Source organism: Armatimonadota bacterium (assembly GCA_017303935.1).
GTDB lineage: Bacteria > Armatimonadota > Fimbriimonadia > Fimbriimonadales > Fimbriimonadaceae > JAFLBD01.
Genome location: JAFLBD010000001.1, coordinates 519,045 through 574,595, shown reverse-complemented (window position 1 = coordinate 574,595; position 55,551 = coordinate 519,045). Strand labels below are relative to the sequence as shown.

Here is a 55,551-nt window from a genome sequence, read left to right as displayed (position 1 = left end):
ACCGAAGCAAAGATTCAAACGCCCGCAGATGCTCCTTACAAAGTTTCCCTCGGCTCACGTTCTGGCTTATGATACCGAAGGCTATAGCGGCAATTGCGTCGAATGTTTCGCTGTTCCTAACACAAAACAGCTTTGAATTCGGCCGATACCTGGTATCAGACTCAATTTTTCGCGGACAAACGCTTCGTATCCTGCCATGTCCTCGACCAAAATTTTCAAGAGAAAATCGAATTCTCCGCTGACGTGATAGCACTCCAGCACTTCGGGGATCTTCGCCACAGCGACCCGAAACTCTTCGATTGGCTTGCCTTGATGCAGAGAGAGGCTCACTTGCGCGAACACGATGATGTGGAAATCGAGCGCGCCGGGATCGAGAATCGCAACAAAGCGATCGATCACACCGAGCTGCTCCAGCTTTCGAACGCGTTGCAAAACGCTCGGTGGCGACAAATCCACCTTCCTCGCCAAATCGGCGTTCGTGATTCTCCCGTCATCCTGCAGGAGCTTCAGAAGTTCGAAATCAATGGAGTCCAACTTCTCTCTGATTTTGTTTTTGGTAGCCATATACAAAAGAATTTAAGAACTGAATATACACCAACGCCGCTATATCGCTAAGGAGCAAAAAGCCTTCCAGGCAGGAAGATTTTTTCTCAAAAATTAACAACATTTAGATTAGTGGCTCGCAGTCGGCACAATTCAATGCACCCGCGCCAGATAACTTCAGAATGTTTGACAAACTCAGTTTGTTCGATGAAATAAAAAACTGAATTTTGCGGCTTTGACGCCAAGGGAACTTATTCCACACCCAAAACTTGTACCATTACAGTAATGAACGAAGTTCTTTCAGCCCCGAAATGGGACATGTCTGTGGTTTACCCCGGTTTGGATTCCTCTGAGTTCCGCGCAGGATTCGAAGCTTGTCAAGTGAAATTGTCAAAGCTCGAAGAACTCTTCGACTCGCAGGACATTCGCTCTGGCGGCGAAAAGTCTGGCTCCACGAGCAGGTTGGATACTGCGATCGTCGCGATCAACGATTTCGAATCGGATTTTGAAACAATTGGGTCATACATCTATGCATTTGTGACCACCGACGCGACCGACTCCACTGCTCAAGCCAAGTTGTCCGAGCTGATGAAGCTGGATTCGACCCTGAGGAAGCTCAAGAATCGCTTGGCCGCCTACGTTGCTCAATGTGACGTCAAGCAATATGTTTCGGATTCGAATGTTGGGAAGGACCATGAGTACGCCTTGACCAAAATGAAGGTACTCGGCGATAACCAAATGTCTCCCGCCGAAGAAGACCTCGCTGCGGATTTGATGGAAACAGGTTCAAGCGCTTGGGGTCGACTCCACGGTGATGTGACTTCGCAGATCATGGTCACGTATGAGGCGAATGGCACGAGTAAGACCGAACCTATGGCGGTCGCCCGTGCGATGGCCTACGATCCAGATCGCTCAGTTCGCGAATCCGCGTACCACGCAGAGCTCGAAACTTGGAAGCAGTTTGAAGTTCCGCTCGCGGCCGCGATGAATTCCATCAAGGGTGAAACGGATGTCCTTTGCACCCGCCGCGGATGGGATTCAGCCCTCGCCCGAACCGTTTTCAACTGCAACATGGATATGGCAACGCTCGATGCCATGATGGGGGCCGCGCGAGATTCCTTCCCTGCATTCCGGCGCTATTTCAAGGCGAAGGCAAGGCTCGTGAACGAGAGCAATTCTCTGGACTGGTTTGACATTTTCGCGCCGATCGGTGAAGACACCAAAGTCTGGCAGTACAACGAAGGTGCCGAGTTTGTCGCCCAACAGTTCAGCACTTATTCCGACAAGATGGGTGATTTTGCCCGCCGGTCGTACGCTGAGAACTGGATCGACGCTGCTCCTGCCTCAGGCAAGCGGGATGGCGCATTCTGCATGGGATTGCGTGCCGACGAAAGCCGAATCTTGATGACTTGGAAACCTTCCTTTGGTTCGGTGAGCACTTTGGCTCATGAGCTGGGGCATGCGTACCACAATCTCTGCTTGCACGGCAAAACCGAGCTTCAAAAGCAGACTCCAATGACTCTTGCAGAGACGGCCAGCATCTTCTGCGAGACCATCATTACGAAGGCAGCACTTTCCACCGGCTCCCCAGAAGAAAATCTGCCGATTCTGGAGCAAAGTGTTCAACGCGCCGCTCAAACCGTGGTTGACATTTCAAGCCGGTTCCTCTTTGAGCAAGCTGTTTTCGAGAAAAGGGCTTCGAGGTCGCTTTCTCCATCAGAACTCTGCGACTTGATGCTCTGGGCGCAGGGAGAAACTTATGGCGAAGGGCTCAGCAACCATCGCCACCCATACATGTGGGCGGTGAAACCACACTACTATAGTTATAGTAGCTTCTACAATTTCCCGTACATGTTCGGCCACTTGTTCTCGCTGGGGCTGTATTCGGTGTACCGAAACGATCCTGAAGCGTTCAAGGCCCGGTACGACACGCTGCTCGCGAGCACAGGATTATCTGACGCCGCCACTCTCGCCAAGGGATTTGGGATTGACATCACGACAGCCGCGTTTTGGGAGGGCAGCCTTGCGACGATCTGCGAGGAAATCGATCAATTCGTTGAATTGACTCGCTAACCAATCGCATAAAGAAAAGGGGCGATCCGATTTCGGATCGCCCCTTTTCTTTTTTGGACTCCCTTAGTCGACTACGGCAATCTCGACTTCTGGCACCATTCCGATTTCAGCGCCTTTCTTTAGGAGCAAGCGGATCGCCCTCACGCCCTCGTCGCCCATATCGACGGTTCGCTCGTTCACATACATTCCGACGAACTCATCGCTCGTTGCTTCGTCCATGCCGCGTGCAAAGGTGAGCGCATATTCGAGAGCATCTTTGCGATTGTCCAACCCGGCTTGAATCGATTCGCGCATGCAGCGACTGACTTCATTGACTGCACCTTCGCCGAGGTCTTTGCGAACCACGTTCACGCCCAATGGCAATGGAAGTCCGGTCGAAGCCATCCACCACTTGCCAAGGTCCTCGATTAGGTGCATGCCGTCTCGCTTGTAAGTGAGCTGACCTTCGTGGATGATGAGGCCAGCGCGGTACTTGCCTTCTTGAATCGACGGGATGATCTCGTCGAACGGCACGACTTCGAACTTCAGCGAATCTCGCTCGCCATACTTCTCGACCCACCACAAATTGAGCTCAAGAAACGCGCTCGTGAGCTTTCCTGGAACAGCGATGACAGTGTCTTTGAGTTCATCGAGGCTAAGGGCTTCTTTGGCCACGATCATCGGGCCATAGTTATCGCCCCACGATCCACCGTGTCGCAGGAGTGCGTACTTATCGGCAACGTAGGCGAAGGCGTGCACGCTGACCGCGCTGGATTCGAGCTGACCTTCCATCGCCCATTCGTTCAGAGTCTGAATGTCGCGCAAAATGTGCTCGAATTGATAGTCCGACTTCACTGGCCCCTTTGCGAGTCCCCAAAACATGAAGGCATCATCTGAATCTGGCGAGTGTCCTAATCGAATTTTCATTTTTCATTGAAAGTTTACCGCCATTGCGCGCAGTAAGTGAGGTCTGTGCATAATCAAACGTGGCACGCAAGCCGACCCTCAGCCCCAGCAAGATCTCTACTTATCTCACGTGCCCGGTCCGCTATAAGTGGACCTATATTGATGAGCGCGGGCGCTGGTATATGCGCGCCAGGAGTCATTTCAGCTTCGGCACGAGCTTACATCGCGTCCTTCAGCGGTTCCACGATTCTGGAGATTCTGGCGTGGAATCGGTACATCAAGCGGTGGCCGCACTGGAAGATTCTTGGATCGAGGCGGGATATGGTAGCGCCCAAGAGATGCAAGAAGCGCTAAGCGAAGGCAAGTCGATTGTCGCCAACTACGTCGAACACGCTCAGGCAACACCTTCTGACGCTCGGGTTCTTTTCGTCGAAAAACAGCTTCGAGCTGACCTCGGAGAATTTGTGTTGATCGGTCGCCTAGACCGCGTCGATGAATACGACGATTTAACGCTCGAAGTGGTGGATTACAAGAGCGGCCGAATGGGGGTCACTGACGAAGAAGTTGAATTTGACCTCGCGATGAGTTGCTATCAACTTCTCCTCAAAGCACACTTTCCAGACCAACCGGTGAGGGCGAGAATCATTGCCTTACGATCCGGGAGTTCTGGCATGGCCACTCTGAGCCCGGAGAAACTCGAGGAATTCAAGAACGACCTCGTCCAGCTTGGGCTTGAGATTTTGCACCGAGACTTTGAGTCGATCGTGCCGGTGTATAAACCGATGTGCCCAAACTGTGACTTCTTCCAACTCTGCACGAAGCACCCTGAATTTGAAGTCCCAGCTTCAGAACCCTCGGGGGACGCGTAGCTCCTCGAAGGTTCGAATCGCGAACGTATCGGACATCCCGGAGACGTAATCGATTGCTCCCCACACACCGCTGAAGCCTTCTGGCAGATTTCCAGGTTGGACGTATTGGTCAAACAGTTCAATCACCACGTTTTTGGCCTTGTTGATCTCGGGGAGTTCAATGGGATACCGGTAGTAGACGTTTTGAAAAAGCCAGTCCTTGAGTTCATTGAGCGTGGCGAGCATCTCATCAGGCAACCGAATTTCCGGGAGTCCTTCACTTGCCGCAATCAATGACGTGACCATCGCGTTGATTCGGTGACCGTGTGTTCCACCCAAATGCGCGAATTGACTCGGCACTGAATCGATAAATCCGGACCGAATCGCGTCGTCGAGATCGTGGTTGAGATAAGCAATCCGGTCGCAAATTCGCACCACTGCGGATTCGAGGCTTGACTTTGCAATTCCGTCATCCGCAGTCAAGTCCTTCTCGCCCTTGCTATGCCCATGAATACCATTCAGGACCTCGGCGGAGAGGTTCAGTTTCTCAACTTCCACCAGAAGGCGATAGGATTGTTCATAGTGCCGAAAGGAACCCGGTCCTTCTCCAGTTTTCTCGAAATGAACTTGCAATGCTTGATCAAGGGCCGCTTCGCCGGCATGACCAAAAGGAGGATGCCCTACGTCGTGGCCTAATGCGATGGCCTCGGTGAGGTCTTCATTGAGGCGCAGCGCTCTGCTCACCGTCCTCGAAATCTGGGCGACTTCTAGTGTGTGCGTTAACCGGGTCCGAAAATGGTCCCCTTTCGGAGCGAGAAAAACTTGTGTCTTGTGCTTGAGCCGCCGAAAGCACTTTGAGTGCAGGATTCTATCCCGGTCGCGCTGGAAACAAGTTCGAATTGGATCTTCTGGGACGTTGACCGTGCGACCTGCAGATTGGTCGGCAAACGCCGCGTAGGGCGCCAGGAACTGATGCTCGTTCTGCTCGGAGCGAAGTCGAATAAAGTTGAGATCCACCTCTAGTGGAGACGGCGAAATTGGTTAAGCCGCGTCACGTTCGATCTGATTCCATAGATCGTCCGACGGATGCGGGATTGGCTCTATGCGCAGATAGGCGTCAACCACGATTGGATCGAAATGCGTGCCTGACTGCTGGATGATGTGCTCGCGAGTCTTTTGCTCGGACCAGCTTCGTCGATACGGGCGGTCACTTCGCAGGGCGTCCCACACATCAGCGACTGCAAAAATCCTGGCGAGAAGAGGGATTTGGTCCGCGCTCAGGCCCAGCGGATATCCTGTCCCGTCGAATTTTTCGTGGTGACAAAGCGGTATGCAAAGGCTCTCTTCGAGGAATTTGACCGGCTTGAGCATCTCGTACGCCAGAAGCGTGTGGCTCTTCATCACTTCCATTTCTTCGTCGGTGAGCTTGCCTGGCTTCAACAAGATGGAGTCTGGGATACCGATTTTTCCGATATCGTGGAGTAGCGCGCCGCGGTACAGGATTTGGATAGCGTCTTCGTCAAGCCCCATCGCCCGGCCGATTTTGACTGCCATCTCTGCAACTCGCTGTGTGTGGCCTTCGGTCTCTTTGTCTCGACTATCCATCGCGCGCGACCAACCCAAAATGATCGAGTCGTATGCTTCGGTGAGTTCCTTCGTTCGCTCGCCCACGCGGACTTCAAGGTCTTCGTTCAAATGGACCAATTCATGCCGTTGGTCGATGAAGTCGATCGCGACCCGGGCAAGTTGGCTCAATTCGTCGTTCCGTTTGACGACGTTGTCGAGATGATGCGGCTCGTCTTTAATGATCGCGGTTCCGATGGCGGTGATCGGACGAACGACAGCCCGCACCACGAACGTTCCGATCGCAACCATGACCAAAAGGCAAAAGATCAAGAACGCGGCTGAGACGTATGAAATCAGTTCAAAAAGACGCTCGACCCATGTTTCTTGTGCCATACACGTCAACGAGCTCGTTACCGAGCCGTCAAAGTTTCTGAGCGGAATGTAATAAATCGTCGTTCCATTCCGATCGATCACAAACCGATTGTCTGGCGGCGCAAAAGCGCGAGCAGAAATACGTATTCCTAGTCCTTCTTCTAGTTCACCGCGAAGTGAATTTTCGAGTGAACGTCCGGCCACCATCACTCGGCCGTCAACAGCCTTTGCCGCGACATAGATCGTCGTTTGGCCATTGGTTTTGTCGTGATATTGGAATTGACGGCGCTCGGTCGGCAACATGACGTTGGCCGCGAAGTCTTGGAATCCAGGTGGGAGTTGAAGTTCAACGGAAGGATTAATCTTGGCTTCTTGTGCAGTCGCGCCAGTTTCGTTTAAGAGCCAGACTTTTTCTGCAAAAGCGAGCTTTGCGGACCTTAAAAACTCAGTTTCCTTTTCGAGCCGACGAGTTCGACCGAGATCTGGACGATTTAGGCCATTTGCGACGACCGCTTCAAGTGAATTCGAAAAAATCTGGATCAGTCGTTGGGTCGCACCGAGACGACCTTGCTGCGATTCTGCAACGACATCTTCGATGTGCTGCTCTTCAAAATTCTGCCAAATGACCCCTGCAGAGAGAAAAATCAAGGTCACCAATGTGACCAAAACCATGAGCCTTTGGCGCAACGAAAACCCACTAATCCCTTGTTTGTTCGGTCCGTGAGTCGTGATCATAATTGCGTAGTCAAGCTATTTGGCGTCAACCAACTTAAATATCGGCGGTCTAACCTTCCTTCTCTAGCTCAAATCTTGCGGAAATTTGGACTGTTTTGCGACGGGCGAAACCGGTCCGAACGTCATAATGGAATGATGAACGCGGATAGCTTTCACGCTGAAGTGGTTTCGCAGTATGCCGAGGCCGTCAATCCGAGCCTAGCCAAGCTCATGAACTTTGCCGGTTTTGGGACCGAAATCCGAGGCGAAGGCTGCTATTTGTATGACCACGAGGGTCGGAAGTTCCTCGACTTTTTGGGCAGTTATGGCGTGTTCAATCTTGGGCACCGGCACCCTGCGGTTGTGGATGCTGTCAAGTCCCAGCTCGACAAGATGCCGCTCTCTAGCAAGGTGTTTTTCAATCCTGTTCAAGCCGAGCTCGCCTCGCTACTCGCTGATTTGTCTCCCAAAGGGCTCGAATACACCTTCTTCTCGAACTCTGGAACGGAAGCAGTTGAGGCTGCTCTCAAGTTCGCCAAAGGCGCAACTGGCCGTACCAAGATCATCGCCACTGAAGGCGGATATCACGGAAAGACCATTGGCGCACTCAGCGTCACTGGGCGAGAAAAGTACCGCAAGAAATTTGGGGCATTGATGCCTGGTGCAGCGTTTGTGCCGTTCGGCGACACCGACCAGATGCTCGGTGAAATCGACGAAACGACTGCGGCCGTGATCATCGAAATCGTGCAGGGCGAAGGCGGCATCCACGTTGCCCCTCCGGGATACATGACTGCGATCCGCAAGAAAACCCGAGAGGTCGGCGCACTGCTCATTGTTGATGAAGTGCAAACCGGGATGGGGCGAACCGGAAAGATGTTTGCCTGCGAGCACGAAGGTATCGAGCCGGACATCATCACGCTTGCAAAGGCACTGGGTGGAGGAGTCATGCCGATCGGTGCAACGATGGGAACCCAAGAAGTCTGGTCCGCGATTTTTGACGAAAATCCGTTAATGCACACCTCAACCTTCGGTGGCAATCCGCTAGCCTGCGCTGCCGGAATCGCGGCTATCAAGGTCACCCGAGAAGAAGGACTCTGCGAACGTGCGGCACAACTCGGCAACGAGTTGATGCGCCAGCTTGAATCTGTCAAGCTCGACCAACCGGATATGATCGCAGAAGTGCGCGGAATGGGACTGATGGTCGGAGTCGAATTCACTCAAGACGAAGTCGGCGAATTGGTGATCGGTCAAATGACCAAACGAGGTCTGATCGCCGCATACACGCTCAACAATCCGCGAGTGATTCGGTTTGAGCCGCCGCTGATTATCTCTTCTGCTGAGATTGAAACTGCAGTGCAGATTTTCCGAGAAGCTGTCGCTGAAACTTCCGAACTGCTCGCGATGCTAGCTTAGTTCGCGGAACGTTTTGACTGTGTGCTCCACACCGGCGTCGTCGATGTCGAGATGGAGCACACACCTTACTCTGTGCTCGCCAAACGGTAGGGCAAGCACTCCATGAGCTTCGAGTTTCTTACAAATCACCACTGCGGGTTCGGTGGACTCGACCATGACAAAATTTGTCGATTGCGCGGACAAATCCACCTTGAAATTCTTTAGTCCTTGAATTCCCTCTGCCAGAGCCCTCGCGCGGCGATGGTCTTCGTCCAGCCGATCGATGTTGTTTTGTAGCGCGTAGATTCCGCACGCGGCAAGATAGCCAGCTTGACGCCATCCTCCGCCGAGCCGCTTCCTCCATTTCTTGGCTCTATTGATAAACTCCGCCGTCCCACAGAGTACGGATCCGACCGGTGCACCAAGGCCTTTGCTCAAACAGAAACTTAGCGAGTCAAAACCTGTACATACCTCTTTCGGCGTAATTCCTTGCGCGACGGCGGCGTTAAATACCCTGGCCCCGTCTAGGTGCAACTTCATTCCGCTTGACTTACAGATATCGGCGTATTGATTGGTGATTTCAATTGGAATCACGCTTCCGCCAGCACGATTATTTGTGTTCTCGATGCACAAAACCGTCGTCGCGGGAGTGTGCAAGTTCCCCACCATAATCCTGCTCTTGATATCGGCAGGATCGAGCACTCCGAGGTGGCTAGGCACACCCTTACAGACCACTTGAGCGATGATTCCTGGTCCGCCCACTTCGTACTGGAGCATGTGCGCGTTCTCTTCGAACAACGCGCAATCGCCCCTTTCGGTATGGCAGGCTAAGGCGATCTGATTGCCCATCGTCCCACTACAAAGGAACAGGGCCGCTTCCATCCCGACCGTTTCTGCCGAAAGCCGTTCAAGCTCGATCACCGTCGGGTCATCCCCCAGAACATCATCGCCGACGACAGCATTTGCCATCGCGGACATCATTGCAGCGGTCGGTCTTGTGACCGTATCGCTTCTAAGATCAACTGGCTTCATTGCGCGCCAACAGTTGGAGTTTCGAAAGTGCGGATGAAGCTTAGGAACTGCTCACGAATTCGCATCCATCCTGCATAGGAGAAACTATGTGATTCGCCGGGCAAGAGGTCTAGAGTCACCGGCACACCGACCGCTTCTAGGGCACCCGCAAGCCGTTTGCTCTGCTCGCAAGGCACGATATCGTCTTCCGTTCCGTGCAAAAGCACAATCGGGGAATCTGTTTCGGATACGTTGTAAAGTGGCGATGCCGCGCGGAGCTGCTCTACCGGGGCGTCCAAAGAGCCCATAAACTGCTCCAAGAATGGCCAACTGATAGGAAAATGCTGACTTCTCGGTTCTGTGAGGTCGGTGATTGGGCACATCGCAAACGCGCCGTCGGCTTTGATCTGGGCGGACGGCTCAAGATCACCGTAGTAGGTGTCGCACAAGGCAGACATCAGGGCGAGATGACCACCGGCGGAGTTGCCAATGACCAAGATGTACGTGGGGTCGAACCTGTAATTCTTAAGGTTTTTGCGTGCCCACGAGATGAAATCTTGCACGTCACCGACACTCGCCGGAAAAGGGTTGAGAGGCGCCAACCGGTAATCGATGGTCGCGGAAGGAATGCCTTGGGTGTAAAGCCAAAATGCCTCATCTTCGTACATTCCCCTCATCCCGCTGATCCATCCGCCTCCGTGCAAAAACACAACGAATGGGCCGGATTTCGATTGGGGAGGAAAAAACAAGTCAGCCGAAAGCTCTTGGCTGCCCTTGGTCGCGTAGACGACATTCCGCTCAATATTCACGTGTAAGATTTACCCGAGATTACGGTCGCGCGGCAGATTCAGTGCCGAACATTGCTTGTTTTGTCAGGCCATCGACCGCAATCTGTGCGAGTACTTCTAAGTTGACCACGTCTTCCCTGTTGTATGCGACCAAAGTTTCTAGCGCGGTTTCAGAGCCTCGCAGGTGCTCGCGCCAGAGCCGGATCGCGTCACGACCGTCAAGTCCATCGGCTTCGCTTGACCGAGAAATTCCAAGTTGGCGTTCAATCTTCTTGAGCCCGCCGCGATAATCTAGCCGCTTCAAGGCAAAGCACAAATCGAGATGGATCTGATCGAAAACTAGCCCTCGGAATCGCTTTTGAAGCATCGGTAAGTCGAAACCAGTCCCGAAGAAGGTGACGATCATCGAATACTTCGAAATAACGTCTCGGAACTCTTCGATATTGTCGTCTTTGACGAGCACTTGAAACTGGTTGCCGTCATATAGCCCGATGATGGTGACTGCGCCGCCAGTCTGACCTCCGTCGGTCTCGATATCGAGATAGACGCAGGAGTTCTGAAATGAACTCCAGGCTCGCCAAGCTTCTTGAGTCCCCAAGGCCTTCTGGAAAAACTGATGATTGCCCGCCTCGAAAGCGTCAACACTCTTTTGGATTGTAGATACGGCGAAATCCTTTGGGGCTGCTCCGGTTGAGAATTCGCTTGGATTCGCGAGAAACGTGTTCCAGTTATCGCAACCTTGCGCCCACAAAGCGCGCTCGGTATCCTTGCCGATTCCCTTTACGTGGCAAAACGTACGATTAAGCACGGCTTAGGTTGTTGGTTTGCGCCGAGGAACGATCGGCTTGGCTTCTGGCCCGTTGGTTGTTGGCAAGTTCGTTGGGAGCCGCATTTCCATCAGACCTTGAGCTGGCCAGGCAATCTTGAACGAAGGATCGTCGTACCAAGTTTCGCCTGTCTTAAGGTCCTTATCGTACTCACCACCGACACGAGCGACACCTCTGCCGAACCAAACGGCGGAAAAGTCTCGGCCAAAAAATTGAACTGCGCGCCACTCGCCAGTGATGACCGCCTTTCCGGTTCCGTAATAGAGCAGACGACCACGATCATCGTACTCTTTGCTGAACTTCCCAGTCATCACATGCTTGCCTTTGAGTTGGCTGATCAAAAGTGATCCTGTGAAGTTGATTTCCAATCGGCCTTCGCTGTCGATGATCTTGCACGTGCCGACTCGGGTGGCCAAATGCATGGTTTTGTAGATCGGCTTGGCGACCACGCCCTCGCGCTGCGCAGGCGTTGCAGGCTGGCCAAATGCCAGAGCAGCGAGGATTCCCATCCCTCCGATGGCGATAGTGACGATGCGCTTAGAAATCATAGTGAATCTGACCGTCATTTTAGCCCATTCCGTTCCATTTTCTGGGAGGAACTTGGGGACATTTGAAGTAAAATAGAACTGTCGATGAAACTTTTGTTACCCTTAGTCATCGGTTCTCTTGCGCTTACGGGCATGGTTTACACCTTTGTCAACAACGCAAGCCCCTACGTCAATATCGAACAGGCACAGCACTCTACCGGTGATCGGTTGCATGTCGCTGGCGATATGATCAAAGAATCACTGAACGTTGAGCCGCGCCAGCGCCGCGTGACCTTCATGCTGAAGGACGAATCTGGCAAGACAATGCCTGTAGTTTATACTGGCAATCCACCAGCGAACATGGGCGAAGCAACGCGCGTAGTGGTAATTGGCAAGATGCAAAACGGCGTATTTGAAGCTGCGGACATGCTGATCAAGTGTCCGTCGAAGTACGAAGCCGAAGCAAAGAAAGCCACTACGTAAAGAATGGAAAGCCATCCGACAATTCAACTGCCGCCGCTTCCGGCGAATACACCTATTCTGGAAGCGGCGGGGAGAGGGCTCTTGTGGTTCGCCACGGGCCTTTTTCTTTTAGCTCTTGTAAGTTCATTTTTCGCTAAATCTCGAAGGCTCACCAACCCCGCTTTTGTTGGAGGATGCATCAGCATCATTTCGGCGCTGGGCTTGCTCATTTGGCTCACCGTCAACAAGCAGTACCAGTTCGAATACGTCTTTTCTCACAGCGACAATTGGCTCAGCTTCGATAAACGGCTTGCCGCCGCATGGGGTGGTCAGGAGGGCAGCTTCCTTCTTTGGGCATCCGCATCCGCGCTGTTTGGAATCCTATCTCTTCGCTCCGTAGGCGTTTATCAGCGAGCATACGTAGCGGCCTACTCATTGATTCTGGCTGGCCTGTCTTCGATCCTCGTTTTTGAGTCTCCATTCAGACTTTGGAAGCCACCCGCCGAAGTCGCCTCCTTCTTTGCCGGCAAAATGCCCGAGGACGGCGCCGGCCTCACCCCAGCATTGATCAACAAGTGGATGGTGATCCATCCACCCGTGATGTTCCTCGGGTTTGGTTCGCTCACAGTTCTGTACGCACTTGGCGTCGCAGGGTTCCTCAGGCGCGACTTCAGCACCTATGTTCAACTGATTCGACCCTGGGCACTTGTTTCCTTGGCTCTCACCGGCATTGGCCTGTGTATGGGTGGATTCTGGGCGTACGAAACGCTGGGATGGGGCGGATTTTGGATGTGGGATCCGGTTGAGAACGCGGCATTGGTTCCTTGGTGTCTCGTCGCGGCGCTCATGCACGGATTGTTCGTTCAGGCAACCAGCAAGAAGTGGACAGTTTTCAACGCCAGCCTCGGCGCGTTTGCCCTTATCTCCTTTATCTACGGCACCTTTTTGACTCGGTCCGGGTTCTTAGGGGATTCGAGCGTCCACTCCTTCGCGGAGATGGATCGTTCAGCACTTCAACTCCTCATTTCGATGGGTGCAGGTGCGATCCTATTGCTCGTCGGATCCGCGGTTTACTACAAACTTGGTACGCGCAACGAACAACCTTCAACTCTGCGCGAACCTGTCACACGGCTCAATCTTCATAACGCCTATTCCGCGGCGACGACATTATTGATTTCGACAGGTCTCGTCAGCGCGATCGGGATGAGCGTGCCGCTGTTTATGTCGATTGCGGGCCAAAAGCCGAAAGTGGTCGAAGAAGCGCTGTATCACAAGGTGGTCACCTGGGTGTTTATCCCAACCGTAATCCTGATGGGCATTGGCCCGTACCTGAGCTGGCGCGGCATTAAAGGGCGCGAATTGGCTCAGAGGCTGTTCGCGACCGTTTGCCTCACCTCCGGTTTCATCGGAGTTGGAATGCTGCTGACTCGTTTCATTCCGCTTGATCTGTCTCTGACTCCCGCCGACCAGACGAATTTTCCGTTCGGCATCAAGGTTCCTACTCTAATCTGGGTGTTTTTCCTGGCTGGCGTTTGCTTGTTCGGACTTTCGGCAAACTTGGTCCGCGCGGCAGAACTGATCAAGAAGTCGCCCTCCAGCATCGGCTCGTTCCTCACTCACTTTGGGGTGATCATGACCGTCCTTGGGCTCATCATCTCGCGTGGGATGGAAAAGAAGCAAGAAGCGACAGTTCAGCTCGGTCGACCGGCGACCGTCTTGGGTTACCGCGTCAGCTTGGACAAGATGTCTTCTACCTTGCTTGATCGAGAGAATCAAGTTGGATTTAAGCTCGAAGGTCGCGATCAAACTTTCAAACTGAATCCTGTGCTCTTCTACACCGAGAGCCGCAATGGAGAGGAGCCAAGTCCAACAGTTCGCCCAGCGATCCGGCACTTCCCTCTCCACGACCTCTATTTCACTGTGTTTCCGATGGTGTTTGAGGCGACTGGCGAAACGCCGTTCAAAGTTGGGGAAAAGCGGCAATTTGAGGGCACCGTGATCAAGTTCGTCAAGATGACTCGCGAAGGCGAGGTCGGGGTGATGGGCACGAAATTCGGAGCACACCTTGAGTTCCAAAATCCCGATGGCTCGGTTTCGCACATCACACCGAAGTTCGAGATCTCGGATAGCGGCCCGATTCGCATTCCTGCCGAATCCGGAGACTACTTTGTCTATCTGATGGGGATGGACGCCGCCGACAAATCAGTAAGAATCCAGCTCCACTACAAGAATCCAATCTTCCCGATCGAGATTTTCTACAAGCCGATGACCGGGATGGTCTGGTGGGGCGCAGGGATCATGACCTTTGGTGGCTTTCTCGCCGCTTGGTTCCGGCGCAGAGACGCGCGGGCTGCTCTCAAGAGCGCTACCCCAGCGATCGAGGAGCCGAAGGCACCGGAGTCCGCTGAAAGCGAAGTCCCAACGGCGGTTAGCTGAGCAAAGGCAAAGTGATGGATTTAGGGCAGGTTTTGTTGGATTCGGGTGCGATGTTGAAGGGGCATTTTTTGCTCACCAGTGGCAGGCATAGCGATACCTACATCGAGAAGTTTCGAGTTCTCGAACAGCCGAAAGTGCTCACCGCACTTTGCCAGGCGATCGCGGATCATTTCTCAGGAAAAGGGATCACACACGTCGCTGGCCCAACGACGGGTGGGATCATCATCGCTTTTGAGGTGGCACGCTTGATGGGACTGGACGCGATCTATGTCGAAACCGAAAACGGCAAGAAGGTGCTCCGGCGAGGCAAAACTCTCGAGCCCGGCACAAAAGTCCTAGTGGTCGATGATGTCCTCACTACCGGAACCAGTATTTTCGAAGTGATCGAAACCCTGCGCGGGCAAGGCGCTACGATTGAGGGTGTTGGAGTTCTCATTTCCAGGGCGCCAAAACCTATCGATTTCGGTGCTCCACTCTTTGCCTCGTTCCATGTGGAAGCGGTCAGCTACGCGCCGAATGAAGTCCCGGAGAGCTTGGCCCAGATTCCAATCACAAAGCCGGGCACGCGAGTTACTGCAACTCCGTGAGGTGATGCGCCAGTGCCTCGCGAGCCGGGAGGTTTTTGTGGGCGTGATGGTACCAAAACGCACTGAGCACGCCAAACGACGCTAATGCGGCTTTGAATGCCAATGGCGGGCGGTCTAGTTTGGAAAGCTTTGCCAGCCCGATCAATATCTCCGCGTCAACCAATTGTCTGTCAGAGAACTCGTTGGAGTGCGCCGAGTCGATATGCCCACCGGCCATCGCCGAAATCCATGCCGGATTCTCGACGAGTCGATGTCCATCCAAGACGCAGTGATCAAAACTCGGGAGAATCCCTTCGATGCTCATGAAAATGAGTTCAGACCACAGCAGCGCGACAAGCGGCTTCACATGGAGTTCTAGTGCCTTTAGTGCAATCCAGGCATGCTGGAAGAGCTCGGCGTTGACCTGATCGATCTGTGCGAAGGCATGGAGCAACTCGACAAAGCTCATCGCCATGGTTAACCGGGTGTAATCGGTCCTCAGTCCTGGAAAAGAAGTCAGCGGCTGCGCCTGTGTGATGAATGAGCGATGCTTGCCTGCCGCAATCGCGAACGAGCAAACCGACAGGGGCTCCGTGACCCCAGACAACCGCGAATTGCCCTTGCGGGCTCCTTTCGCAATCACCTCCATCCGGCCGTGCTCCTCGGTGAGCAGGCTCAACTTTCGGTCCGATTCACCCGCATCCCAGCGCCGTAGTACGATGCCAGTGATGTTGGATTCGCTCATGTTTCGGTGACCATACCAAAGACGAATCCCCGCGACCAAAACGGCGCGGGGATTCGGTTCTTTTCTGAGGCTAGATTAGCGACTGAAAAGGGTTGGGATTCCGTCTCTCAGGAATTCTACGAGAACAAACTGCAACCGGTCGATGAGTAGCGCGAACCGCGTCATGACCGTGCTGCCAAAGATGGCACCGAAGCCAACCATGATTAGCCAGCGCCCCAGCCGCGTGAAGCCGCTGATGAGTTTCCCTTCTTGCTTGAAGCTGAAGAGGAAGTAGCTGAGCACCGAAAGAAGCGTGACCAAGTAGATCACGTTGTTGATCGCCTGCGAGAAATAGATCTCACTGTTGATCTTGCCAAGCACTGCGGCAATGACTCCCTTAACTTGGTCCACCGTCAGCCCGTTGTTTTGTGCCAGTGCGATGATGTCCGACTGTTTCAGTTGTGCGTTCTGCGCAATCGTGCTCACAAACTGAGCAGGCACCCCTGTTCCAGTCGCAATTTCATTGATCGAATTCTGCGATAGCTGAATACCGTTTGGAACGAAGAACGAACTTGTAGTAGTCGGCAGAACTGGCCGCATCGAATCTTGGATTTGCGGGCCGTACTCGCCCCAGAACACCTGGAGTTGTTGTCCACCCGAGAAGCCAAGAATGATTCCAATCGGGATTCGGCTCATCCAGTTATGCTTCTTGCTGAACACCATGTAACCCATGATGCCAACAGGAATCAACAGAGCGTACAGGAAGAACCCTGGTACACCCGGCGCACCGTCTTTGGCAGGAGTCCCCATGAGCGGCTTCCAGAAGCTTGCTTCCAGAGTTTCCGTCCACAAGGCGACCATAGCAAATCCGACCGCGAGACCGATATAGATATGCTCCACCATCCGGTAGAACTTGTTTTCACGGTACAGAACACTGTACAAACCAAGGGTTAAGAGAACCCCAATGAGAAGTTTTCCGAATTCAAATGACATGGCTGTTAGTTAGCCCCTTTGTTTTGTCGCTTTTGCAGGTAGAGCCCGATGTTTCCGAGCACAACTGCAAGGATCAGCAGAAAGAGCGCAGCGTGGAGCGAAGCAAAGTACCTCATGCCACGACCGAACGGCTCAAGCTTTGGATCGATTGGTTCGATCTTGCCATTGAGCTGTTCCGCCTTAACGAAAGGCTCCTTGTCTCCATCTGAGTAGTTGACGCCCTTGGCCATCATCGTTTCGAGTTCCACCACACCGCGCAAACCGACTGAAAGTCCAGCAATCTGCTTAGCAGCGTAGTAGTTCATCGCTTCTGGCCCCATCACACCGGTCACCATCGAACCAATCTTCGTTTTCGATCCAATTCGTTGAACGATGTACTTCAGTGTTCCACTCGCCGAAATGTTGATCACCATCGCGATGTCTTCTACCTTTCGGATGTCCTTGAGCACAGGCGACTTGTAAACATCCTCCATTTGACGGGTCGCCGGGTTGTTTGCCGTCTTCCCGGTGAACGCGTTACGTGGGTTGCTCTTGATCGCATTGTAAAGCGCTTCGATGTCGGGATAGAATCCAACGTCCACATAGTCTTCCCACGGCTTGAACGGTTCAAGACCGGCCGCAACAAGCTGCTTATTGACGTTGGTGATCGTGTTTCTTGCCACTTGAGGAGCCTGAGCATCCGAGCAGGAATAGAGCACGAATTTGACGTTTCGCAACCGAAGCAGCTTGAGCAGAGCTTCGAGTTGACCGGCGTTCTCACCACGTGTAGAAACGGTCCAGTCTGATTCCAAGAAGACAGTTGAACCTTCGGGCAACTTGTTGTAAGCGATGTACAGATCTTCAGTATTCGAAGCTGTGATCGTCGGCACCTCAATCTTGAGGAACAACAATGGAAGGCCGATGGCGATGACCAACAAGAGGTACATCACAAACCGGTTGATATTCATCAGTTTGTAGATCATCAGTTTCCACCACCCTTTTCAAGGCTCAGCCAAAGTCGAAGTCCCATCGAGAGCGCACCGATTCCAATGCCCCATTCGAGAGCGCGGATGCCGGGACCTTGAATGTTTGTCTGAATCCAAGCCCGAATGTTTGCGAGTGCAAAGTTGTTCAGGAAGTGCCCAGGATCACCACCAGTGATACCGTTGATCATGTTGGTCGAGGCAAATTCAACTGCCCCCATGAGCGAAAGCATCACGATCAGTGCGGTGCCGAGTAGCACCGTCGATTCGATTGAGCGAATGCGGAATGCGCGATAGGCGGCAACCAGGATGAAGAACGCAATGATCGAGAACATTGCTGCGTCCATCGCTTGGAGCATGCCATCAAACAGGAAGTCCGTCGCAAATTGAGTTCTTCCCCACTTGTTTGGATCGGCGAGGTCTGGATTGCGCAGAACTTCGTTGTAGTTCATGTAACCCACGGTGACCATGGAGAACATGGCGACCAGAAGGACAACGCTGAATACCCAGTCTTTCTGTTGCTTGACGAGCCTAGTCGTGTGCATTCTGAGGACTGAGAAAACACCTAATCCTAAGAGCAACGCGTTGAGCGTTTGAGAAATATTGCTCACGACCGGAATTCCATCGGCGAGCCGCATACCGAAATTCTCCATCGCGTTGCGTGGGATTTCGTTCGGGCCGAGTTCGACGGGGGCCGGGAACAACCAGACCAAAATCCAGAAGAAACCGGACAGGAAGGTTGCTGCAACGACAATCGGTCGTCGTAGCCGGTACGGCGCGTACATCAAGCCGACCATAACTGCAAATCCAACTAAGAGAGTGACCAGGACCGCTATCTTTAGCTGTTGCGACTCGGCTGGCAAAAAGATGCCGGCAGGTGGTTCAGCTTGCATCAAGAAATTCAACATTAAACGCTACCTCCTTCAGCTGGTGCTGCTTCCTCTTCCTTCGGTGGTCGCTCTTGGCGCGTTGGCTTTGGTGGAGCTTCAGGAGTGAAAATCCTGTACGTGGTCAATTCATCAGCTCTCTTTGTTCGAGGCTCAGTCAGCTGAGTCACCGTTTCCTTTCGCGCGGTGCCAGCAGACATCCCTGGATCGACCTTAAGAGGAACCATCTCAACGACCTTTTCCTCTTTTTGCTTTACAGCGCTGAGTTCGAATGAGTTCATCGCCGAACCTAGAACAACTGACGCCATCATCGCTACCTTGATCCAGTCTTGGCCAACGAGCGATCCGACCAGCACCGGTTCTCGGCTCAAGTACGCCGACGCGGCGTAGAATTCGTCGGAAATCAAAACGTAGTCGCAGGCGGCAATAAAGAATGGTGTTTGGGTGTTCTGCACCGATCCAGCAACCTGAATCGCTCCAACGCTGTTCGCGGTTTCGGCAAAGATTAGAGATTCTGCAAAGAACTCACCAAGTAAGAACGCGGCTGCGACCTTTTCGCGGTGAATCATTCCAGAAACAGCGGTCGCGAATGCAAATTGGCGGTCCGAAAGGAACTGCACCGAATCCGAATGGAACCGGTCAGGATAACCTTCGCGGGTGTACACGTCGCTGATAATTTCTTGAGCAACCGTGTAGACCGGAGCGTTTCCGCAGCACAATCGGATCGGTGTTCCGAATCTCGCGGCAGTTCCAGTGACGTGAGCAAAAATGTTGAGCGCTTGAATCGAAACCGCGTTGAGCGGGCCGAGGCCGGGAACCATCAGAACTGGGCGGCCCATTTCTGTTGCGCGGCCAATTGCCTCGTCGATTGCGTTCAATCCGGGAATTCGGCGAATGTACAAGCTACCGCTCGTCTTCTTCGCGCGCTGGATGTTATAGAGCACAAAGCCCACCAACATGATGGTGAACACGATGCTTATCCAACCTGTATCGTAATATTGCATTTAACTTGTCATCTCCTCTCCGAGCGACTTCGGTGATCGATCCCTCTCCGCAGCTTGTTTCTCAATCTCCGTGAGCAGGCGTTCGATATTATCCCGTTTAGCAAGCAGACGTGTCAGGTCGTTGAAAAGATCGAACCCAATAAAGGGCGCGACAAATCCAATCGTTGCCAACGCAAAGTGCGCGGTCACATTCGCGACCGGCTTCTGCATCTCCAGAGCAAGGATGGCGGGCACTTCAAGGCGCCGCTTCGTGATCTCGTGAGCGATTTTCGTCGTCAACGTGACCACTTCCTCCTCCGTCAGTTCCTCCTTCCAGAGTTCTCTTGACATCGTCTAGTTGTTCGCGAATTTTAGCCAAAACCAGCTCTCGATTGTTGGCAAAACGAATATAAACCCCGCGAAATGGTTCCATTCGGTGCGATTTCTCGAATGGTGATAGCTTTACGCCATCCGAGTCCTCAAAAGTTCGCTTGATTTGCGTCCACTCCATGGACGAAATAGACAGCAAACATCGGCTCTCAATCTTTTTGTTTGTCACCGCATAGTGGATTGGAAAGAACAGCTCTGCGCTGCTCACAATCACGAGTGCAAACCCGATGAGGCCGTAGATGAATCCGAGTCCGGGAATAATCGATCCAACAATTCCGGCAAAGCATGCTACCAAGAGCACGATGTACCGCTTTCTTGGATCAGAATCCCCGAGTCGGACCGACCACCTGATTTCCTCGGTTATCTCCACTGCTTGAACAGCGTGCTCACCGACTCATTCATGTGAATTCGCCGAATTGCCTCACCCAAAAGTGGTGCGCACGGCAAGATCGTCAGCTTAGGGAACATCCTTTGCTTGGAAATCGGCAGCGTGTCTGTCACCACAACGCGGTTTACGACGCTGTCCTGTAGTCTCTGGCTGGCGTTTCCGCTAAACACGGCATGAGTGGCACACACGACAACCTCGGTGGCCCCGCGCTTCATGAGTGCCTCTGCACCATGAATCACACTGCCTCCGGTGTCGATCATGTCGTCAATCATCACGCAACGCTTGCCACTGACATCACCGATAATCTCCACGATATCCACCTTGTTAGGTTCCGGACGCCGCTTTGCAATGATTGCCAGGCTCGCCTTGAGCATTTCAGCAAGGCTCCTGGCTCGCGGCACGCCGCCCACATCAGGGGACACCACGACCGTGTTTTCGTCGTTGGCGAATCCTTCGTTAATCAAAAATTCGCCAAGGATCGGGCCAGCGTAGAGGTGATCCACCGGGATATCGAAGAATCCTTGAATTTGCTCGGCGTGGAGGTCCACCGCGACGACTCGCATCGCGCCTGCTTGGGTGATCAGATCCGCGCAAAGCCTCGCTGTGATCGGCTCGCGCGGCTTGATTTTCTTATCTTGCCGAGCATAGCCGTAGTACGGCATGACAACAGTGATGCGACTTGCACTTGCGCGCCGGAAGGCATCCAGCATGATCAGCAACTCCATCAAATTGTCGTTTGCTGGTTCGCAGGTCGGTTGAAGAATGAAGACGTCGTTCCCGCGGGCACTTTCTTCGATCATCACGCGAATTTCACCATCACTGAACTGGGTGATGGTCATCGCACCGACATCGATGCCGAGGTAGTCGGCTACGCGCTGCCCGAGTTCCGGGTTTGCGTTGCCCACAAACAGTTTCATCCCGCTTAAATCAGCCGGCTCATTCAAGATTGATTTTTCTCCCGCCACCGCTTGGCCCATTCTGTTTTCTCCACTTGTTGTGCTCGCCCCAGTGCGAGCGCATCTGCGCTCACATCCTTCGTTATGACACTTCCAGCCGCAATGAACACCCCATCCTGGAGTGTTACCGGAGCGACCAATGTAGAATTTGAGCCGACGAAGCAATAAGAGCCGATAGTCGTTTCGTGCTTTCTAAAGCCGTCGTAATTGCAGGTGATGGTTCCGGCACCGATATTCGTTTTTGTGCCGATTGTCGCATCGCCGATGTATGAGAGATGGTTGACTTGTGCGCCATCGCCAATGATGCTCTTCTTCACCTCGACAAAGTTGCCAATTTTTACTCGTTCGCCGAGCTGCGCGCCAGGTCGGAGGTGTGCAAACGGTCCGCATCGGCTGCCGTCCGCCATCGAAGCCGCCTTCAAATAACTCATGAGCACTTCGACATTGTCACCGATCTGACTCGATTGAATCTTGGTTTGCGGCCCGATCACGCAATTGGCACCGATCGTTGTGGCACCTGCGAGCGAGGTCATCGGCTCAATCACGGTATCTTGTCCGATCTTCACATCGGCTTCGATAAAAGTCGTGCTCGGGTCAACGATGGTCACGCCATTCAAAGCGTGGTGGCGGAGGATTCTGGTCTGGAAGATTTTTCCCGCTTGAGCAAGGCTCCATCGGTCATTGACGCCCATAAAAAGGTCGGGATCGGAATACTCAACAACGGCTATCACCCCCCCCATCTTGACGATTTCGCTGAGTACATCGGTAAGGTAGTACTCGCCCTGAGCGTTCGCTGTGCCCAATCTTGGCAAGAGCGCAAAAAGCGTCTTCGAGTCAAAACAATAAACGCTTGAATTAACCAAGTTCACCTTGGCTTCTTCGGTGCTGCAATCTTTCTGCTCGACGATTCTAAGAGGGCGCCCCATCGCGTCGGTGATCACCCGGCCGTAACCTGTTGGATCGGACAGGCGAAAGGCGGCAACCGTGCACAATGCGCCGGTTTCTCTGTGCTTTGCTACCAGCGACGAAAGCGCCTCGCCATCCAACAGCGGTGTGTCGCCAGGGGCGACAAGGACGCATCCTTCATACGAAGCCAGCGCTTCTTTGGCCATGAGGACCGCATGCCCGGTTCCGAGTTGTTCGGATTGCGTGGCGAATGCGTAGGTATGAGAATCCAGCGATTCTTTGACCTTTTCTGCGCCATGACCCACGATCACGACGGGCCGATTTACCCCTGCTTTTTGCATCGCTCGGCCCACGTGCTCCACCATCGGAAGCCCGCAAACCAGGTGCAAAACCTTTGGGGTTTCGGACTTCATGCGGGTACCTTGCCCCGCCGCCATGATGATGCCAGCCAGCGCCATAGAGTGCGCCTGTAAGTTACCCGAAATGGCGAACTCGGCATTTCTCCAAATGGCTAAAATTGCCCGAATCTTGTCACAATGATTCTATGGCACTTCACGTCGTGGATCATCCGCTTGCTAGGCACCTTCTCACCACCCTTCGCGATGTGGAATGTGAGCCTCAAAGATTCCGAATTGCGGCGAGGACGCTCAGTACAATTTTGATTTTGGAAGCGACTCGGTCGATGAAACTGACCGAGCGAAAGGTGCGGACACCGCTTGAAGAAATGACCGATGCCAGCCTTGGTCAAGGTTTGGCCGTCGTTCCGGTACTTCGGGCGGGGCTTAGCATGCTCGAACCCGCTTTGGAGATTTTCCCGGACGTCGCGGTCGGCTATATCGGCCTTGAGCGAAACGAGCGGACAGCCGTTGCACACAGTTACTACTGCAAGCTTCCGGTGCTCAAAGGAAAATTCACACTATGCCTCGACCCGATGCTGGCGACCGGTGGCAGCGCATCCCAAGCGATAACGCTGCTCAAGGAATCCGGCGCGGACAAAATTGTGATGGTGAGCGTGATTTCAGCCCCGGACGGAGTGGAAACTCTCCAGAACGACCATCCAGAGGTGGAAGTTTATACGGCGGCGTTGGACCGCGAGTTGAATATCATGAAATACATCGTTCCGGGCCTTGGAGATTTTGGCGACCGATTGTATGGAACGATGTAGCGCCAGTTAGTTCTTGGCGATCGCGTACTTTGAAGGATCCTTCTTGAACATGCCTGGGCATGATTGGCAGCAGAAGATGTACTTGACACCATCCTTCTCGGCAAACGGATATTCCTTCTCGTCGCCAACCACTGGTTGGTGCATCACGACACAGTAGGCCTTTCCGGCGGCGTCGCGAACGACGCCGTCGGAGGCTACTTTGATATCGGTTGGGGCAGCACTTCGGCCACCTGCTCCGCCTGCACCACCTTTTTCAGATGGTGGAGTGCTCGAGTCACAACCAGCAACAAAAATCGCGGCGATGGCCGCAACGAGGAGTAGTCCACGCTTCATGACGTTAGACTATACGTTAGTCCGATGCCAAATTGACACAGATTTCTTCGATCCATTCGCGAAAAGGTGAAATTTTGTTGGCATCTAGCAGTTCATGAGGCGAATCATCGTCATGAATCCAGCGCAAAATCTGGTGCGGCATCTCGTCTAGAGCGTCCTCTTCCAAGAATCCGGGCCACGGTCCCCATTCTCGCATTCGCATGTCATCGTAATCGTCCGTCAAGTTGATCACGCTCACTGCGTCGTTTGCCTGACTCAGAACCGCATCGGCAAAACCCTTCTTCTCGGGGAAATCGGGGTGGTGCTTGGTCCACAACTCTTCCCCTGGATAGTCTGGGCAGAAAATGACTCCGTGCGCGCCAGCCAATGCCTCGCAATAATCTTCAAAAACTCCGAGGATGTGTACCGAATCGGTGACATTGAAGAGCGCTTTTGCCAAGAGCCCGATCAGCTCGGCAATCTCATGGTTTGGGTCATAGAGCCGAATCGCCAGGGGTCGTTCGCCGAAGTACTGGGCAATCGTGGCCATCAGCGGTGGGCCAACCTCCAGGTTTCCCACGCCGATAATGGCGATATGTACTTCGTCTACCATGTCGGTCTATTCACTCAGCGAACTCAGAATCAGCAACAACGCATCCGGCTCAATAGATTCCAGGAGCAACCGCTTGTCGCGAGATTTGTGCCCTGCGTCTATCTGGATTGACGATTTTGGGATGTGAAAAGCCTTGCTTATCGCGTGAATTACGGCGTCGTTCGCCTCGCCGTCGACGGGCGGGCTTGTTGTGTACACCTTGAGCAGTTCGCCGTTCCAAGACAGACGATTGCTGGATGCTCTCGGCTGGACACGAATCGTAAGTACGGAAGGCATTATGCGCCCAACTCTGAAGGGAGCATTAGGCTGCTTCGAGTTTTTGCTTTACGCGGTCGCGATTCTTTTTGGCTGCGAGATCCGATGGATTCAATGCTAAGTACTTGTTCCAAATTCTCAAGCAATCGCCCAGCATGCCCATCTTTTCATAGCTGTGGGCCAGAATTCTGTACATGTTTGGGTGCGGATTCTTGGCTAATGCGGGCTCCACCAACGGTGGAACCTTGGCGTACGCCTTTCGCATGAAATAGTACTGGGCCTCAGGAAGTGCAGCGTCCGGATCAGTTAAGTTGTCCTTTCGATAGCGAATATAGATCGCAAGCGCTTCGTTGTGGCGATCGGTGCTTTCGAGCAACCAACCTAGGTTCGTTGCGAGTTCGTAGTCGTGCTGATCAATCTCGTACTGAAAATACAGCAATTGGATACACCGAGGGAAATCGGTGCCGTGAAACCACACATCAACCTGCTCCGACATGGCGTCGTGAGCAGCGAACATGATGTCCTGTTCCCTCTCATCTGCAGACTGCGCACTGGCGGTCGCCACCAGCGTCAGTCCGAGAGCTATCCCAAATAACCAATTTTTCATTGCTCTCCTAGTACATTCCGCATTATCTCCTGAACCATCTGCGGATTTGCTCTTCCCTGGGTCTTTTTCATAGATTGACCCACTAAAAAGCCGAAAACGTTCTCTTGTCCGGCCTTAAATTTCTCGACAACTGCTGCATTTTCGGCGATGACTTCTCGAACAATCTTCTCAATCGCTCCATCATCGCTGATCTGAGTCAAGCCCATGGCTTGCACGACATCACCAGGCTTGCTACCTTTTTCAAACATTTCGACAAAAACTTGCTTACCGATGTTGCCGCTGATGGTGCCTTTCTGAATCAGCCCGATCAGCTCCAAAATCATCTCTGGTGTGACCTTCGATTTTTCTCGATCGCTATGCGGATTTACGGTTTGTCCAGATTCATTCAGCATCCGAGCAAACTCGCCATTCATCCAATTGCAAACGGCCTTTGGCTCGCCGCCGAGCCTGACGCAAGTTTCGAAATACTCGGCCCACTCTTTTTCTGCAACCAAAACTCCAGCATCGTATGCTGAAAGTTCGAACTCAGCCTGATATCGCTGCTGCTTAGCAAGAGGGAGCTCCGGCAGGTTTCGTCGCTCTTCTTCGATCAGTTCGTCGCTGAAGTGCATCGGGACCAGGTCTGGATCGGGGAAATAGCGATAGTCGTTTTCGCTTTCCTTAATTCGCATGACGTAGCTCGCTTCGCTGCCTTCATTCCAGCCGCGAGTCTCTTGGAGCACTTGCCCACCTTGTTCGATCACGGCAATCTGGCGACGTCGCTCAAATTCCACGCCAAGTTGAACGCTGCGGAAGCTGTTCAGATTCTTGAGTTCAGTCTTGGTTCCGAACTTTTCCGCGCCTTCCAATCGGACGCTGATGTTTGGCTCGCAGCGCATGCTGCCTTCGGCCATCTTGCCGTTACAAACTCCCAAGAAAATGAGCAACTGACGCAACTGAACCAAATACTCTTTGGCATCATCTGCGTTGTCAACATCGGGCGGGAAATCGGTGACGATTTCCATTAGCGGTACTCCGGATCGATTGTAATCAATGCCGCTACCCGAACCCGGAATGTGCATGAGTTTTCCAGTGTCTTCTTCGAGGTGAACCCGCCGAATCTTGATTCGTTTGGAGCCGCCAGCTGAAGGAATATCGAGGTAGCCGTTGTAACCAATCGGGTTTGTATCGCCGTACTGGCTGATCTGATAACCCTTTGAAAGGTCTGGATAGAAGTAGTTTTTGCGATGGAAAATTGAATCTTTCGCGATGGTGCAGTTGAGCGCAAGTGCCGTGCGAAGAACCATTAGTACGGCTTCTCGGTTGGGCACTGGAAGCGCACCAGGCATGCCTAGACACACCGGGCAAACGCGCGTATTGGGCTCCCCGCCAAACGCCACCGCGCAACGGCAGAACATTTTGGACTTTGTTTCCAATTCGGCATGAACCTCTAACCCCACACTCAGCACGTAATTCGACATGAAATTCCAGTTTACTTTCTAACCCTCAACGATGACCGTGACCGGGCCGTCATTGATGCTGCTGACCTGCATATCGGCGCCGAACTCACCGGTCTCTACCTTCAATTTGTGGACTGCCATTAGCTCCTCGACGAACTTCTCGAAGAGCTCTTTCCCGTAATCGTACTTTGCCGACTCTGTAAAGCTCGGGCGTCGATTCTTGGAAGTTTCGCCATAAACCGTGAAGTTGCTCACCGCGAGGATTTGGGATTCGTCGGTCACTGGCAAATCGCCGAGTGACAGGTTCATCTTTCCGTCGAAGTCGTTGAAGATCCGAATGTTGGCGATCCGATGCGCGAGCTTTGATGTATTCTCAGCAGTGTCGGATTGATGCACCCCGACCAGGAGTAGCAGGCCTGTGCCACACCGCCCGATGACTTCACCAGATACCGAGACCTGCGCCTGTAGAACGCGCGTAACGATGGCTCTCATTTTGCACCCGTCCGACCGTGAACTCGCAAAATGCCGAAAACGTCCTGAAGTCCCGCAACTTTGTTCATCGTCGCGTTGAGGTGATCGAGATCGCGGACTTCAATCGAAACATCCCATTCAAAAGTGCCGTTCTTGAGCGGCTTAACATGAAGACCCACAATGTTCGCTTTGGATTCGCTCATCAACATGCTAACTTCGGCGAGAAGTCCCGTGCGCTCAAGCGTGATAATGCGCAAGTTCACTCGGTACACGTTTTCGCCGTCCGATTCCCACACCATCGGAATCATTCGCTCGGCTTCCGTATGCGAATAATTGAGCGCGTTTGAGCACACCGTGCGGTGGATCATCACCCCCCGACCACGCGTGACGTAACCGACGACATCTTCTCCAGGAACAGGGTCGCAACATTTCGCGCGCCGCATGCTGATCTTGTCCAGCCCTCCAGCAACGTGCATCGCACCTGTCTCGCGAGACTTCTGGACATGGCTTGTTGGGGTTTTTGGAATCGTGCCGCGGAGTTTAGTGACCACGTTCTGAACAGATGCCAGGCCCTCACCAATTTTTGCGAAGACATCTTCTCCGTTTTTGCAATCTTTGATCTGCGCAGAGACGATATTGAGCGGTTCACCAAGCACTGCTTTCGGGTCGATGCCGATGCTCCGGAGTTCACGCTCGAGCGCTTCTCTACCTCGGGCTACGCTCACTTCGCGGAGTTGGGACCTGAAATAGCCTCGAAGTTTGCTCTTTGCGCTAGCGGACTGAACAAATTCCAACCAGTCCATCGACGGCGTTGCGTTGTTGCGAGTGATGAGTTCGACCACATCGCCGTTCTGCAAACGGTGGCTCAGGGGCGCGATCACACCGTTGACTTTGCTGCCAATCAGCCGCAGGCCAAGGTTAGTGTGTACGCGAAAAGCAAAATCAACCGGAGTCGAGTTTGCCGGCAGGTCCACAACGTCCCCTTTCGGAGTGAAAACGAAAACTTGCTCGCTAAACACCTCGGAGCTAAGGTTCCGCAAGAAGTCGGAAGACGTGCGAGTGTCTGTACTCCAGTCAAAGAGCTGCTGACGAAGCTGACTAAAGCCTTGATCTCCTCCGGCTTTGCCCTCCTTGTACGCATAATGCGCGGCCACACCCATCTCGGCGATTTCGTGCATTGCCTTCGTGCGAATTTGAATCTCGAGCGGCTCGCCTCGTGGTCCGATGACCTTGATGTGCAGGCTCTGGTAGCCGTTCGATTTTGGCCGGGCGATGTAGTCTGCAAAGTGCTGCATCATCGGAGTCCAAAGTTCGTTGACGATGCCGAATGCCACATAGCAATCGGCCTTGTCGTTCACCACGATCCGCATTGCGATGAGGTCGAGAATCTCCTCGAACTTGAACCCGTACTTAACGATTTTGTTGAAAATGCTGTAGAGGTGCTTCGGTCGACCTTGGACTTCGACGACCTTAACGCCGCGGCTGATAAGCGCTTCTTTGACGGTGATGATCGCTTCACGCAGCTCTTCTTCGCGCTCGGTGCGAGTCTTTGCGACTAGCTGCTGAATCTCCGCGTATTCATGGGGATGAAGGTACTTGAAGGCCAGATCTTCAAGCTGCCATTTCATCTGCCAGATTCCGAGCCGGGCCGCGAGGGGCGCGTAGATATCGAGGGTTTCGCTGCTGATGCGGATGCGCTTATCTTGCGGTTGACCATCGAGCGTGCGCATGTTGTGGAGGCGATCCGCGAGTTTGATCACCATCACACGGATATCTTTGGCCATCGCCAACAACATCTTGCGGAGACTTTCCGCAGCACGATGCGTTTCGGCCATCTTCCGCTGGCGTTCTGTGGTGCCGTCCGGTGCTTTGAATTTTAGTTTCGTGACCCCTTCGACGAGGTTCAGGACTTCTTCTCCAAACGGAATTTTGATCTTTTCAGGCGAGAAGTCTATATTGTCCTCAAGAGTGTCATGGAGCAGCGCAGCGCAGATCGAGTCCTCATCCATTTTGAGATCTGCGAGGATGTCCGCGACGGCCAGGGGATGGGTGATGTACGGTTCGCCGGTTAGGCGAGTTTGTCCGCTGTGTGCCTGTTCTGCCAGGTAATACGCGTACCTAATCTTGCGCAAATTGGCATCCGGCTGCTGCTCGCGAATCTTTTCTAGAAACGCATGCAGGTCCTCGGGCTCCTCCCAGGTATGCGGGATTTCGAACGGTGCTGACATGGGCGAAAGGTGGGCCTCCTTGCCATTCTCGCCGGTGAAAATTGTGCAGGAGAACTTCTATCTTACGGCAAAACGCGCGAACTTGATAGGGGGTTTTAGACCTTTCGGTACTTATTTCGGAGCACGATTGCGATCAAATTGAGCGTCAGCAGCGAGACCAGCAGGACCACGATTGCTGCTGATGCGTTTCGCTGGAAATCTGCAGTCGGCTCTTTGGACCAGTTATAGATCTGAAGCGGCATGACGGTGAAGCTACTGCTCAAGTCCTGCGGAGCTCTGCGGATAAATGCCACCGCACCCACGACGATCAATGGTGCGGTTTCCCCAATGGCTCGCGAAGCGGAAAAGATGATGCCAGTGAGAATGGTTGGAAATGCGTTGGGCAAAATTTGGCGGAATAGTGTTTGCCACTTTGTTGCGCCCAGTGCTAGTGAAGCTTCTCGGTATGCCCGCGGGACCATTCTCAGCGATTCTTGCGTGACCAAAATCACTGTTGGGAGGACCAACAAGCTCATGGTGAGAGACGCCGCCAGAATCGAATTCCCCATGCCGAGCCAGCGAACAAATACCGCCAAACCCAAGATTCCGTAGATGATCGATGGCACGCCCGCCAGGTTGGAGATGTTGGCCAATACAAAGTTCTTGAACTTGCTCGGGCGAGTGAGCTCTTCTAGGTAGATTGCTGCAGCGATCCCAAATGGCACCGAAAACAACAGTGTCAGTGCCACGATCCAGAGCGATCCCCAAAGCGCAGGGCCGACGCCCGCTTTGTCGGGGTTAGACATGCTCGGCGGCTTCACCAAAAAGTCCGGAGAAACCCGGGTGATTCCAGTGTGCATCGCACCGTACAGCACGATGAAGAGGATGATGACCCCCATCATCACGCTCACCAAACACAACCCAGCAAAGATCAGATTCTTGACCTTTCGGGCTTGCGGAACGGCGTAGCCACTATTGACCGACATCGTGTTTGCGAATCCTCCTCACGATTGCCTGGGAGGCAATGTTGCTGGCCAGGGTAATCAAGAACAACGTCATGCCCACCGCGAAAAGCGACTCATATCTTGGGCCGGAGCGTGGCACGTCGCCCGAACTGACGCTGACGATGTACGCGGTCATCGTGCCGATCGCACGGGAAAAATCGAACGCTACGGTTGGGTTCTGACCTGCTGCGAGAGTCACGGCCATCGTTTCGCCGATCGCCCGGCTGATTGCAAGAATGAAGCTCGCGACGATTCCGCTTGAGCCCGCTTTAAGAAGCACGGTCGTCGAGACCTCGGCCTTGGTCGCGCCCAATCCGTAGGCGGCTTCTCGCAGTCGAGACGGAACGTTCGAGAGCGCGTCCTCGCTCAACGAAGCGACGAGTGGCAGGATCATGATTCCGACCACGACAGCACCTGACAAGGCATTGTAGGTTTCAAACGCTGGGTTGATCGACTTTAGAAACGGTGTGACCACCGCAAGACCGAAATAGCCGTAAACGACGGTCGGAATTCCGGCGAGGAGTTCAAGCGCGGGCTTGATCAGAGCCTTGACGCCTGGCTTTGCGTATTCCGAGAGATAGATAGCGATCGCCAAACCCGCTGGTAATGCGATCAGGCTTGCGCCAAGTGCGATCATTAAAGTGCCGTTCAGAAGTGCCCAAATTCCGTACTGCGGATTCTGGAAATTCGGAGTCCACTCTTTGGCGGTGACGAATTCTCTGAACGAAACATGGGTGAAGAACTGGATCGTTTCGTAGGCCAGTGCGACAACAATTCCTACCGTCGTCAGCACCGAAACTAGGGTGGCAAAAAGGCACAGCAGGGAAAGGAACGACTCGCGGATCGCCCGGTTAGAGCGGGTCCGCGAAATCGACTTGCCTTTCGCCTGCTGGCTAATCATGGTTCGATTTTGACCGAATTAATATCCGGCTGCTGTCAAGACATCTTCGACTGGCTTGCCGCGCATTCCTTGGAAGTGCGATCCGGTTTTGCCATCAGCAAACATCTTTTGGATTCGAGTGTAGGTTTCCGACTTAAACGGTACATAACCGCTTTCCTTCACCGTAGCTTGGCCTTCGGCTCCGATGTAGAATTCGGCGAACGCCTTGACTTCTGGTCGGTCGAAAGCAGTCTTGCTGATGTAGATGAATTCTGGGCGGCTGAGCGGCTGATATTTCAGCGAAAGCACGTTGTCGAAGTTTGGTTCGACTGGACCAGAACCAGCATCAATTGGAACAGCCTTCAAAGTATCCATATTGGCTTCGTAGTAAGCGATTCCAAAGAATCCGAGGCCGCCCTTGTCTCCGCCAACACCCTTTGCGAGTTGGTTGTCATCTTCGCTGAAGCTGGCATCCTTACGCATATTGCCTTTCTTTCCAGTGATGACTTCTGTGAAGAAGTCGAATGTGCCGGAGTCTGTGCCTGGCGAATAGAGCTTGATCGGCTCGGCAGGCCATGTCGCTCGGATGTCCTTCCAAGTCTTAACGGTTGATCCTTCTTCAAAAATCTTCTTGAGTTCTGCTGTGGTCAAGTGATCAACCCAGTCGTTTTGCTTGTTGACGACCAGGGTCAATCCGTCGTATCCGATCGGAACTTCGACGTATTCCACACCCGCAGTCTTTGCGTCGGCGATTTCATCTTCTTCGATTGTCCTAGAAGCGTTCGAAATGTCCGTTTCTTTGGCGATGAACTTCTTGAATCCGCCGCCGGTACCGCTGACCGCAACGGTCACATCCACATCTGGATTGGCGTCCATGAACTTCTCGGCGACCGATGCCGTGATCTTGTACACCGTGCTGGAGCCATCAATTTTGATCGCACCCTTCAGCGCAGATGTCGCGGCTGGCTTGCCGTCTTTCTCGTCGGTCGAAGTCGTTGATGTCGTAGTCGTGCTACTGCAACCCGAGATACCCGCTAGAGTAACCGCAAAGCTGACCAGCACTGGAAAAAACCACTTGTTCATTTTTAGCTTTCCTGACGTAGTCCGTCACAGACTAGCGTACCTAGGGCAGATTCCCGGTTCCAAGACTCCAAAATTCGCCCGTTTAGGTTCAAATTGAACCTGTTAAGAGATTATTAAGATCGTGTTAACAATCTCTGGATTCCGCTGTGACAGGCTGGGAATGAGTGGTTGATTCTGTTCGTAGTACACTCCCAGAAGTCTCATGAGTTTCACTGGCAGTTTTCCCCGCCGTAAAACCCGCGCAGTCCGGGTGGGTGACGTCTGGATGGGCGGCGACCACCCCATCTTGGTGCAGTCGATGATCACGGAAGAGACCCGCAACATCGAAGCCTGCGTCGAAGAGATCATCGCGTTGCACAAAGTCGGTTGCGAACTCGTTCGAGTTACCACCCCTACCTTGGGCGAGGCCGCTTGCCTGGGCGAGATTTCTGCCAAAGTTCGCGAACAATACAAAGCCGTTCCACTGACAGCGGATGTCCACCATCAAGGATCTGATATCGCCGTGGAAGCCGCCAAATACGTGGATGAAGTGCGGCTCAATCCTGGACTTTTCGTATTCAAACGCCATGGCAGCCGATCTTCTGCTGTTGGCGCAGAGAGCCTGGACCTTCGCGGCCGAGCAGAAGAAAAGGGTGTCGATGAGCTTCGTGCAGAACTCGCCTATTCGGATGCGGAATGGCGCGATGAGATTGATGCAATTGAAGAATCTCTCGTCCCCGTGATTGAAGCCTGCAAGAAGCGCGACATCGCCATGCGGATTGGCACGAACCACGGTTCATTGTCCGAACGGATCCTGGTGACTTACGGCGACACTCCGGCTGGCATGGTTGAAAGCGCCATGGAGTATCTCAAGCTCTGCCGCAAGCACGGATACGAAAATCTCAATATCTCGGTCAAGGCCAGCAGGGTTCCTGTAATGGTGGCGGCAAATCGAATTCTGGCGGCCCGGCTCGACGAGGAGGGCATGGATTATCCGATTCACCTCGGAGTGACCGAAGCAGGTGATGGCGACTACGCTCGAATCAAGTCCACTGCGGGGATCGCAACGCTACTTATGGAGGGGATCGGGGACACGATTCGCGTATCCCTGAGTGAAGATCCAGTCGCGGAAATTCCGGTCTGCTACGACATTTTGCAATCCCTTGGACTTCGAAAGACCAAGGTCGAGTACATCGCTTGCCCCAGTTGCGGACGGACGAAATTCAACCTTCCTACTGTGCTTCGCGAAGTTCGGGAAGCCACCAAACACCTGGTCGGTTTGGATATCGCTGTGATGGGCTGCATTGTCAACGGGCCTGGAGAAATGGCTGATGCAGACTACGGCTATGTTGGCGCGGCTGGAGGCAAGATCACCCTCTATCGAAAGCGCGAGCCGGTCAAGCACGGCATCCCTCAAGAAAACGGTGTTGCCGAATTGATCGCATTGCTCAAGGCGGACGGGATTTGGACTGAGCCAACTTCGGAGACGACCCAAACCCCGATCAAGGTGCTTCAATGAGAACTGGCATGAGTCCGGTCGCGATTCTCGCGTTGATGGTGATTGGGCTGATTTTCGCCATCGTCGGTGTCGTGTTATTGATGAATCAGCAGCAAATGATGGGTCAGTTCCTTGTTGCTGTGGGCATCATGGACATGTTGATCGGAGCCTATTTCACAACGAGGGTGATGCGATGAAAGTCGGAAATGTTCGTGTGTTTTTAGGGCAAGCTTTGATGCTGTTTGGCATCGTCACTGCCTCGTACGGGCTCATGCTCACAACTGATGCCGGGCGCAGGCATTTGGCATTGCTGCTCGGGATTTTTGCCGCACTCGAATTTTACGCGGCATTCACTTTGTTGAAGAAAGCACGCTGACCCCTTGCGCGATCAGATTCCGCGTGTAAACTCTGTCCACAATGGAAGACTTCTCCGACGACCGGTCCGAACTCTCCGGCAGCCTTATCTCGATGGAGTTTGGTCAGAGCGGCCGGATCAGTCAGCTTTGGGCGGCAGACCCCGTGCTACCGGAGGAAGGGGAGGAGTTCCAGTTCATTCTCCCGCCAATTCCATTTGGCGAAGAAACATCTGAAGACTTGCTTCCAGGGACAATCTTGTTGGGGGTAAGAACCGGGCCAGAGGACCATTGGGTTTTTAGTCGTAACAGTGCCTCTAACACTTCCCTCCCAAGTGACGATGAAGACACCTTTAGCGCGATTCCTTTAACTTTTGAATACGATTTTCCATTGATCAGCGATATCCAGGTCACCGGAAAGTTCTATGAACAAAGCGGACCAATTCCTCAAGTTGTCTGGGAAATTGAGGTTCGGAACCGCGGGAAAATATCAGTTGAAATCGGCGAACTTGGATTTCCGCTGGCGCTGAACAATTTCTATGACGGATTCGGCTGGAACGACGAGCAGCTCAAAAAGTTATGGAATTCGCGCCTATATGTACACAAATATATCGGAGGCGCCGCGAGCTATGTCTATGCTCAGCGGATGACGAGCGAGCCGCCAGGACTCCTTGTTTGCCCTGGAGATGATCGAGGATGGGAATTCTGCTCCTCGATTCCGAGCAGCCTAACCACGCCTCATCAATGGGAAGGCATTCCTGTCGTCTATGCCTACAGCCGCGCGACCGTCGAGCGTGAAGGTTGGCCCCGATGGTGGAACGACCACACCAGTTTGATCTTGGAACCGGGTGACCGGCGAACCTTTAAGGTGCTCTTTGTGCCGACCGAAAGAGATCGCGAGGACGGCGTGAATCTGGCCATGACCGCACTCGGACGACCGGCGATCCGTGTTCTCCCCAGCGCGGTGGCTCCGGCGGATGTTGGAATCGCGGTTGAAGTGCAGGGTGCAGTTCCAAAGCGTTGGTTTGTCAGCCGGGATGCCGAAATCCAAACTGATGAAGATGAGGAAGGCGGCTTTTGCTTCGTCAAACCGAAGGAGCCTGGCCGCGCAAGAGTGACGTTCGAGGATAGCTTTGGGCGGCATAGTCACGTTCATTTGATGTTCACGGAGCCGATCGACAAACTCATCAAACGAAGGGCGGATTACATCGTCCAAAACCAAGTTTGCCGCGACGGGTCTTCTCCCCTGAATCACGCGATCGTGCAGATCCAAACAAACTCCGGGGAGGCATATACGAACTTCGATGAGTACTCGAAAGGTACTTCTGCAATCGAGTGTTCCGTCAGCGATGCGCTCTTTTTGGCGGCGAAGAATTCACTTTATCCATCATCCGAAGAAATCAAGATTCTAGACGCCTATGTAGATGAATTCTTGCTCAAAGTAGTACAAAATCCGGGCGATATGTCTGTCGGTAGCGTGCTAGCGGAAAACGGAAAGCTCGCAAGCTACTTTGGTCGTCCAATGACTTACCCGCCCGTGTTTGCGCTGCATCACACGCTCTACCAAATCGCAAAGGCATCGGGTGATACCAAGCATCGCCCTGAAAAATATTTGATTCGTGCAGCCGAGACTGCACTCGCAATGTTCCAGTTTGGATGGAGAAACTACATCCATTCTGTCGGAATTTTGGGATATCCGCGGGTCTACCGAATCCTCGAAGACTTGACCGAAGAAGGAATGGACAACCTGTTCCTGAAGCTCGAGCAGCACGTCACACAGAAGGCCAGTGAGATGGTCAAACTTCAATACCCCTATGCTGGGGAATCGGTGCTGGATACAAGCGGATTTGAAGCGGTTTACACTGCCGGCCTTGTGCTGGACGATGACGAACATATGGAACGGACCCTCCGGTGTTCGTTTGCGGCGCGCTCATTGGCACCAAGCTGGTGGTGGTACGGCAGCGACAAGAGGAGTTGGGACGGGACCGACATAACTTGGAAGAATGCTCTGATCGACCGAGGGGAAACTTGCCTTGGACACACCAACATACCGAACGCGCTGAGCTTCTTCCACGGACTAGATCGGGACTACCTTGCTCTTCCTGATGTCTATATGCGAATTGCCTTTGGCGGGATGCTGGGTCCGTGGGCTCTTGTTCGCGGCGATGGCGCTGCGAGCATGTGCTACTGCCCTGATCCTAGCAGCAAGCATTTTGGATACAACCCCTACACTGGAACTTCCGGGATTGGCTACTACCACTACATTCAGGAAGTAGGCGCATACGTTTTGCCAGCCGGAAAAGAAGGCGTATTCACTTTTGGGTGCCACTTCCAATCGGATGAGAATAGCTACAAAGTGCAACCGTGGGACGGTGTCGGCCGGCGGGTGGTATTGCGGCAGATCGGCGCCGAGTTTGAAGCGAGTTTTGGCAAAATTCTTGAACTTGAACTTGACATTCAAAAGTCTTGGTTCAAGCTCACCATCGAAAACCCAGCCGATAAGTCAATCGCCATTCAGCTCACCGTTCGGGGGCTATGGGGATCGACACTCGATTGGGGTGGCAATTCTGTCCAAGCAAAAGAAGGCGAATACAAGTTATCAGCGGTGCTGCCGCCGAGTTCAGTTCAGACGTTTGTCGGCGGATCGATTTAGACTCCGGGTAATTTGGAATCAGTAATGGAACATGCTCCTGAGTGGTGGTACGTCGTTTCCGGCATTTTCTTTGTGCTCGGCACGCTGTGCTTTTTGGTGCTCATTGCGCTGTTGATCAAGCTAATGGCAGCGGTCAACTCCCTGAACGCGCAAATCCGGTTACTCTCTGCTAAGGTCGAGAAAGTGTCTGAGAAGGTGGAAGGCCTTGTGACCGAAGTCCATAAAGTCACGACCAAGGTGGGCGGCGAGGCGTCCGGCGTCGCGACCAATGTCAATTCGCTCGTTTCGGCGTTTACGGGTAAGGCTGAAGCGGCATCCATGGTTCTATTCGGCCTCACCCTCCTCCGCGGATTCTTGGCGAATCGCAAATCCGCCCGCCGTAATTAGTTCTAATCTCAGCGTAGAACCTGCCATGGAAACGTTGGTTGTCGCCGCGGGATGCTTTTGGTGCACTGAGGCGATTTTTGTTGAGTTGAATGGCGTTCACAAGGTCGAGAGCGGCTACACCGGTGGTAGCCTTCCGAACCCGACTTATAAGCAAGTTTGCTCTGGGACTACGGGACACGCAGAAGGTGTCCGCATCGAATTCGACCCAACTGTCGTATCGCGCGCCGATCTATTGCGAATCTTCTTTGTCACTCACGACCCAACTTCCCTCAATCGTCAAGGCGGAGACGTCGGCACTCAGTACCGATCAGCAATTTTCTATGCCAACGACGCCGACAAGCAGCTCGCCATAGAAGTCATCAACGAACTCACTCGTGAAGCGATCTTTGATCAGCCCATCGTCACCACGCTTGAGCCACTTTCGGAGTTTTTTGTTGCGGAACCGGAGCATTTGAACTACTTTGAAAGATTTGAAAATGCGGGCGCACTGCAAAAGATAACAATGAACGCCGGCTATTGCAGTGCGGTAATTGCACCAAAAGTCGCCAAATTTCGCAAAGAATATTCGGATCGTCTGAGAAGCAAAAAGCCAGTGTAAATATCGGACAATAGTCCCAATCCGCAATTTTTAGCTGATATTTCGTCATCCAACAGCATATAATATCAATATGTTGGACGAAATGGATAGGAAAATTTTGGAAGCGCTTCAGGCAGATGGTCGGATGACCAATGTCGAACTCGCGCAGAAAATCGGCTTGACTCCTGCGCCAACGCTTGCCCGGGTGAACAAGCTCGAAGCACAAGGCTTCATCACGGGTTACACCGCCTTGATCGATCGCGAGAGCATCGGAATGGACGTGACGGTATTCGTTGCGGTGATCATGAAATCTCACGGATCGAAGGAATCTCGTGAGTTCTTGGATCGAGTCTGTCAGTTCAAAAACGTGGTGGAAGTGCACCATATCGCTGGAAATGAGGACTACCTCCTCAAGATTGTTGCGCCAAGCACTCGAGCCTACGAGAAGTTTTTGCTTGAAGAGCTTTCGAACCTCGATGGAGTGCAGCGGTTAAACACCACATTCGTGCTTTCAAGCGCCAAGTCCACGACGCACATTCCGATCCCATCCGGAGGGGGAATTCTCGATGAAATTTCCTCTTGAGTTCGGCATTCTGGCGTTTAGCACGCTCTTTGCGATGGTGAACCCACTGTCGGCTGCGCCGATTTTTGTTGCCATCACCGCTAGCGAAGCTGATCGAAGACGACAAATTGCTTTGAGAGCCTCGTTGGTGACCCTCATTGCACTGGTGCTGTTCAGCGTCGCTGGCCGCGCGATCTTCGCATTCTTCGGGATCACTGTTCCTGCCTTTCAAATCGTTGGCGGGCTGATCTTGTTGCTAAGTTCGCTCCGCACGATGAATGGCGCTAAGGACGAAGAGGTTCAGCAGAGTGGTGGTGATGTCGCAATCGTACCAATCGGGATTCCGTTGCTCGCTGGCGCAGGCGCGCTTTCGAGCGTCATGGTTTTGGCGGGCCAAGCCCAGCATCACACAGAACAAATGGCACTGTTGGTGGCGATTCTCGGACTGGCAGGTTCAACATTCGTCATTCTGGCAGCCTCGCCACGAGTCATTCGAATGCTCGGGAAGGCTGGCGAGCATGCATTGAGTTCCGTCATGACCTTGCTGACAGCAGTGATCGGAGTTCAGTTCATCCTGAACGGATTGACCTCAGTTGTGAACGGCTTTCGAGGCTAAAATCCCCGTACAACTCTGGTGCGTTTGAACCTAGTGCTGCGTCTTGAATCATAGTGACCACTAGCCTAGGTTCAATTGAGGTAAATTCCTCATAAGAATACTGGGGTAATCCTTGTATACTGGGTCTAGTGTTCGTCGCTTTGTTTTGTGCTGTCCAAGATGGAAAGCCAGAGCGGAGCACTTCTCGGAGAAATTAAAATGCGCAGAATATTTTTATTGAGTAGCGTCGCTGTCGCGACCGGTTCTGTGATGGTTGGTTGTGGCGGTAGCAGCGATGCGGCTCCTGTCGGCAATACAGCTACACGAGTCGTCGCAGGGTACGTTTACGTTCGACAAAATACGGTTCCTAACACAACACCAACCGTGATCGTTGTTCCTTCTTCGACCGCTCCAAGCGGGTACGCGGCACCAACCGCCGGTACTGTCACTCTCTCGGTGGCTGACGGAACGATCACTCGAGATGCGGATAGCGAGGCTTTCAACATGGCCAGCGGCAACGCGATTGTGGCTAATGTCACCTCGATTTCTTCGGGAACTCCTACCTGCTCGCTCTCGTTCAGCGGCTTGCAACTTTCTGGCGAAAACAAGATCGATGGCTCGTCTCCATCCTTCTCGATGGCAGGCACGGCTAACACCGTACTTGCATTGAGCTACAACGCTCCAGGTACCTACACTCCAGGCGCACCTGCTTCGATGAAGGTTCTGATCAAGGACCCAAGCTCATTCTACGGCTCCGACGAGAACTTCCGATTTGGCGCTCCTGGCGACATCATCGGCAGTGCATCGGGTGACGCAGGACTTTGCCCTTCGAGCTCGGCTGGCGATCAATACGATGTCGCAGTGCTTCTCTATGATGCAAACGGCGTCCTGATCCCTGGCACAACCTTTAGCGTTGCTGATGCATCGCCATCCGGACCAACTGCAACTGCTGTGAGCTTTGCTTCGAGCAAGATTGCCGTTGCTGGCGGTGGTGTAGAAGGTGCACAGGTTGACCTGACCTTCTCGTCGCCTGACGCTCCAGGAATGACCGTCAACTACAGCACCGTTTACAGCTACGGTAACACCGCAAACTTCGCCGCAGTGTTCTCCGCTCCATCTGACCCAGCCACTCTGGTTTGGCCAGTCTCTGGTGGCGCTAACACAGCAGCGATCGCAGGTGTATTGAACAACGGTCGAGGAATTGCGGTACCAAACCAGACGATCACTTGGAAAGTTCGAGATGCACGAGCAACCGGGTCGGCAGTTTTCTCTGGTGGTACATACCCATCGGCAGCAGCTGGCACGATCCTGACTTCGCCATCGGCAACGACCGACGGCGCAGGCAACTTCTCCGCCACCTTCAATACTCCAACTCCAGCAGCTGGAAACTCCGCATTTAATTCGTTGAACATCAAGTATGCCGACGGCGTGAAGGTTGACGTTCTTGCTGGTACGAATATCAATGGTACAAAGAAGGTGACGATCACTCGTCCGCTGAACAGCTTGACTATCGCAGGCGTTTCGCGAATGGATACAGGAACAACCAGCCCAAGCTCTGGCTCGGGTCAGTTCCGAGTTACCGACGCACAAGACGTCGATGCTCAGAGCGTAACCATTCCAACGATCAACTCGTGGACACTGAACAACGTTCCAGCCGATCCAGACGGAGCCGGCCCAACGCTTCCGTTCACTGCAGGTAATGCTGATGACACTAGCGTTCGATCTCAAAGCAACGCCGGATTCTCCGGACCTACTGGTCTAACCGCTTCAATCACAGCTGGTTCCAACGCAGGCCAATTCACGGTAACTGCAACTTCTGGCTCGGTCACCTCGAACACCTTGACAGTAGATGTCTATGGCGTTCCAGCGAAGATGCTTGTCAGCCCATCGCCAACTTCGACCGGTCTGACTGGTACTGCAGGTACTGGCCAAACGGTGACAGTGAGCTTCAGCGACTCGTTCGGCCACGCAATCTCGGGATCTGAATTGACCTACTCCACCAAGACTGGAACCATCCTTTCTAGCGGTGCAGGCAACATCAACTTCCCGCCATTGAACAACCTGACCTACGTGATCACTCCTACCGCTTCGGGCACAATGACTGCTTCGATGCGAGTAAGCGGATCCTGGACAGGAACTGCTGGTGGCGCAACCCAGACCTTCGACATCACTCGAAATCTGGACATCACCACCCCGTAATCACCATTAGGTGAGAGCGATGATCCCTCAGCCTTCGGGCTGGGGGATTTTTTTGTTGCCAAGTGCGCCTGTATAGTTGCTAAAAGAAAAGCCCCACAGGAAAATCCTGCGGGGCTTTATCGGAGTATTAGAGTGAAGTGTGTTCTTACTTCTCGCGGAGTGGGAGACCAAGTTCCTTTAGCAAGAACCGGGCTTCTTCGTCGTTCTTTGCAGTGGTGCAAATCACGATGTCCATTCCTCGAATTCGGTCGAATGAATCGTACGAAATCTCAGGGAAAACGAGCTGCTCCTTCAGACCGAGGCCGTAATTGCCTCGACCGTCAAAGCTGTTCGGATTGAGACCCTGGAAGTCGCGGATTCGTGGCAGAACCACCGTGGCGAGCTTGTCGAAGAAGTGCAGAGCGCGGTCGCCTCGAAGGGTGACCTTGCATCCAATCTTCATCGCTTCTCGAAGCTTAAAGTTCGAAACAGCCTTTCGTGCAGTCGTGACCACCGGCTTTTGACCGCTGATGATGGTCATGTCGCGGACGCAGTTCTCGAGGTGCTTGTCATCGGTCGCCTTAACGCCCATATTGATGACGATCTTCTCGATCTTTGGTGCCTGCATAACAGAGCTGTAGCCAAACTTCTCCATGAGCTTTGGCATCACTTTGTCCTTGTACTGCGCTCGAAGTCGCGGAGCGGGCAGCTTGCCACTTTGTGCAAGTTCTTTTTCTTTTCGTGCCATAGAATTCTCCTACCTAGCCGTGAATGGGCTTAGGCCTTCTTCTCCTGTTCGCGTCGAGCCACGAGATCGGCATCCACCGTATCCTTGATGGTCTTGTTTGACTTCTTGGCATACCGAACGAGCTTGTCCTTTTCAACACGTCGACCCACTCGGGTTGGCTTGCCAGTTTCTGGATCAAGCACCATGACGTTGCTGATATGGATTGGGCCAGGCTTCTTGAATCGTACCGATCGCTCGCCTTGTCGCTTTGCCTTGTAGTGCTTGGTTTGCGCGTTGAGCGGCAACCATTGACCGTCATTCTCTGGATCTGGCTGTGCGACGAGCACTTTCATTTCCTTTGGGCTGACAGCAACGACGGTTCCGGTTTGGCCCTTGTCTTTGCCAGCGATGATCATGACTTGATCACCCTTTCGGATCTTGAGCTTTACAGGCTTGGTAGCCGCTTTGAGTTCAGCGAAAGTTGGCATGGATTTAGAGCACCTCCGGTGCGAGGGAGACGATCTTCATGAAGTTCGAATCGCGAAGTTCGCGAGCGACGGGGCCGAAGATACGTGTACCGCGTGGTTCGAGGTTGGCTGGGTTGATGACGACGCAGGCGTTCTCGTCGAATCGAAGTGTGCTGCCGTCTGCGCGACGGATAGCCTTCTTTGATCGAACGATCACGGCCTTGATGACATCACCCTTCTTGATGGGCATGTTTGGCGTGGCGGACTTAACCGATGCCACGATGACATCGCCTACTCCACCATATCTCGGTTGCGACCCCTTGAGCACTCGAATACACATGACTTCTCGTGCGCCGCTGTTGTCGGCAACCTTCAGCCTAGAAAATTGCTGAATCATTGCTAATACTCCTTACTTATTTTCCAGTTATGCTGACTGGGTTTCCATCATGGAATCCCAGCCAAAAATGTTGATCGAGGTGTTTACTTCACCTTTTCGATGATGCGAATGACGCGCCAGTTCTTCTCTCGGCTGAGTGGGCGTGATTCCATGATTTCCACGGTATCGCCTTCATCAATTGGGCCGGAGAGGATCGACTCGTCGACGTGCGCCTTGAACTTCTCAGTTCGAAGAACGGTCTTGCCATACAGCGGGTGTTGGACACGACGAACGATCTTAATGACCACCGTCCTTTCCATCTTGGTGCTGGTGACAACGCCGATACGGGTCTTTCGACGACCGCGTGGTTCGACGGTCGCTTCGACCTGCGCCTTCTTTTCGTCTTTCTTCGCCATTAGTTAGTTCCTCCGCGCTTCTTTTCCGAGATGATCGTCAAGATGCGCGCGATGTTGTGCCGCCGAGCCATGAGGCTTGCGGTATCGGTCATCTGGCGAAAAACGAGATCGCGTCGCGCCTTATAGAGGGCTGCTTTCTCCTTGGCCACGAGCTCTTCCAGCTCTGGCACGCTCTTTTCGCGTAATTCGGATGGCTTCAGTTCTTTCATTACTCTTCGTTGGTCGCCTCAACGACCTCTTCTGTCGGAGCTACGACTTCTGGTGTGGTACCAGCGGTCATTGCCACTCCGGCTTCTGCATCAACACTTCCGTCGGCAGCCTTGATCTTGGATTTGACTACGAATTTGCAGTCAATCGGCATTTTGTGCATTGCCAATCGCATAGCTTCCTTTGCGACTTCTTCAGCGGGGCCAGCCATTTCAAACATGACTCGACCAGGCTTAACGACGCACACCCATCCTTCGACCGGTGCCTTACCTTTACCCATTCGTTGCTCAAGCGGCTTTTTGGTGAACGGCTTGTCTGGGAACACTCGGATCCAGACTTGTCCACCACGCTTGATGTGACGGGTCATAGCAATACGAGCGGCTTCAATTTGTCGGCTGGTGATCCATGCCGGTTCCATTGCGACCAGAGCGTATTCGCCAAATGCGATGGTGTTACCGCGCACGGCTTGTCCGCGCATTCGTCCACGATGTTGCTTTCGGTACTTGACGCGCTTAGGCATTAACATTTTCAGTCACCTCTGCTTTTGGTTTCAAAGATTCCATTTCTCGGCGGCGAGCTTCAGCAGCGCGCTGTCGTTCTGGGAGGACTTCACCCTTATAGACCCAGACCTTGATACCGATCGAACCATAAAGGGTCGTTGCGGTCGCGGTTCCGTAGTCGATGTCGGCTCGGAGAGTGTGCAATGGCACCTTTCCGACCTTGTCCATTTCGGTTCGAGCGATTTCAGCACCGTTCAATCGTCCGCTGACCATGATCTTCATACCGCGGCCATTCATTCGGACGGCTCGGGTCATGGCTTGCCGCATTGCTCGTCGGTGCGAAACGCGCTTTTCGAGTTGAACAGCGACGTTTTCTGCGACCAGTTGAGCATCGAGCTCTGGTTGTCGAACTTCAGTAACGTTGACTTGAACGACGAGTGTTGGGTCTTCAGATCGCACTCTTCGGTTCAGTTCGTTGCTAAGATCGTCAATTCCCTTACCGCCTCGGCCGATGATCGCGCCTGGCCGACTGGTGAAGATGTTGATCTTGATCCGGTTGGCAGCTCGTTCGATTTCGATTCGGCTGATAAGACCCAGGCCAAACCGCTTTTGAATCTCCTTTCGGATATCGCGGTCAGACTTGAGATAAGTCTTGTATTGCTTCTTGTCGGCGAACCAATTGCTGTCCGCTTTGCGGATGACGCCGATTCGGAAACCAATTGGATGAATTTTTTGACCCATTACTCTGTGGCTTCTCCCTGTGGTGCTTCGGCCTCTGGAGCAGATTCAGCAGCTGGGGCTTCCTCAACAGCTTCTGCTACTGGCGCCTCTTCTACCTTTTCTGCCTTAGCTGCCTTGGCCTTCTTTGGTGCAGCAAACTTTGGTCGTGGCTTAGCCTTGGTGGATGAGCCAGCAGAAACCGTTTTTGGCTCGTAGTCTTCCAAGACAACCGTGATGTGGCTGGTCTTCTTTTCGATGCGCGCACCGCGGCCCATAGCCTTTTGGGTGATTCGCTTTTGCTTTGGCCCTTCGTCAACGGCGATCGACCGGATGCGCAGTGCATCGGCGCTGATTCCGTTGTTTTCGGCCGCATTCGCGATCGCGCTGACCAAGACCTTTCGCAGGCTTCGGGCACCCTTACTAGGATGGAACCGCAGCTTGGCGGCGGCCAAAATAGCTGGCTGACCCTTGACCACGTCCGCTACGATTCGAACCTTTCGAGGTTGAACCTTTACATATTTAGCGACTGCTCGTACTTCCATGAATTTTTCCTCTAACTAGCCAACGATTGGAGCCGGGGCGCAACCCGAAAGGATACCCGCGCGACCCGTGTTGAAGCTAGTTTTGAACCTATCGTAGGCGAGTCCCCCGATCTGGAAGCGAACCGCCGTGACCCTTGTAGGTGCGTGTCGGAGCGAATTCTCCCAGCTTGTGTCCAATCATGTTTTCTGTCACAAAGACAGGGACATGCTTGCGGCCATCGTGGACCGCAATGGTGAGACCAATCATGTCTGGAGTGATGGTGGAACGTCGCGACCAGGTTTTGATCATTCCTTTATCACCAGACGCGTTCATTGCGTCGACCTTCTTCATCAGGTGGTCGTCTACAAAGAACCCTTTTTTAATACTTCGTGCCATAGATTAGGTTTCTGTTTCTCTTAGCGTTGTAATTGCAAATTCTGTAGTAGTGTCCTGGGCTGAGCAGCTGTCCAGCCCAGGACGATTGTCTTAACTCTTGTATCGGCGTCGAACAATGAACGGATCGGTTCGCTTGTTCTTGCGAGTCCTTCGACCGAGTGCCTTGTTGCCCCATCGGTCCACTGGGCCTTTCTTTCGGCCAACAGGAGACTTCGCTTCACCACCACCATGGGGATGGTCTCGAGGGGATTTGACAACACCACGGACGTGTGGCTTTCGGCCAAGTCCTCGGTTCTTACCGGCCTTGCCGATCTGCTCGTTCTCGTGCTCTGCGTTGCCGACTTCACCGACCGTTGCTCGGCAAGTGTAGTGGACCATTCGCATTTCGCCCGATGGCAATCGGAGGGTCACATAGTTGCCTTCCTTTGCCATCACCTGTGCGGAAGCACCGGCGGAGCGGACCATTTGGCCACCCTTTTGAGGCTGGAATTCAACGTTGTGAACCAAAGTACCAAGAGGGATGTTTCGTAGTTCAAGGCAGTGTCCTGGGAGGATGTCTGCGCCTTCACCGCTGATGACCTTCATGCCATCAACCAAGCCCTTTGGAGCCAAGATGTATCGCTTTTCGCCATCGCTGTATTCCAGCAATGCGATTCGGCAGGTTCGATTCGGATCGTATTCGATACCGATCACGGTTGCTTCAAGCGTATCTTTTTGTCGCTTAAAGTCGATGATTCGGTAGCGTCGCTTGTTACCGCCAGCCTTGTTAAAGCTCGTTCGGCGACCCTTGTTGTTGCAACCGCCACTCTTTGGCAATGCAACGGTCAGGCTCTTTTCCGGCTTCTTCTTTGTGATTTCTTCGTAGGTCGACGCAATCATGTGCCGTCGGCCCGGTGAAGTTGGTTTTAATCGTCGTACTGGCATGGTTTAGACTCCGTAATCCTCCAATTGCTGACCAGGAGCGAGGGTAATGATCGCCTTCTTCCAATCAGGGCGCGGACCTCGGCTCTTTTGACCGACTCGTCGCATCTTGCCCTTCATGCTGATCGTGCGAACGCTGGAGACTTCGATTCGGCTGGAATCCTTGTCCTTCTTGTCCGCGTTGTACATCGCTTCAATGGCTTGCTTGATTTCGAACTTGTTTGCAGTCTTTGCGACAACAAAGGTGTAAGTTCGAACGTTCTTCTCATCGGCCACGAACTCTTTGCCGTAGCTCATGGCTACCGACTTTTCAGTGATGTGTGGGCGGATGATGATATCGTATGGGCTTTTCATGCGTTATCGGCCTCCTTCTTCTTTGCAGGTGCCTTTGCCTTTGCAGCTGGCTTAGCGGCAGGCTTTTCGGCCTTTGGCTTAGCGGCGGCTGCCTTTACAGGCTTCTCTGCTTTCGGCTTTGCTTCTGCTTTAACGGCTTTCGGCTTAGCTTCCTTAGCAGGCTTTTCTGCCTTTGGAGCTTTCTCGGCAGCCGAACCCCAAACGGATTCAACGGCAGCCAAAGCGTCCTTGGCAATCACAATCTTGTGGGCGACCAAAACATCGCGGGTACTGAAGGTGTTCGTCTTCGCGCCTTCTTCGGTGCTCGGTGCGGTTCGCACCTCAACGTTTGGAAGGTTGCGGAAGCACTTGAAAGTGACTTCGTCGAACGTGTTTGTGATCACCAGCACTCGGCGAGCGTCTGCCACGCCAACCGATTCCAGGAACTTTGCAGCATCCTTGGTCTTTGGTGCGGTGAAGACGATCTTGTCTACAGCGATCACGTTGCCAGCAGTGACTTGAGCGTTCATCGCGCCCAAGAGTGCAGCCCGTCGCTCCTTCTTGTTGAAGCCCTTGGTGTAATCGCGCGGCATGATAGCCAGCGCCATACCGCCGTGAGCATAGTGCGGCGATCGAGTCGAACCTTGTCGTGCGTTACCGGTTTTCTTTTGCTTATAAGGCTTTCGGCCACCGCCACGGACTTCGCTTCGAGTCTTGGTCTTTTGGGTTCCTTGTCGACTGTTGGCTTCTTCGGTCACCACGGCCTTGTGCAACAGATGAGCGAGAGGCTCTGCCTTTGCAATCGCGCCGAGTTCGACCTTTCCTACAGCCTTACCCTTCAAATCTTTTACGTCTAGTGTTGCCATGGCTTACTTCACCACCTTGGTGACCAAAACTTCGCCACCATTAGGACCGGGGATACTTCCATCAATCAGGATCAAGTTTCGCTCTGCGTCCACACCAACGATCTTCAAGCCCTTCTGGGAAACGGTGACGTTACCCATCTGACCTGGCTTTCGAGTTCCCTTGAAAACTCGTTGCGGACCCGTTGCACCGCTCGACAATGGTCGTCGGTGGGTCATGTAACCGTGGGTCATGTGCTGACCAGCAAAACCGTATCGCTTCACACCACCCTGGAAGCCGCGGCCCTTGCTGGTACCGGTGACAACAACTTCATCGCCTTCAGCGAAAACTTCGCCAGAAGCAATTTCTTGTCCGGTAGCAAAAGCGCTCACGTCATCCATGCGGAACTCTTTCATCCGCTTGACGTTGTGGGTGAGGCCAGCCTTCTTCAGGTGACCAAATTTCGGGAAGGTTAGATCCTTTTCCCGAGCGACGCCAAAACCAATTTGGACTGCCGAATAACCGTCCGTTTCTTGGGTTTTGATTTGAGTCACCCAAACTGGACCGGCTTCGACAACCGTAACAGGGATCATGCGCCCATCTGCGTCATAGATGTGCGTCATTCCCACTTTCGTTCCGAGAATTCCCGGTAGCATACTTGTCGTTTTTTCTCCTCTAGCAAGTCACACCGCAAGCGTTCGGAGCACTGCCAAATAGGCATTGCTCGTTCAGACTCTCAACATGAGATTGCTGTTTCGCAGCTTCACGCGCCAGCGACAGACTTCCGATGCCGTTGCCCAGTCTCAACCTTTCGGCGTCTCTTTTTGGCTAGCTACCAAAAAGCACTCTGGGTCGGCGTCTATCGCGACTCGAAGCCGCTTCGTTTCGAACCTAAGTTCTCACGCAATGGGGGAGAATACCCCCATCACATTCAAAAGTCAAGCCTGATCTTTATTAAGGCGTTCCAGGCGGCTTCGCTACTGGTGGAATTCCTTGGTTCACCGTCGGTCCAACAACTTGGGTTGCGTGGCCAACGGCTTGCTGATTCTGTTTTGTAAATTGCATCAAGCGTTCGAACTCAAACCGGTCTTTGGCTTTATTTCTGGCGTCCTCGATTTCGATCACACCTTGCTCTACCAAGTGAATCAGCGCTTGGTCCAGGGTTTGCATCTTCTGCTTATGCCCGGTTTGGATCATCGATGCCAGCTGGTGAGTCTTGTTTTCGCGAATGTTGTTGCGCACAGCCGCTGTCGCCACAAGGACTTCAAAGGCGGCAGCCCGACCTTTGCCGTCTTTGCGCTTGACCAAGGACTGGCTCACCACACCCAATAGGTTCACCGAGAGCTGCATTCGAATCTGTTGCTGTTGATAAGTCGGGAACACGTCTACGATACGGTCCACGGTTTGCACTGCGTCCACGGTATGCAACGTGGCAAAGACCAAGTGCCCCGTTTCAGCAGCCGTGATCGCGAGATGGATTGTCTCAAGGTCACGCATTTCGCCGACCAGAATCACGTCCGGGTCTTGGCGCAACACATACTTGAGCGCGTTTGAGAAGCTCAGCGTATCATTATCCAATTCCCGTTGGTTGATCAAGGCCATGTGATCGTCGTGTACAAACTCGATCGGGTCTTCCACTGTGACGATATGATCGTGACGCGTCTTATTGATCCGGTCGATCATCGCAGCGAGCGACGTAGATTTACCGCTTCCCGCTGGGCCGGTCACCAACACTAATCCGCGCGGACGAGTGATAAAGTCGTAACACGCTTCTGGGAGATTCAGTTCTTCCATCGACGCGATGCGATAAGGAATCACGCGGAAGGCAGCTTGCAGGTGGTTTCGCTGCTGATACAGGTTGCCTCGGAAACGACTGACGCCAACTATTTCATGGGCAAAGTCCAGTTCAAGATCTCTTTCCATTCGAGCGATCTGCTCAGGCTTGAGGAGTTGCTTCAGCTCATCTCGAAATTCCGCGTCGCTGAAATGCGGCACATCTTCGAGCGCGCGCAACTCACCCAAAACGCGAACATAAACCTTGCCAGTGTCTGTCTTGAAGTGGAGGTCAGAGCCTCCCATCTCGACGCACCGGGTGAGCATTCCTTCAATGCGTTGCATGGGTTGCCTCCGCCAGTCCGTCTCGAATCGCGCGAGCTTCAAACTCGCTGACATTCGAGCATTTGCTCAATGCGTGTTCATAGTCGATGTGGCCATTTTTGAGTAGCCAGAAGAGGTGCCCATCGAGAGTTTGCATTCCGAGTTCGCCTCCGGTTTGGATGTCTTTAAATATTTGGTGAGTTTTGCCGTCGCGAATCATGGTTCGAATCGCAGGCGTGGCCACCATCACTTCGAATGCGGCGACCCGACCTTTGTTGCTTCTGAGCGGCAACAGTGATTGCGACACCACCGCTTGGAGGGTCACGCTCAGCTGAGTGCGCACCTGTTCCTGTTGTTCTGGTGGGAACACGTCCACCACACGATCGATTGTTTGGGCGGCGTCTACGGTATGCAAGGTGCTGAATACCAAGTGCCCTGTTTCAGCAGCGGTGATCGCGAGTTGGATCGTTTCCAAGTCACGCATTTCGCCGACCAGAATCACGTCCGGGTTTTGACGCATGACGTGCTTGAGTGCATCAGCGAAACTGTGCGTGTCGGTGCCGAGCTCTCGCTGGTTGATCATCGCCTTCTTGTCTTGATGCACATATTCAATCGGGTCCTCGATGGTCATGATGTGCGCCAGCGAATTCTCGTTGATGTGGTTGATCATCGCCGCCAGGCTTGTCGATTTGCCTGAACCCGTGGGGCCGGTGACAAGGATCAATCCTCGGGGTAGCAACGAGAGCTTCTTGGTGACTGGCGGCAATCCAAGCTCCTCGATCGTACGGATCTTGTACGGGATGACTCGGAAGACGGCGCCGATTTTGCCGCGTTGCCAGAACATATTGACGCGAAATCTTGCGAGACCCTCGACGTAGTAGCTGAGATCAAGTTCCTTGAAGTCGTCTAGCTTCTCTTTGCGCTCTGGAGTCAGGATGCTGATCAGCAGATTGTAAGTTGCGTCTGCGGACAACGCCTCATGATTCGTGCGATGCAAGTCGCCTTGAATTCGCATCATCGGCGGATTGTTCGCCTTGATATGCAGGTCACTGGCGTCATGCTTGATGACTTCTCTCAGAAGGTCGTCGATCGAAAGGCTCATAGTTTCGCTCTCTGACGACTGAGTTCGTTATCGACCGAACAAACTCCTTTATTTCTAGTTGGATAGACTAAAGAAAATCATGCCTGAACTCATGCTACTTAGCAATTCCAGAATGCCGGGCGGTGAGCCGTTTGCCTGGGCACAAGATTTCTTCGCGTCCAGTTGGGTTGCGCAAGTCAAGACGATTGCGCTCGTGCCATTTGCTGGAGTGACGCTGAGCTGGGACGACTATCTGGAGTACGTAGCAGGAGCCTTCCCAATTCATCTTGTGGAGTCTGTGCATGCGACTTCCGATCCGATCGACCTCGCCATGAGTGCCGACGCGATTTTTGTCGGTGGTGGAAACACATTCAATCTCTGCTCCAATCTGCACGCGAGCGGACTGGTGCCCGTTATTCGGGAAGCGGTGCGTTCCGGGAAGCCATATCTCGGTTGGAGTGCCGGTGCAAACGCGGCTTGCCCAACGCTTTGCACGACCAACGACATGCCGATTGTGCAACCGCCAACATTTGAGATGCTGAATCTAGTGCCGTTTCAAATCAACCCGCACTACACCAACGAGAGGGTGCCAAATCACGGCGGGGAATCTCGCAACGACCGCATTGCCGAATTCCTCATCGCCAATCCAACCCGCACCGTGGTTGGACTTCCAGAAGGAAATCTCATTCAGGTTTCCGGATCTGGCGCAAACCTGCTAGGCACGCGCGATGCGATCGTCTTTGAATCTGGCAAGGACCCTTCGCCGGTTAGCCCGAACTCAGATGTCAGCTATCTGATTTCAGGTTGAAGCTGATCGATCAGCGCTTCCGCCGCAGATTTCAGTTCTTGGAGGTTTGTCGTCTTGGCGTTGATGTCGACGTCCTCTGGTGCCGCCGATCGGACGCCCCAAGTTGCCATCAGTGCGGACCAGTCCGCTCGCTGTTCGTCAGTCCCGTTGAACGGACCGACCGAGGAACACCAGAACGGATGAATCGGAATTCCACCTTCCATCGAAGCAGAGACGAGGTTTCGAGCGCGTTCGAGATCGCTCAGCTGCCACTTGCCCACTGCCTCTTTTAGCTTCGATTTGATTTCTGGAATCGCCGGCGAAGAGAGCGAGCCGCCTAGCAGCAATCTAGGTTGCCATCCGGTGACCGTTGGCCAGAGGAAAAACTCTTGGCGATAGCTCCATTGCTGTTGAACTCGGCAGACTTGATAGACGGTGCTCGACTTCCCTGCGCCCAGAGCAACCGCAGCGAGCATGCTCGGGCCGTTGTTCGCTGTCGGCAAAAACGGTTTGCCAATTGCCGCTGTGATGTTCGCTGTTTCGGGAGAAGAGAATCGGTTCTTTGGCCCCGCTCTCAAATCTTGCTGGACTCTTGGGACTTGCCAACCGTTGAGGCGATTGCGAATCAACTCGATCGTCTTTGGGTCCGCCGAGATCGTCGTGTTTTCAGGCCGCAAAGCCCGTTGGAAGAACCTGTTCAAGAATGCAGAATCGACCGAAACATCGCCGCGCGCCGTGTAAAGTGCGGCTGTCCAATCATCCTTAGCGAAGCCGCTGACATTGGCGCGGAGTTTCGGCAGAACTTCCTCGTCGATGCGATGCTCGCGTAGAACGGCATCGGCGAGCCGCGCGCATAGATTCTCGCCTCCAGCTGGGAGCCAAAACTGGACGCTGATGAAGTCGTTGGTCCACCAAACACGCGGAGGAATTCCTCCTTGAGCGCCGTAAGTAAAGAACTCCCGCCGAGTGAAATCTGCGCTCAGATCAAAGACGCCTTGCGCGAAAATCTGCCACGCGCCGAGCTCGCGATTGTTCATCGGCTGGGGTGCACGCAACAACACGGTGACATTTGGGCGGTCGGTGATCGCGGATTCGCAGTAGGTTTGCGACATCCCTTGCGCAGCGAGACCCAGCGCAATGGCACTCAAAAGGACTCTCAATTGAGTCCTCCGATCACCACGCCGGTTTGCAACCTCTGTTTTGCCGATTGCAGATCGGTAATCGTGAGAGTTTGCGCTCCCTTTTCGATCGCTTCCAGGGTGACATTCGAGCCACGGCATAGGAGTGATCCGCGGAATGAAGCCAGGGCGGCCGGGTTGCGCCGAATCCCTTGAACCCAGGATTGAATGAGGTCGATCCCGAACGACAAGTCAAAATCGCCGACTTTGATCACCTGTTCTTGAATCCCTGGCGACTTGCTGGTGAGCGTGATGACACCGGCTCGGGAAGAAGGCGTGAAGACGATTTGTGTGCCAGGAACGGCGGATTGGATTCCGAGTCCAGCGGCGACTAATGCGAGGCATTGCCGATCATCAATGCTCGGTAACCGGCACGCCAACGCCGATCCAGCAACCCCCACCGGGAGATAAAGCGAGTCGACTTTTGCACCAGGCATCGTCGCTGCGCTTGTGCTCGGGAGCTTGGCACGGTCAACAATCACCCGAGCAGTTTCGGAGACCTGCGTTGGGTCAATCGGACCGGTGATAACCAGCGCGATATTCGGCCCGCAATACATCTTCTGCTGAATCGACTGAATGTCTGCAGGGGTCGCCGCTGAAATGGACTCCGGTTCGCCGAACGGGTCCGGTGACGCTGGGCCTAAGATTCTTCCCCAAGCTGTTCGGCTAAACCTTCTGTAGCTTGGCAGAAGCGATTCCTCGTTGATTATCGACTGACGCTCTATGGCGAGCCATTCAGGTGTGATTCGGACTGGGTTTGAGGTTGCAACAACGAATTCGATGGCGCGATCGACCTTTGCAGGAGGGCAATCGATACGAAACATCATCGCATCGCGCGAGGTTTCGGCGAGCATCATCAGCCCCTGCTTTTCGAGTTCGATATCGGTTGAGCCGCCTTCTCCGCTGCCCAGGCAGTGCTCCAGCAAGTGACGCCAACCATTGGTCTCTGGACGCTCCTCGGTGCCTGCGGAAGACACCCAAAGTTGAACAGAACAGTTCCGGGCGTTCGCCACATACTCCGAGTAGATTCTCGCCCCATTTGGGAGAGTGACCAGAGCTTTGGGCTGAATCGGCGCCGAGCAAAGCGACGCCAGGGCAAAGGCAAGAGAAACCATGGAATTCAGAATGTTGACGTTTGAATTAGTGGAAGTAACTCGCTCCGTTGATATCGATAGTGATTCCGCTGAGATAACTCGCACCATCACTCAACAAGAATGCGGTGGCGGCGGCGCAATCTTCTGGAGTTGCCATTCGCCCGAGTGGAATATCCTTTAGAATCTGTGGCAACCGGGACTCCATCCCTTCTCGTGCCATCGCTGTTTCGACCCAGCCCGGCGCGATCGCGAAAAGTTGGATGTTCTTTGGAGCGAGCTCCACCGCAAGTGCCCGAGTTACGTTGATCAAAGCGCTCTTTGATGCGGAATAGAGCGCGGCGCCCGATTCCCCTCGGAAGCCGACTCGGCTAGCGACGTTGACGATCTTCCCGCCGCCTCGTGTTGCAAATCGCTTCGTTCCTTCGCGAATGATGCGCAACGGCGAATCAAAGTTGACGGCAAATGTTTTGGCGTAATTCGCTTCGAAGACTTCATCGCCTGAACCTGTGAAGTCGAGCGGCAAATAGACACCGGCGTTGTTGACAATGGCGGTTAGTGGGCCATCGGATTCCACTCTGGAAACCAGTTCGGCGGCCGTTTTTGGTCCTTGACTCAGGTCGGCGCCGTACAGCCCGGATGAGGCATCGCCGATTTCCGACCGGACGGATTCGGCTCCGGCTCGGTCCTGTCCGTAATGGATGGCCACCTTCCAACCCTGTTTTGCCAATTCGATGGCAATGGCTCGACCGATCCCTTTGCTGGCACCGGTTACTAAAACGCGCTTGGTACTCACTGCCCCATTTTGGCTGATTCTTTAGCGCAGGTCTTCGATGGCGGCCGCAAGAGTTGGAAATCTAAACTCGTACCCAGCGTCCATTGCCTTTTTCGGAATTGCGCGTTGGCTGCAGAGGATGACATCGGGGTCGGTTGCCCCCAGCGCCGATGCCAATCGCATGCTAAAAACTGGCGCGTTCAAACCAAACTTCTTTCCAACCGATTCTCGTAAGGTGGACATAAACTTCTCATTGGTGACCGGCTCTGGCGCGGTGCCATTGATTGGGCCAGTGAGTTCGTTCTTCAAAGCAAAAAGGAACAAACCAACGATGTCTTCGAGGTGTATCCAAGGCATGTATTGGTTGCCCGATCCCGCCTTACCGCCCAGAAAGAGGTTGGCAAGCTTTTTGAGTTCTGGAAACGCCCCGCCGTCCTTGCCAAGAACGACGCCTGTTCTCAAACAGCATTGTCTCGTATTCGGAGTTTCGAACTTAGACTGGGCTTCTTCCCATGCGACGCACGTGCTGACGAGAAAATTGTCCATTGCACCAGGAGCAGAATCTTCCGTGAGGATTTCATCGCCACGATCACCGTAGAATCCGACCGCGCTACCGTTGATCCAGACTTTCGGAGGTTTCTCGACGGCCAAGATCGCGTTCCCAATTGCGTTCGTCGAATTGACCCGGCTATTGATGATCTCCTGCTGCTTTTGATGAGTCCATTTGGTGGCAATCGGCTCGCCGGTCAGATTGATGACACCCACAGCGCCGTTCAACTGAGTGACCCAAACACCCGGAGTTGCGCCATCCCACTGCAGTGCTCCAGCTCCGCGGCGGCTCAGGATTGCGGTAGTAAATCCAGCCTCGATCAAGGCATCGGAAAGTGCGCGGCCAATGAATCCGCTACCTCCAGCAATGACCACACGACCGCTCATTCGCTTACCATCCATTCTTTTTGCAATGCGTGTTCGACACCAAGATTTTGCAAAATTCTCGAGACCACCGTGTCCGCGAGGTCTTCTAGCGAAGTCGGATTGGTGTACCAGGCCGGGCAAGCTGGCAAGATTGTTGCTCCAGCCTCAGCAAGTTGGGTCAG

63 protein-coding genes (1 of these 63 cut by a window edge) are annotated in these 55,551 nt (G+C 53.4%); 17 read left to right on the top strand and 46 right to left on the bottom strand.

Going from position 1 to position 55,551, the window contains the following annotated elements; all coding sequences use genetic code 11:
* Positions 1–81: 81 nt before the first annotated feature.
* Positions 82–564, bottom strand: a complete 483-nt coding sequence (locus J0L72_02720) for an Lrp/AsnC family transcriptional regulator (protein ID MBN8689688.1) — start codon at positions 562–564, stop codon at positions 82–84.
* A gap of 264 nt (positions 565–828) precedes the next feature.
* Between J0L72_02720 and J0L72_02715 the strand changes: the two genes are divergently transcribed.
* On the top strand, positions 829–2,616 hold the full coding sequence (locus tag J0L72_02715) for a M3 family oligoendopeptidase (protein ID MBN8689687.1): 1,788 nt from the start codon (positions 829–831) through the stop codon (positions 2,614–2,616).
* A gap of 63 nt (positions 2,617–2,679) precedes the next feature.
* Here J0L72_02715 and J0L72_02710 read toward each other — a convergent pair whose 3' ends face one another.
* Positions 2,680–3,522: an ABC transporter substrate-binding protein gene (locus tag J0L72_02710; GenBank protein MBN8689686.1), complete on the bottom strand. Its 843-nt coding sequence runs from the start codon at positions 3,520–3,522 to the stop codon at positions 2,680–2,682.
* Between the two features lie 59 nt (positions 3,523–3,581).
* Here J0L72_02710 and J0L72_02705 point away from each other — a divergent pair, with 59 nt between their 5' ends.
* Positions 3,582–4,370: a PD-(D/E)XK nuclease family protein gene (locus tag J0L72_02705; GenBank protein MBN8689685.1), complete on the top strand. Its 789-nt coding sequence runs from the start codon at positions 3,582–3,584 to the stop codon at positions 4,368–4,370.
* Here J0L72_02705 and J0L72_02700 read toward each other — a convergent pair.
* Both J0L72_02700 and J0L72_02695 read right to left on the bottom strand, forming a co-directional pair.
* A complete protein-coding gene (locus tag J0L72_02700) occupies positions 4,347–5,366 on the bottom strand; it encodes an HD domain-containing protein (protein ID MBN8689684.1) in 1,020 nt (339 codons plus the stop codon). The two genes, J0L72_02705 and J0L72_02700, sit on opposite strands and share 24 nt — an antisense overlap.
* A 24-nt stretch (positions 5,367–5,390) precedes the next feature.
* The gene (locus J0L72_02695) at positions 5,391–6,308 is read right to left on the bottom strand and encodes an HD domain-containing protein (protein MBN8689683.1); all 918 of its coding nucleotides are present in this window, start codon (positions 6,306–6,308) and stop codon (positions 5,391–5,393) included.
* Between the two features lie 846 nt (positions 6,309–7,154).
* On the opposite strand from J0L72_02695, the gene J0L72_02690 reads away from it, so the two are divergent.
* Positions 7,155–8,414: an aspartate aminotransferase family protein gene (locus J0L72_02690; protein MBN8689682.1), complete on the top strand. Its 1,260-nt coding sequence runs from the start codon at positions 7,155–7,157 to the stop codon at positions 8,412–8,414.
* On the opposite strand, the gene J0L72_02685 is transcribed toward J0L72_02690, so the two are convergent.
* The 4 genes from J0L72_02685 to J0L72_02670 are packed head-to-tail and all read right to left on the bottom strand — an operon-like array spanning position 8,406 to position 11,567.
* Positions 8,406–9,425 carry a hypothetical protein gene (locus J0L72_02685; GenBank protein MBN8689681.1) on the bottom strand — a complete coding sequence of 340 codons (1,020 nt, stop codon included), beginning with the start codon at positions 9,423–9,425 and terminating at the stop codon, positions 8,406–8,408. The genes J0L72_02690 and J0L72_02685 overlap by 9 nt on opposite strands.
* Entirely contained in the window at positions 9,422–10,213 is a 792-nt protein-coding gene (locus tag J0L72_02680; GenBank protein MBN8689680.1) for an alpha/beta hydrolase, read from the bottom strand. The genes J0L72_02685 and J0L72_02680 overlap by 4 nt, the downstream gene beginning before the upstream one ends.
* Positions 10,214–10,232: 19 nt before the next feature.
* A complete protein-coding gene (locus J0L72_02675; protein ID MBN8689679.1) occupies positions 10,233–11,000 on the bottom strand; it encodes a ribonuclease H-like domain-containing protein in 768 nt (255 codons plus the stop codon).
* 3 nt (positions 11,001–11,003) lie between these two features.
* Positions 11,004–11,567, bottom strand: coding sequence for a hypothetical protein (locus J0L72_02670; GenBank protein MBN8689678.1), 564 nt, complete (start codon positions 11,565–11,567; stop codon positions 11,004–11,006).
* A gap of 84 nt (positions 11,568–11,651) precedes the next feature.
* Here J0L72_02670 and J0L72_02665 point away from each other — a divergent pair, with 84 nt between their 5' ends.
* The 3 genes from J0L72_02665 to J0L72_02655 are packed head-to-tail and all read left to right on the top strand — an operon-like array spanning position 11,652 to position 15,031.
* Entirely contained in the window at positions 11,652–12,029 is a 378-nt protein-coding gene (locus J0L72_02665; protein ID MBN8689677.1) for a cytochrome c maturation protein CcmE, read from the top strand.
* A 3-nt stretch (positions 12,030–12,032) separates the two neighbouring features.
* On the top strand, positions 12,033–14,444 hold the full coding sequence (gene ccsA, locus J0L72_02660) for a cytochrome c biogenesis protein CcsA (GenBank protein ID MBN8689676.1): 2,412 nt from the start codon (positions 12,033–12,035) through the stop codon (positions 14,442–14,444).
* 14 nt (positions 14,445–14,458) lie between these two features.
* On the top strand, positions 14,459–15,031 hold the full coding sequence (locus tag J0L72_02655) for an orotate phosphoribosyltransferase (protein MBN8689675.1): 573 nt from the start codon (positions 14,459–14,461) through the stop codon (positions 15,029–15,031).
* Here J0L72_02655 and recO read toward each other — a convergent pair.
* The 8 genes from recO to glmU form a co-directional block, all read right to left on the bottom strand.
* Entirely contained in the window at positions 15,015–15,755 is a 741-nt protein-coding gene (gene recO / locus J0L72_02650; protein ID MBN8689674.1) for a DNA repair protein RecO, read from the bottom strand. The two genes, J0L72_02655 and recO, sit on opposite strands and share 17 nt — an antisense overlap.
* Before the next feature lie 75 nt (positions 15,756–15,830).
* Positions 15,831–16,727, bottom strand: a complete 897-nt coding sequence (locus J0L72_02645) for a hypothetical protein (protein MBN8689673.1) — start codon at positions 16,725–16,727, stop codon at positions 15,831–15,833.
* A gap of 5 nt (positions 16,728–16,732) precedes the next feature.
* Complete coding sequence (locus tag J0L72_02640; GenBank protein ID MBN8689672.1) at positions 16,733–17,689, bottom strand: hypothetical protein; 957 nt, start codon at positions 17,687–17,689, stop codon at positions 16,733–16,735.
* Positions 17,689–18,582: a hypothetical protein gene (locus J0L72_02635; GenBank protein MBN8689671.1), complete on the bottom strand. Its 894-nt coding sequence runs from the start codon at positions 18,580–18,582 to the stop codon at positions 17,689–17,691. The genes J0L72_02640 and J0L72_02635 overlap by 1 nt, the downstream gene beginning before the upstream one ends.
* Positions 18,583–18,596: 14 nt before the next feature.
* On the bottom strand, positions 18,597–19,580 hold the full coding sequence (locus tag J0L72_02630) for a hypothetical protein (GenBank protein MBN8689670.1): 984 nt from the start codon (positions 19,578–19,580) through the stop codon (positions 18,597–18,599).
* Positions 19,581–19,910, bottom strand: a complete 330-nt coding sequence (locus tag J0L72_02625; GenBank protein ID MBN8689669.1) for a hypothetical protein — start codon at positions 19,908–19,910, stop codon at positions 19,581–19,583.
* A gap of 399 nt (positions 19,911–20,309) precedes the next feature.
* The gene (locus J0L72_02620) at positions 20,310–21,314 is read right to left on the bottom strand and encodes a ribose-phosphate pyrophosphokinase (protein ID MBN8689668.1); all 1,005 of its coding nucleotides are present in this window, start codon (positions 21,312–21,314) and stop codon (positions 20,310–20,312) included.
* Entirely contained in the window at positions 21,278–22,657 is a 1,380-nt protein-coding gene (glmU, locus tag J0L72_02615) for a bifunctional UDP-N-acetylglucosamine diphosphorylase/glucosamine-1-phosphate N-acetyltransferase GlmU (protein ID MBN8689667.1), read from the bottom strand. Before glmU ends, J0L72_02620 begins: the two co-directional genes overlap by 37 nt.
* Positions 22,658–22,743: 86 nt before the next feature.
* Between glmU and upp the strand changes: the two genes are divergently transcribed.
* Positions 22,744–23,364, top strand: coding sequence for a uracil phosphoribosyltransferase (gene upp / locus J0L72_02610; protein ID MBN8689666.1), 621 nt, complete (start codon positions 22,744–22,746; stop codon positions 23,362–23,364).
* A gap of 6 nt (positions 23,365–23,370) precedes the next feature.
* Here the strand turns inward: upp and J0L72_02605 are convergent, their stop codons facing one another.
* The 10 genes from J0L72_02605 to J0L72_02560 all read right to left on the bottom strand — a co-directional run bounded on the left by J0L72_02605 (position 23,371) and on the right by J0L72_02560 (position 32,235).
* Positions 23,371–23,508: a cation-transporting ATPase gene (locus J0L72_02605; GenBank protein ID MBN8689665.1), complete on the bottom strand. Its 138-nt coding sequence runs from the start codon at positions 23,506–23,508 to the stop codon at positions 23,371–23,373.
* A 205-nt stretch (positions 23,509–23,713) separates the two neighbouring features.
* Complete coding sequence (locus J0L72_02600) at positions 23,714–24,289, bottom strand: hypothetical protein (GenBank protein MBN8689664.1); 576 nt, start codon at positions 24,287–24,289, stop codon at positions 23,714–23,716.
* Between the two features lie 6 nt (positions 24,290–24,295).
* On the bottom strand, positions 24,296–24,565 hold the full coding sequence (locus J0L72_02595) for a DUF167 domain-containing protein (GenBank protein MBN8689663.1): 270 nt from the start codon (positions 24,563–24,565) through the stop codon (positions 24,296–24,298).
* Positions 24,566–24,590: 25 nt separating this feature from the next.
* On the bottom strand, positions 24,591–25,151 hold the full coding sequence (locus J0L72_02590) for a hypothetical protein (GenBank protein MBN8689662.1): 561 nt from the start codon (positions 25,149–25,151) through the stop codon (positions 24,591–24,593).
* The gene (gene gatB, locus J0L72_02585) at positions 25,148–26,611 is read right to left on the bottom strand and encodes an Asp-tRNA(Asn)/Glu-tRNA(Gln) amidotransferase subunit GatB (protein MBN8689661.1); all 1,464 of its coding nucleotides are present in this window, start codon (positions 26,609–26,611) and stop codon (positions 25,148–25,150) included. Before gatB ends, J0L72_02590 begins: the two co-directional genes overlap by 4 nt.
* 18 nt (positions 26,612–26,629) lie before the next feature.
* Complete coding sequence (locus tag J0L72_02580; GenBank protein MBN8689660.1) at positions 26,630–27,082, bottom strand: D-tyrosyl-tRNA(Tyr) deacylase; 453 nt, start codon at positions 27,080–27,082, stop codon at positions 26,630–26,632.
* Entirely contained in the window at positions 27,079–29,289 is a 2,211-nt protein-coding gene (locus tag J0L72_02575) for a bifunctional (p)ppGpp synthetase/guanosine-3',5'-bis(diphosphate) 3'-pyrophosphohydrolase (GenBank protein ID MBN8689659.1), read from the bottom strand. The genes J0L72_02580 and J0L72_02575 overlap by 4 nt, the downstream gene beginning before the upstream one ends.
* 95 nt (positions 29,290–29,384) lie before the next feature.
* Positions 29,385–30,254 (bottom strand): phosphate ABC transporter permease PstA, encoded by an 870-nt coding sequence (pstA, locus tag J0L72_02570; GenBank protein MBN8689658.1) that lies wholly within the window; start codon positions 30,252–30,254, stop codon positions 29,385–29,387.
* A complete protein-coding gene (gene pstC / locus J0L72_02565; protein MBN8689657.1) occupies positions 30,241–31,173 on the bottom strand; it encodes a phosphate ABC transporter permease subunit PstC in 933 nt (310 codons plus the stop codon). Before pstC ends, pstA begins: the two co-directional genes overlap by 14 nt.
* A gap of 18 nt (positions 31,174–31,191) precedes the next feature.
* Positions 31,192–32,235, bottom strand: a complete 1,044-nt coding sequence (locus J0L72_02560; GenBank protein ID MBN8689656.1) for a PstS family phosphate ABC transporter substrate-binding protein — start codon at positions 32,233–32,235, stop codon at positions 31,192–31,194.
* Between the two features lie 202 nt (positions 32,236–32,437).
* On the opposite strand from J0L72_02560, the gene ispG reads away from it, so the two are divergent.
* The 9 genes from ispG to J0L72_02515 all read left to right on the top strand — a co-directional run bounded on the left by ispG (position 32,438) and on the right by J0L72_02515 (position 41,038).
* Positions 32,438–33,733 carry a (E)-4-hydroxy-3-methylbut-2-enyl-diphosphate synthase gene (gene ispG, locus J0L72_02555; GenBank protein MBN8689655.1) on the top strand — a complete coding sequence of 432 codons (1,296 nt, stop codon included), beginning with the start codon at positions 32,438–32,440 and terminating at the stop codon, positions 33,731–33,733.
* Positions 33,730–33,909 (top strand): hypothetical protein, encoded by a 180-nt coding sequence (locus J0L72_02550; GenBank protein ID MBN8689654.1) that lies wholly within the window; start codon positions 33,730–33,732, stop codon positions 33,907–33,909. The genes ispG and J0L72_02550 overlap by 4 nt, the downstream gene beginning before the upstream one ends.
* Positions 33,906–34,088, top strand: coding sequence for a hypothetical protein (locus tag J0L72_02545; GenBank protein ID MBN8689653.1), 183 nt, complete (start codon positions 33,906–33,908; stop codon positions 34,086–34,088). The genes J0L72_02550 and J0L72_02545 overlap by 4 nt, the downstream gene beginning before the upstream one ends.
* Before the next feature lie 41 nt (positions 34,089–34,129).
* A complete protein-coding gene (locus J0L72_02540) occupies positions 34,130–36,718 on the top strand; it encodes a hypothetical protein (GenBank protein ID MBN8689652.1) in 2,589 nt (862 codons plus the stop codon).
* Between the two features lie 24 nt (positions 36,719–36,742).
* A complete protein-coding gene (locus tag J0L72_02535) occupies positions 36,743–37,105 on the top strand; it encodes a hypothetical protein (protein ID MBN8689651.1) in 363 nt (120 codons plus the stop codon).
* Between the two features lie 25 nt (positions 37,106–37,130).
* Positions 37,131–37,703, top strand: coding sequence for a peptide-methionine (S)-S-oxide reductase MsrA (gene msrA / locus J0L72_02530; GenBank protein ID MBN8689650.1), 573 nt, complete (start codon positions 37,131–37,133; stop codon positions 37,701–37,703).
* 82 nt (positions 37,704–37,785) lie between these two features.
* Entirely contained in the window at positions 37,786–38,265 is a 480-nt protein-coding gene (locus J0L72_02525; GenBank protein ID MBN8689649.1) for an Lrp/AsnC family transcriptional regulator, read from the top strand.
* On the top strand, positions 38,249–38,860 hold the full coding sequence (locus tag J0L72_02520) for a MarC family protein (GenBank protein ID MBN8689648.1): 612 nt from the start codon (positions 38,249–38,251) through the stop codon (positions 38,858–38,860). Before J0L72_02525 ends, J0L72_02520 begins: the two co-directional genes overlap by 17 nt.
* A 216-nt stretch (positions 38,861–39,076) precedes the next feature.
* Positions 39,077–41,038 (top strand): hypothetical protein, encoded by a 1,962-nt coding sequence (locus tag J0L72_02515; protein ID MBN8689647.1) that lies wholly within the window; start codon positions 39,077–39,079, stop codon positions 41,036–41,038.
* A gap of 145 nt (positions 41,039–41,183) precedes the next feature.
* Here the strand turns inward: J0L72_02515 and rplE are convergent, their stop codons facing one another.
* The 15 genes from rplE to J0L72_02440 all read right to left on the bottom strand — a co-directional run bounded on the left by rplE (position 41,184) and on the right by J0L72_02440 (position 50,644).
* Positions 41,184–41,765, bottom strand: coding sequence for a 50S ribosomal protein L5 (rplE, locus tag J0L72_02510; protein MBN8689646.1), 582 nt, complete (start codon positions 41,763–41,765; stop codon positions 41,184–41,186).
* Between the two features lie 29 nt (positions 41,766–41,794).
* Positions 41,795–42,232, bottom strand: a complete 438-nt coding sequence (gene rplX / locus J0L72_02505) for a 50S ribosomal protein L24 (protein MBN8689645.1) — start codon at positions 42,230–42,232, stop codon at positions 41,795–41,797.
* 4 nt (positions 42,233–42,236) lie between these two features.
* Entirely contained in the window at positions 42,237–42,608 is a 372-nt protein-coding gene (rplN, locus tag J0L72_02500; GenBank protein ID MBN8689644.1) for a 50S ribosomal protein L14, read from the bottom strand.
* An 83-nt stretch (positions 42,609–42,691) separates the two neighbouring features.
* On the bottom strand, positions 42,692–43,003 hold the full coding sequence (gene rpsQ / locus J0L72_02495) for a 30S ribosomal protein S17 (GenBank protein MBN8689643.1): 312 nt from the start codon (positions 43,001–43,003) through the stop codon (positions 42,692–42,694).
* Entirely contained in the window at positions 43,003–43,212 is a 210-nt protein-coding gene (gene rpmC, locus J0L72_02490; protein ID MBN8689642.1) for a 50S ribosomal protein L29, read from the bottom strand. Before rpmC ends, rpsQ begins: the two co-directional genes overlap by 1 nt.
* Positions 43,212–43,736 (bottom strand): 50S ribosomal protein L16, encoded by a 525-nt coding sequence (gene rplP / locus J0L72_02485; GenBank protein ID MBN8689641.1) that lies wholly within the window; start codon positions 43,734–43,736, stop codon positions 43,212–43,214. The genes rpmC and rplP overlap by 1 nt, the downstream gene beginning before the upstream one ends.
* The gene (rpsC, locus tag J0L72_02480) at positions 43,723–44,451 is read right to left on the bottom strand and encodes a 30S ribosomal protein S3 (GenBank protein ID MBN8689640.1); all 729 of its coding nucleotides are present in this window, start codon (positions 44,449–44,451) and stop codon (positions 43,723–43,725) included. The genes rplP and rpsC overlap by 14 nt, the downstream gene beginning before the upstream one ends.
* Entirely contained in the window at positions 44,451–44,972 is a 522-nt protein-coding gene (gene rplV, locus J0L72_02475) for a 50S ribosomal protein L22 (GenBank protein MBN8689639.1), read from the bottom strand. Before rplV ends, rpsC begins: the two co-directional genes overlap by 1 nt.
* A gap of 88 nt (positions 44,973–45,060) precedes the next feature.
* Positions 45,061–45,348 carry a 30S ribosomal protein S19 gene (rpsS, locus tag J0L72_02470; protein MBN8689638.1) on the bottom strand — a complete coding sequence of 96 codons (288 nt, stop codon included), beginning with the start codon at positions 45,346–45,348 and terminating at the stop codon, positions 45,061–45,063.
* Positions 45,349–45,438: 90 nt separating this feature from the next.
* A complete protein-coding gene (rplB, locus tag J0L72_02465) occupies positions 45,439–46,272 on the bottom strand; it encodes a 50S ribosomal protein L2 (protein MBN8689637.1) in 834 nt (277 codons plus the stop codon).
* Positions 46,273–46,275: 3 nt separating this feature from the next.
* Positions 46,276–46,623 carry a 50S ribosomal protein L23 gene (gene rplW / locus J0L72_02460; GenBank protein ID MBN8689636.1) on the bottom strand — a complete coding sequence of 116 codons (348 nt, stop codon included), beginning with the start codon at positions 46,621–46,623 and terminating at the stop codon, positions 46,276–46,278.
* The gene (rplD, locus tag J0L72_02455) at positions 46,620–47,468 is read right to left on the bottom strand and encodes a 50S ribosomal protein L4 (protein MBN8689635.1); all 849 of its coding nucleotides are present in this window, start codon (positions 47,466–47,468) and stop codon (positions 46,620–46,622) included. The genes rplW and rplD overlap by 4 nt, the downstream gene beginning before the upstream one ends.
* Positions 47,469–47,471: 3 nt before the next feature.
* On the bottom strand, positions 47,472–48,101 hold the full coding sequence (rplC, locus tag J0L72_02450; GenBank protein MBN8689634.1) for a 50S ribosomal protein L3: 630 nt from the start codon (positions 48,099–48,101) through the stop codon (positions 47,472–47,474).
* 298 nt (positions 48,102–48,399) lie between these two features.
* Positions 48,400–49,545 (bottom strand): type IV pilus twitching motility protein PilT, encoded by a 1,146-nt coding sequence (locus J0L72_02445; protein ID MBN8689633.1) that lies wholly within the window; start codon positions 49,543–49,545, stop codon positions 48,400–48,402.
* Between the two features lie 4 nt (positions 49,546–49,549).
* A complete protein-coding gene (locus J0L72_02440) occupies positions 49,550–50,644 on the bottom strand; it encodes a type IV pilus twitching motility protein PilT (protein MBN8689632.1) in 1,095 nt (364 codons plus the stop codon).
* Between the two features lie 79 nt (positions 50,645–50,723).
* Between J0L72_02440 and pepE the strand changes: the two genes are divergently transcribed.
* Positions 50,724–51,431 carry a dipeptidase PepE gene (gene pepE, locus J0L72_02435; protein MBN8689631.1) on the top strand — a complete coding sequence of 236 codons (708 nt, stop codon included), beginning with the start codon at positions 50,724–50,726 and terminating at the stop codon, positions 51,429–51,431.
* On the opposite strand, the gene J0L72_02430 is transcribed toward pepE, so the two are convergent.
* The 5 genes in view from J0L72_02430 to J0L72_02410 are tightly spaced (at most 25 nt apart) and all read right to left on the bottom strand, a layout consistent with a single transcriptional unit that may run on beyond the window.
* Positions 51,413–52,558: an insulinase family protein gene (locus tag J0L72_02430; GenBank protein MBN8689630.1), complete on the bottom strand. Its 1,146-nt coding sequence runs from the start codon at positions 52,556–52,558 to the stop codon at positions 51,413–51,415. The two genes, pepE and J0L72_02430, sit on opposite strands and share 19 nt — an antisense overlap.
* 8 nt (positions 52,559–52,566) lie before the next feature.
* Entirely contained in the window at positions 52,567–53,703 is a 1,137-nt protein-coding gene (locus J0L72_02425) for an insulinase family protein (protein MBN8689629.1), read from the bottom strand.
* Positions 53,704–53,728: 25 nt separating this feature from the next.
* Complete coding sequence (locus J0L72_02420) at positions 53,729–54,475, bottom strand: SDR family oxidoreductase (protein ID MBN8689628.1); 747 nt, start codon at positions 54,473–54,475, stop codon at positions 53,729–53,731.
* Between the two features lie 21 nt (positions 54,476–54,496).
* Positions 54,497–55,390, bottom strand: coding sequence for a TIGR01777 family oxidoreductase (locus J0L72_02415; GenBank protein MBN8689627.1), 894 nt, complete (start codon positions 55,388–55,390; stop codon positions 54,497–54,499).
* A protein-coding gene (locus J0L72_02410) for a UbiX family flavin prenyltransferase (protein MBN8689626.1) crosses the window boundary here: on the bottom strand, positions 55,387–55,551 show its final stretch. It continues 435 nt past the right edge of the window; the window shows 165 of its 600 coding nt (coding positions 436–600); its start codon lies off the right edge, out of view; it ends in the stop codon at positions 55,387–55,389. The genes J0L72_02415 and J0L72_02410 overlap by 4 nt, the downstream gene beginning before the upstream one ends.

Bases quoted from the DNA above. Each gene is read 5' to 3' on its own strand.
- rplV (MBN8689639.1), bottom strand. From the start codon at position 44,972: ATGGAAGTACGAGCAGTCGCTAAATATGTAAAGGTTCAACCTCGAAAG.
- rplW (MBN8689636.1), bottom strand. From the start codon at position 46,623: ATGAAAAGCCCATACGATATCATCATCCGCCCACACATCACTGAAAAG.
- J0L72_02575 (MBN8689659.1), bottom strand. From the start codon at position 29,289: ATGTCAGCACCGTTCGAAATCCCGCATACCTGGGAGGAGCCCGAGGAC.
- pepE (MBN8689631.1), top strand. From the start codon at position 50,724: ATGCCTGAACTCATGCTACTTAGCAATTCCAGAATGCCGGGCGGTGAG.
- J0L72_02670 (MBN8689678.1), bottom strand. From the start codon at position 11,567: ATGATTTCTAAGCGCATCGTCACTATCGCCATCGGAGGGATGGGAATC.
- glmU (MBN8689667.1), bottom strand. From the start codon at position 22,657: ATGGCGCTGGCTGGCATCATCATGGCGGCGGGGCAAGGTACCCGCATG.
- J0L72_02545 (MBN8689653.1), top strand. From the start codon at position 33,906: ATGAAAGTCGGAAATGTTCGTGTGTTTTTAGGGCAAGCTTTGATGCTG.
- ccsA (MBN8689676.1), top strand. From the start codon at position 12,033: ATGGAAAGCCATCCGACAATTCAACTGCCGCCGCTTCCGGCGAATACA.
- J0L72_02595 (MBN8689663.1), bottom strand. From the start codon at position 24,565: ATGCCTTCCGTACTTACGATTCGTGTCCAGCCGAGAGCATCCAGCAAT.
- gatB (MBN8689661.1), bottom strand. From the start codon at position 26,611: ATGTCGAATTACGTGCTGAGTGTGGGGTTAGAGGTTCATGCCGAATTG.
- J0L72_02605 (MBN8689665.1), bottom strand. From the start codon at position 23,508: ATGCACCAACCAGTGGTTGGCGACGAGAAGGAATATCCGTTTGCCGAG.
- J0L72_02635 (MBN8689671.1), bottom strand. From the start codon at position 18,582: ATGCAAGCTGAACCACCTGCCGGCATCTTTTTGCCAGCCGAGTCGCAA.
- J0L72_02640 (MBN8689672.1), bottom strand. From the start codon at position 17,689: ATGATCTACAAACTGATGAATATCAACCGGTTTGTGATGTACCTCTTG.
- rplN (MBN8689644.1), bottom strand. From the start codon at position 42,608: ATGATTCAGCAATTTTCTAGGCTGAAGGTTGCCGACAACAGCGGCGCA.
- rpsC (MBN8689640.1), bottom strand. From the start codon at position 44,451: ATGGGTCAAAAAATTCATCCAATTGGTTTCCGAATCGGCGTCATCCGC.
- J0L72_02720 (MBN8689688.1), bottom strand. From the start codon at position 564: ATGGCTACCAAAAACAAAATCAGAGAGAAGTTGGACTCCATTGATTTC.
- J0L72_02535 (MBN8689651.1), top strand. From the start codon at position 36,743: ATGGAACATGCTCCTGAGTGGTGGTACGTCGTTTCCGGCATTTTCTTT.
- rplP (MBN8689641.1), bottom strand. From the start codon at position 43,736: ATGTTAATGCCTAAGCGCGTCAAGTACCGAAAGCAACATCGTGGACGA.
- ispG (MBN8689655.1), top strand. From the start codon at position 32,438: ATGAGTTTCACTGGCAGTTTTCCCCGCCGTAAAACCCGCGCAGTCCGG.
- J0L72_02630 (MBN8689670.1), bottom strand. From the start codon at position 19,580: ATGCAATATTACGATACAGGTTGGATAAGCATCGTGTTCACCATCATG.
- J0L72_02655 (MBN8689675.1), top strand. From the start codon at position 14,459: ATGGATTTAGGGCAGGTTTTGTTGGATTCGGGTGCGATGTTGAAGGGG.
- J0L72_02425 (MBN8689629.1), bottom strand. From the start codon at position 53,703: ATGGTTTCTCTTGCCTTTGCCCTGGCGTCGCTTTGCTCGGCGCCGATT.
- J0L72_02415 (MBN8689627.1), bottom strand. From the start codon at position 55,390: ATGAGCGGTCGTGTGGTCATTGCTGGAGGTAGCGGATTCATTGGCCGC.
- J0L72_02580 (MBN8689660.1), bottom strand. From the start codon at position 27,082: ATGAGAGCCATCGTTACGCGCGTTCTACAGGCGCAGGTCTCGGTATCT.
- rpmC (MBN8689642.1), bottom strand. From the start codon at position 43,212: ATGAAAGAACTGAAGCCATCCGAATTACGCGAAAAGAGCGTGCCAGAG.
- J0L72_02710 (MBN8689686.1), bottom strand. From the start codon at position 3,522: ATGAAAATTCGATTAGGACACTCGCCAGATTCAGATGATGCCTTCATG.
- J0L72_02540 (MBN8689652.1), top strand. From the start codon at position 34,130: ATGGAAGACTTCTCCGACGACCGGTCCGAACTCTCCGGCAGCCTTATC.
- J0L72_02520 (MBN8689648.1), top strand. From the start codon at position 38,249: ATGAAATTTCCTCTTGAGTTCGGCATTCTGGCGTTTAGCACGCTCTTT.
- rplE (MBN8689646.1), bottom strand. From the start codon at position 41,765: ATGGCACGAAAAGAAAAAGAACTTGCACAAAGTGGCAAGCTGCCCGCT.
- recO (MBN8689674.1), bottom strand. From the start codon at position 15,755: ATGAGCGAATCCAACATCACTGGCATCGTACTACGGCGCTGGGATGCG.
- J0L72_02715 (MBN8689687.1), top strand. From the start codon at position 829: ATGAACGAAGTTCTTTCAGCCCCGAAATGGGACATGTCTGTGGTTTAC.
- upp (MBN8689666.1), top strand. From the start codon at position 22,744: ATGGCACTTCACGTCGTGGATCATCCGCTTGCTAGGCACCTTCTCACC.
- J0L72_02690 (MBN8689682.1), top strand. From the start codon at position 7,155: ATGATGAACGCGGATAGCTTTCACGCTGAAGTGGTTTCGCAGTATGCC.
- msrA (MBN8689650.1), top strand. From the start codon at position 37,131: ATGGAAACGTTGGTTGTCGCCGCGGGATGCTTTTGGTGCACTGAGGCG.
- pstC (MBN8689657.1), bottom strand. From the start codon at position 31,173: ATGATTAGCCAGCAGGCGAAAGGCAAGTCGATTTCGCGGACCCGCTCT.
- rpsS (MBN8689638.1), bottom strand. From the start codon at position 45,348: ATGGCACGAAGTATTAAAAAAGGGTTCTTTGTAGACGACCACCTGATG.
- J0L72_02600 (MBN8689664.1), bottom strand. From the start codon at position 24,289: ATGGTAGACGAAGTACATATCGCCATTATCGGCGTGGGAAACCTGGAG.
- J0L72_02590 (MBN8689662.1), bottom strand. From the start codon at position 25,151: ATGAAAAATTGGTTATTTGGGATAGCTCTCGGACTGACGCTGGTGGCG.
- J0L72_02625 (MBN8689669.1), bottom strand. From the start codon at position 19,910: ATGTCAAGAGAACTCTGGAAGGAGGAACTGACGGAGGAGGAAGTGGTC.
- J0L72_02525 (MBN8689649.1), top strand. From the start codon at position 37,786: ATGGATAGGAAAATTTTGGAAGCGCTTCAGGCAGATGGTCGGATGACC.
- J0L72_02445 (MBN8689633.1), bottom strand. From the start codon at position 49,545: ATGCTCACCCGGTGCGTCGAGATGGGAGGCTCTGACCTCCACTTCAAG.
- J0L72_02560 (MBN8689656.1), bottom strand. From the start codon at position 32,235: ATGAACAAGTGGTTTTTTCCAGTGCTGGTCAGCTTTGCGGTTACTCTA.
- J0L72_02665 (MBN8689677.1), top strand. From the start codon at position 11,652: ATGAAACTTTTGTTACCCTTAGTCATCGGTTCTCTTGCGCTTACGGGC.
- J0L72_02620 (MBN8689668.1), bottom strand. From the start codon at position 21,314: ATGGGCCAAGCGGTGGCGGGAGAAAAATCAATCTTGAATGAGCCGGCT.
- J0L72_02695 (MBN8689683.1), bottom strand. From the start codon at position 6,308: ATGGCACAAGAAACATGGGTCGAGCGTCTTTTTGAACTGATTTCATAC.
- rplX (MBN8689645.1), bottom strand. From the start codon at position 42,232: ATGCCAACTTTCGCTGAACTCAAAGCGGCTACCAAGCCTGTAAAGCTC.
- rpsQ (MBN8689643.1), bottom strand. From the start codon at position 43,003: ATGGCGAAGAAAGACGAAAAGAAGGCGCAGGTCGAAGCGACCGTCGAA.
- J0L72_02550 (MBN8689654.1), top strand. From the start codon at position 33,730: ATGAGAACTGGCATGAGTCCGGTCGCGATTCTCGCGTTGATGGTGATT.
- rplD (MBN8689635.1), bottom strand. From the start codon at position 47,468: ATGGCAACACTAGACGTAAAAGATTTGAAGGGTAAGGCTGTAGGAAAG.
- rplB (MBN8689637.1), bottom strand. From the start codon at position 46,272: ATGCCAGTACGACGATTAAAACCAACTTCACCGGGCCGACGGCACATG.
- J0L72_02685 (MBN8689681.1), bottom strand. From the start codon at position 9,425: ATGAAGCCAGTTGATCTTAGAAGCGATACGGTCACAAGACCGACCGCT.
- J0L72_02440 (MBN8689632.1), bottom strand. From the start codon at position 50,644: ATGAGCCTTTCGATCGACGACCTTCTGAGAGAAGTCATCAAGCATGAC.
- pstA (MBN8689658.1), bottom strand. From the start codon at position 30,254: ATGTCGGTCAATAGTGGCTACGCCGTTCCGCAAGCCCGAAAGGTCAAG.
- rplC (MBN8689634.1), bottom strand. From the start codon at position 48,101: ATGCTACCGGGAATTCTCGGAACGAAAGTGGGAATGACGCACATCTAT.
- J0L72_02645 (MBN8689673.1), bottom strand. From the start codon at position 16,727: ATGTCATTTGAATTCGGAAAACTTCTCATTGGGGTTCTCTTAACCCTT.